Origin of the sequence: Enterobacter cloacae complex sp. S2 (assembly GCF_015159675.1) — a bacterium.
GTDB classification, from domain to species: domain Bacteria; phylum Pseudomonadota; class Gammaproteobacteria; order Enterobacterales; family Enterobacteriaceae; genus Enterobacter; species Enterobacter intestinihominis.
Map to the genome: position 1 here is coordinate 12,386 of NZ_JADDTS010000020.1, position 57,098 is coordinate 69,483.

Below are 57,098 nucleotides of genomic sequence, written 5' to 3' on the forward strand. Positions count from 1 at the left end.
CGCAGCCGCCACCCGGCAATGTTTGGAACCGTTTACACCTCACTCTCTATACCCCGCTTTCAGAATATTCTCTTTGCATGATCGCATTTCTTCTGCTGTTACATTCCCTTTCAGTTAAGTCTGAAATTTGTGCAAACGCGATGCATATCAATTAATTTACCTCTATATTTTCAAAGCTTTAATTATTTTTACGGTTACAAACTAGTGTAACCGATTACACCGTTGTGATTTGACTCACATATTTTTATGAGCCGCTCACCTACTCTTAATATCGTAAAAACTGATAACCCAACTGGAGGGCATAATGCCTGACAATAATAAACAGGGGCGTACGTCCAATAAGGCAATGACGTTCTTCGTCTGCTTCCTCGCCGCTCTGGCAGGATTACTTTTTGGCCTGGATATTGGCGTAATTGCCGGTGCATTACCTTTCATCACCGATGAGTTCCAGATTAGCGCACACACTCAGGAATGGGTGGTCAGCTCCATGATGTTCGGTGCCGCCGTCGGCGCGGTCGGCAGCGGCTGGCTCTCCTTTAAGCTCGGGCGTAAAAAGAGCCTGATGATCGGCGCGATCCTGTTCGTTGCCGGCTCACTGTTCTCTGCCGCTGCGCCTAACGTTGAAGTGCTGATCCTCTCCCGCGTGCTGCTCGGTCTGGCAGTGGGCGTGGCGTCTTATACTGCCCCGCTGTACCTGTCTGAAATCGCACCGGAAAAAATCCGCGGCAGCATGATTTCCATGTACCAGCTGATGATCACCATCGGTATTCTGGGGGCTTATCTTTCCGATACCGCCTTCAGCTACAGCGGCGCATGGCGCTGGATGCTGGGCGTCATCATCATTCCGGCCATTCTGCTGTTGATTGGTGTCTTCTTCCTGCCGGACAGCCCGCGCTGGTTCGCCGCCAAACGCCGCTTCCACGATGCCGAACGCGTGCTCTTACGCCTGCGTGATACCAGCGCCGAAGCCAAAAACGAGCTGGAAGAGATCCGCGAAAGCCTGAAGGTCAAACAGTCCGGCTGGGCGCTGTTCAAAGAGAACAGCAACTTCCGCCGCGCGGTGTTCCTCGGTGTGCTGTTACAGATCATGCAACAGTTCACCGGGATGAACGTCATCATGTATTACGCGCCGAAAATCTTCGAACTGGCGGGCTACACCAACACCACCGAACAGATGTGGGGCACCGTGATCGTCGGCCTGACCAACGTGCTGGCGACCTTTATCGCTATCGGTCTGGTGGACCGCTGGGGGCGTAAACCAACCCTGACGCTGGGCTTCCTGGTGATGGCCATCGGGATGGGCGTGCTGGGTACCATGATGCACATGGGCATTCACTCCCCAACGGCACAGTACTTCGCCGTGGCGATGCTGCTGATGTTTATTATTGGGTTTGCGATGAGCGCCGGTCCGCTGATTTGGGTACTGTGCTCTGAGATCCAGCCGCTGAAAGGGCGTGATTTTGGTATCACCTGCTCTACCGCAACCAACTGGATTGCCAACATGATCGTCGGCGCAACGTTCCTGACCATGCTCAATACCCTGGGTAACGCCAATACCTTCTGGGTCTACGCCGGTCTGAACCTGTTCTTTATTGTTCTCACTATCTGGCTGGTTCCTGAAACCAAACATGTTTCACTGGAACACATTGAACGTAACCTGATGAAAGGTCGTCCTCTGCGCGAAATCGGCGCACACGACTGATCCTCCTGCGGGAGGCGCCTCTTGCGCCTCCCCGCTTCCCGCTTTATGCTCTGCCCCTATGAAATCTCCCCGTCTCCCCATCGCCATTCAGCAAGCCGTCATGCGCAGCCTGCGGGAAAAACTTGCCCAGGCCAACCTGAAGCTCGGCCGCAATTATCCTGAACCGAAGCTGGTCTATCAGCAGCGTGGCACCGCGGCGGGCACCGCCTGGCTGGAATCGTATGAGATCCGCCTGAATCCGGTGTTGCTGATGGAAAATCAGCAGGCGTTTATCGAAGAAGTGGTGCCGCACGAGCTGGCCCACCTTCTGGTGTGGAAACACTTTGGCCGCGTCGCGCCGCACGGCAAAGAGTGGAAATGGATGATGGAGGCGGTGCTCGGCGTTCCGGCTCGCCGCACCCACCAGTTCGAGCTGGAATCGGTACGCCGCAATACGTTTCCCTACCGCTGCCAGTGCCAGCAGCACCAGCTTACCGTCCGCCGTCACAACCGCGTGGTGCGCGGCGAGGCTACCTATCGCTGCGTAAAGTGCGGCGAACCACTGGTGGCGGAATAATCGCTCGAACTTTCAGGAACTTTCCTGATCTGACTGATTGCATACGGGAACAACATTCGTTACGTTGCGGGCTCGTTTTGACACGGAGTGTAAGATGTCCCGTAATGTTTCTCTCGCAGTCGCTTTTCTGGCGACGGCGCTCTCCGGCCATGCTCTGGCCGACGGTATTCACAGTTTCTCACAGGCAAAAACCGCAGGCGTAAAGATTAACGCCGACGTACCGGGTGATTTCTACTGCGGCTGTAAAATTAACTGGCAGGGTAAGAAAGGGGTCGTGGATCTGGGATCCTGCGGCTATAAGGTGCGCAAGAACGAGAACCGCGCCAGCCGAATCGAATGGGAACACGTTGTTCCGGCCTGGCAGTTTGGCCACCAGCGCCAGTGCTGGCAGGACGGTGGACGTAAAAATTGCGCAAAAGATCCGGTCTACCGCCAGATGGAAAGCGATATGCACAACCTGCAACCCGCCGTGGGTGAAGTCAATGGCGACCGCGGAAACTTCATGTACAGCCAGTGGAACGGTGGCGAAGGCCAGTACGGTCAGTGCGCCATGAAGGTCGATTTCAAAGAGAAACTCGCCGAACCGCCTGCCCGCGCGCGCGGCAGCATCGCCCGCACTTACTTCTATATGCGCGACCGCTACGATCTCAACCTTTCCCGCCAGCAGACGCAGCTCTTCAATGCCTGGGACAAGCTCTACCCGGTGACGGACTGGGAATGCCAGCGCGACGAACGTATCGCCAAAGTCCAGGGGAATCACAACCCTTACGTCCAGCGGGCTTGCCAGGCGCAAAAGAGCTAACCTACACTACGGCAATTCGCTTATATCGCATGACACATGGAATTTCTGACTATGCGCATCCCTCGCATCTATCACCCTGAACTGATTACCCCAGGCGGCGAAATCGCCCTGTCTGATGATGCCGCAAACCACGTAGGCCGCGTGCTGCGCATGGGCGCAGGCCAGGCGATTCAGCTCTTTGACGGCTCTAATCAGATTTTTGACGCTGAAATTACGCGCGCCGATAAAAAAAGCGTGCACGTGAAGGTGCTGCGTGGCGACGTGGACGACCGGGAATCCCCGCTGCACATTCACCTTGGCCAGGTGATGTCGCGCGGGGAAAAGATGGAGTTCACCATTCAGAAATCCATTGAACTGGGTGTAAGCCTCATTACGCCACTTTTTTCTGAGCGCTGCGGCGTTAAACTGGATGCGGAACGTCTGAACAAAAAGATCCAGCAGTGGCAGAAAATTGCCATTGCAGCCTGTGAACAGAGTGGCCGCAACCGCATCCCGGAGATCCGCCCGGCGATGGATCTGGAGGACTGGTGTGCAGAAGAGGAAAGCGGGCTTAAGCTTAATCTTCATCCGCGCGCCAGCGCCAGCATCAATACGCTGCCGCTGCCCGTTGAGCGCGTACGCCTGCTGATTGGCCCGGAAGGCGGCCTGTCGGCTGACGAAATCGCCATGACGGCGCGTTACCAGTTTACTGATATTCTGTTGGGACCTCGCGTTCTGCGCACTGAGACAACGGCACTCACCGCCATTACCGCCCTACAGGTGCGATTTGGCGATCTGGGTTGAAGCAAAGCCTGACCCATAACCGGAGAAGAACATGATTAAGCTCGGCATCGTGATGGACCCCATCGCAAACATTAACATTAAGAAAGATTCCAGCTTCGCTATGCTGCTGGAAGCGCAGCGTCGCGGCTATGAACTCCACTATATGGAGATGAACGATCTGTACCTGATCAACGGTGAAGCCCGCGCACGTACCCGCATCGTTAACGTCGAGCAGAACTACGAAAAATGGTACGAATTCGGCACCGAGCAGGATATTGCCCTGGCCGACCTTAACGTCATCCTGATGCGTAAAGATCCGCCGTTCGACACCGAATACATTTACTCCACCTATATCCTTGAGCGTGCCGAAGAGAAAGGCACGCTGATCGTCAACAAGCCGCAGAGCCTGCGCGACTGCAACGAGAAGCTCTATACCGCATGGTTCTCTGACCTGACGCCGGAAACGCTGGTCACCCGCAGCAAAACGCAGCTGAAAGAATTCTGGCAGAAGCACGGCGACATCATCATGAAGCCGCTGGACGGCATGGGCGGCGCATCGATCTTCCGCGTGAAAGAGGGCGACCCGAACATTGGCGTAATTGCCGAAACGCTGACCGAGCTGGGGACCCGCTACTGCATGGCGCAAAACTATCTGCCGGCCATTAAAGACGGCGACAAGCGTGTGCTGGTTGTAGACGGCGAGCCGGTGCCTTACTGCCTGGCGCGTATCCCGCAGGGTGGTGAAACCCGTGGCAACCTGGCGGCCGGAGGCCGTGGCGAACCGCGTCCGTTAAGCGAAAGCGACTGGGAAATTGCCCGCCGCGTCGGCCCTACGCTGAAAGCCAAAGGCCTGATCTTCGTTGGCCTCGATATCATCGGCGATCGTCTGACCGAAGTGAACGTCACCAGCCCGACCTGCATTCGTGAGATCGAAGCGGAATTCCCGATCTCGATCACCGGAATGCTAATGGACGCTATCGAAAAACGTTTACAGAAATAACCTGTGACAGCGCCTGTGTTTATCCCCATACTGGGCGCTGTCGCTTTTTAAACCAGGAAACAGTACCTCTGACAATGAATTTACAGCATCACTTTCTTATTGCCATGCCTGCTCTCCAGGATCCGATTTTCCGCCGCGCCGTGGTCTATATTTGCGAATACAACGAAGACGGCGCAATGGGGATTATCATCAATAAGCCGCTGGAAAACCTTCAGGTCGAAGGCATTCTGGACAAGCTGAAAATCCCTGCTGAAGCGCGGCTGCCGGAAATCCGTCTTGATAAACCGGTGATGCTCGGCGGACCGCTTGCAGAAGATCGTGGCTTTATCCTGCATACCCCGCCGGTTTTCTCGTCCAGCATTCGTATCTCCGATAACACCGTCGTCACCACCTCTCGCGATGTGCTCGAAACACTGGGCACGGCAAATCAGCCTTCTGAGGTGCTGGTTGCGCTCGGCTACGCTTCCTGGGAAAAAGGGCAGCTGGAACAAGAAATTCTGGACAACGCCTGGCTGACGGCCCCTGCGGATATGAATATCCTGTTTAAAACCCCTATCGCCGATCGCTGGCGTGACGCGGCAAAACTGATTGGCATTGATATTCTGACCATGCCTGGCGTTGCGGGGCACGCGTAATGAGCGGCACCCTTCTCGCCTTTGACTTCGGCACCAAAAGCATCGGCGTCGCTGTGGGTCAACGGATCACCGGCACCGCCCGCCCGCTCACGGCGCTGAAAGCTAACGACGGCACGCCGGACTGGAACCTTATTGAGCGCTTGCTCAAAGAGTGGCAGCCGGACGACGTGATTGTCGGTCTGCCGTTGAACATGGACGGCACCGAGCAGCCGCTTACCGCCCGCGCGCGCAAGTTCGCGAACAAAATTCATGGCCGCTTTGGTGTCTCCGTTAAGCTGCACGATGAACGTTTGAGCACCGTCGAGGCACGCGCTGGCCTGTTCGAGCACGGTGGCTTCCGGGCGTTGAACAAAGGCAGCGTGGATTCAGCTTCAGCCGTCATTATCCTCGAAAGCTATTTCGAACAGGGTTACTGAGCGCCGGGGCCTACAGCCGCCCCTGCGCCAGTCGCTCCGCCAGACTCTGCTCAAAGTTCTGCATCCCCGCCTGCTGCCCCGTTTGAATAATGCCCGGCAGTTGCCAGGTTTTACCTTCGCGGATCAGGTTTGCCGCCGCCGACGTATTCACCAGTAGCTCATACAGCGCCACGCGCCCGCCCTGGACATCCTGACGCAGCTTCTGCGCCAGTACCGCACGCAGGCTTCCCGCCAGCTGATTACGAACCGGATCTTTCTCCTGCGCCGGGAAGGTATCGACCAGTCGCTCGATCGCCTGCGCCGCACCGCGCGTGTGCAGCGTGGCCAACACCAGATGGCCAGTCTCAGCCGCCGTCAACGCCAGGCGTATCGTCTCGCTGTCGCGCAGCTCACCAAGCAGAATCACATCCGGATCTTCACGCAGCGCACTGCGCAGGGCCTCGGCAAAGGACGGGCTATGCTGGCCTATCTCCCGCTGCCGGATGAGGCAACGTTCACTCTGGTACATAAACTCCACCGGATCTTCCAGGGTCAGAATGTGCCCGTCCGTATGGTGATTGAGAAAATCGACCATCGCGGCCAGGGTGGTCGATTTCCCGCTGCCGGTGGCGCCGGTGACCAGAATCAGGCCATTGTCATTGGACAAAAGCTCCGGGATCGCGCGCGGCACGCCTAGCGCAGAGAGCTGCGGACACGTCAGCGGCAACAGGCGTAGCGCGATCGAAACGCCGTGCATATGCTTAAACGCACTGCCGCGCAGCCGCTGACCGCCTGTGAGGGTAACGGCAAAATCTACCTGCCCGTTTGCCCACCAGGCACCCTGCTGCTCGTCGTTGAGCCACGCTTTTAATAACGCCTCCACATCGGGGGGCGGAAACGGCGCAGGTTCAAGACGGCCTGACCTGCGCCAGCGCGGTGGTGAATCACTGCACAGGTGTAGATCGGAGACGTTATGCTTTACACTAAGGGCCACAATTTCTTCCACATCCATAGACAACTCCTCGGAAAATGAACGACATTGCGCATAACCTGGCACAGGTCCGGGACAAAATCTCAGCCGCGGCAACGCGTTGCGGCCGTGCTTCAGAAGAAATTACGTTGCTTGCAGTCAGCAAAACCAAGCCTGCGAGCGCCATCGCAGAAGCGATAGCCGCCGGTCATCGTGCCTTTGGTGAAAACTATGTGCAGGAAGGCGTAGATAAGATTCGCGCTTTCCGGGAGCGGGGAAATACAGACCTGCAGTGGCACTTTATCGGTCCGCTACAGTCGAACAAAAGCCGTCTGGTAGCAGAGCACTTCGACTGGTGTCACACCATCGATCGTCTGCGTATCGCTACCCGTTTGAGCGACCAGCGCCCTATGGAGATGCCAGCGCTTAACGTGCTGATTCAAATCAACATCAGTGATGAAAACAGCAAGTCCGGCATTACGCTGAGCGAACTGGATGCGCTGGCGGCGGACGTGGCGGCGCTGCCGCGCTTAACCCTGCGCGGACTGATGGCCATTCCGGCACCAGAGTCAAGTTATGAAAGGCAGTTTGCCGTAGCACAGCAAATGGCTGTAGCATTTGAGGCGCTTAAAGCGCGCTATGACACGGTAGACACGCTTTCTCTGGGCATGTCGGACGATATGGAAGCCGCCATCGCGGCAGGCAGCACCATGGTGCGCATCGGCACAGCAATTTTCGGTGCGCGCGATTACACCCAATAATAAGGAAACCTGAGGAACGCCATGAAGACGTTGACTTTCCTGCTTTCAACGGTCATTGAACTGTATACGATGGCGCTGCTACTGCGCGTCTGGATGCAGTGGGCCCGTTGTGATTTTTACAATCCATTCTCACAATTTATCGTGAAAATCACGCAGCCCATTGTGGGGCCGCTTCGCCGCATCATTCCGGCAATGGGGCCGATTGACAGTTCATCTCTGCTGATGGCGTTTATTCTGAGCGTTATCAAAGCGATCGTGCTGTTTATGGTCATCACTTTCCAGCCGATTATCTGGATTTCAGCCGTTCTGATCCTGGTTAAAACCGTCGGCTCGCTGATCTTCTGGGTCCTGCTGGTGATGGCGATTATGAGCTGGGTAAGCCGGGGCCGTAGCCCGGTGGAGTACGCGTTGATTCAGCTGACTGAACCATTGCTGCGTCCGATCCGTAGCCTGCTGCCTGCGATGGGCGGAATCGACTTCTCCCCGATGCTTCTCGTTCTGCTGCTGTACGTGCTGAATATGGGTATCGCGGAACTGTTACAGGCGACGGGTAATATGCTGCTGCCGGGGCTGTGGATGGCGTTATGAGTGCAGTTAGCCCCTGCGCCGACGGGCTGGTTTTACGGCTGTACATTCAGCCGAAAGCCAGCCGCGACAGCATTGTTGGGCTGCATGGCGACGAGCTAAAAGTCGCCATCACTGCCCCGCCCGTTGACGGCCAGGCGAATGCGCATCTGACCAAATATCTGGCAAAACAGTTTCGCGTCGCTAAAAGCCAGGTCATCATTGAGAAAGGTGAACTTGGCCGGCATAAACAGGTAAAAATCCTTAACCCGCAATCTATCCCGACGGAAGTCGCGGCTCTGACAAAACAGGACTAAACCATGCAGAAAGTTGTTCTCGCCACCGGTAATGCCGGTAAAGTGCGCGAGCTGGCCTCGCTATTACATGATTTTGGGCTGGACGTGGTGGCTCAGACCGAGCTGGGCGTGGACTCCGCCGAAGAAACCGGCCTGACGTTTATCGAAAACGCCATTCTGAAAGCGCGCCATGCGGCGCAGGTAACCGGACTGCCCGCGATTGCCGATGACTCCGGTCTGGCCGTGGATTTTCTGGGCGGTGCGCCGGGGATTTACTCCGCCCGCTATTCCGGGGTGGACGCCACCGACCAGCAGAACCTGGAAAAGCTGCTTGTGGCCCTGAACGACGTCCCTGACGAACAGCGTACCGCGCAGTTCCACTGCGTGCTGGTCTACATGCGTCACGCGGAAGATCCCACGCCGATTGTCTGTCACGGCAGCTGGCCGGGCGTGATCACCCGTGAAGCGGCGGGCAACGGCGGCTTTGGTTACGACCCGATTTTCTTTGTCCCGACCGAGGGCAAAACCGCTGCGGAACTCACCCGCGAAGAGAAAAGCGCGATCTCCCACCGTGGACGCGCCCTGAAACTGTTACTGGAAGCAATGCGTAATGGCTAATTTGCCGCCTCTGAGTCTTTATATTCACATCCCATGGTGCGTGCAGAAATGCCCGTACTGCGATTTCAACTCGCACGCGCTGAAGGGCGAAGTGCCGCACGATGATTACGTCGCGCATCTGCTGGCCGATCTGGATGCCGATGTACCGTACGCACAGGGACGTGAAGTGAAGACCATTTTTATTGGTGGCGGTACGCCGAGCCTGCTTTCAGGCCCGGCGATGCAGACGCTGCTGGACGGTGTGCGCGCACGCCTGAAGCTGGCAGCGGATGCTGAAATTACGATGGAAGCCAACCCGGGCACCGTTGAGGCCGACCGTTTTGTCGAGTATCAGCGCGCGGGCGTGAACCGTATCTCCATCGGCGTGCAGAGCTTTAGCGAGCCAAAGCTGAAGCGTCTGGGGCGCATTCACGGCCCGGAAGAGGCAAAGCGCGCGGCAAACCTGGCAACGGGGCTTGGGCTGCGCAGTTTTAACCTCGATTTGATGCACGGCCTGCCGGATCAGTCCCTCGAAGAAGCGCTGGACGATTTGCGTCAGGCAATTGAACTGAACCCGCCGCATCTGTCGTGGTATCAGTTGACCATTGAACCGAACACCCTGTTTGGTTCCCGTCCTCCGGTGCTGCCGGACGATGACGCGCTGTGGGATATCTTCGAGCAGGGCCACCAGCTTTTGACCGCGGCGGGGTATCAGCAATACGAAACCTCGGCGTATGCGAAGCCGGGCTATCAGTGTCAGCACAACCTGAACTACTGGCGCTTTGGTGATTATCTGGGGATTGGCTGCGGGGCACACGGCAAAGTGACCTTCCCGGACGGGCGCATTCTGCGTACTGCCAAAACGCGTCATCCGCGCGGGTTTATGGAAGGTCGCTACCTGGAGCGTCAGCATGACGTCGAGGCGGTGGATAAGCCGTTTGAGTTCTTTATGAACCGCTTCCGTCTGCTGGAAGCCGCACCGCGCGCGGAGTTTGCGCTCTACACCGGGTTGTCAGAGTCGGTGATTCGTCCGCAGATTGACGAGGCGCTGGCGCAGGGGTATCTGACCGAGTGTGATGAGTACTGGCAGATCACCGAGCACGGTAAGCTGTTCCTAAACTCCCTTCTTGAGCTGTTCCTCGCTGAAAATCCTGAAGGCTGATTCAGGATTTTACATCCCGTTCTGCTGGTTGAGGGAAAGGCTGGCAGAGTGTGGGGATGGAAATTACTCGTTCTTATGCAAAACAGCTCAGACGTGAGCTGACAAAAGAAGAAAGACGGCTTTGGTATCTACTGCGCAGCCGCCGTTTCGAAAATTATAAATTTCGTCGACAGCATCCGGTAGGTAATTACATTCTGGATTTCGCCTGCTGCGCGGCTCGTCTGGCTGTTGAGCTGGATGGCGGGCAACATGATGAGAATCAGGAATACGATCGTCAAAGGACGCTCTGGCTAAATCGAAAGGGCTGGTACGTCATTCGTTTCTGGAACAACGAACTCTGGGATAACGAAGAGGTGGTGTTAGAAAAGATCCTTGAAACACTGCAAATGCTGTAACCCTCACCCCGGCCCTCTCCCTGAAAGGGAGAGGGCGCAAACCATCCCCTCGCCCCTTTGGGGAGAGGGTTAGGGTGAGGGGTGAAGTAAATTACTTCAGCGTCCCCACCAGCGCCTTCCGGCTGTCTTCCAGGGACACCACGCGTTTACACACGTCTTTGCCGAACTGCTGGAAATCGGCTTCCTGATTCTTCCACTCGTTCTGAATCGAGGTTTGCAGTCCGCCCAGGCTACCCAGTACACCCTGCAACGGATTACCGCCGCCTTTCAGCACCGCTTTGGCGCCCATCTCGTTGATGCTGTCCTGGAGAATGCCGCCCATCGCCTGGTTCACCAGCTGCTGACCGTCGGCTCGCACCTGATCGATCGCCTTATAGTGGAACGTCAGGCCATCAGAGCGCGTCTCAATAATGCGGTTCATCTGTTCTTTCAGCTGTTTATCCAGCTTCGTCAGGCGGGTGCGCATATTGCTGCTCTCCCCCACCTCTTTGGTGATGATTTTATCCAGCGCCACGCGGCCCTTCTCAACGCGGGTCAGCGCGCCATCGTTTATCCATGGCAGCGCGGTACGCAACTCGGCCTGGTAGTCCATCGCCTGCTCGCGCTGGGCGGCCGTCAGGTTTTGCTGTTTGCCGTTAAACGTCACGTTGCCATCCGGCGTGATCACCAGATTGCCATTCTCGCCCTTAACCTGCACGGTTTGCGGGCTTAATACCACGTCGTCACGCGGGGTGACGCTACATTTATACTCCGCATGGGCGGTGGTTCCGATTGCCAGTAAAGCAACCGCCAGCAACGTTTTACGCATCTTCAACACTCCCTCAGACAAAATGGGCCAGCTAATGCTGGCCCCGTTCTTGCTTTATTAGTCCCACCAAACGTCGAAAAGTTCGCTGACGCGGACATCTTCCAGTTTGTGGTCTTCAAGCCATTTGCGTACCAGCGCCTGATGTTCTTCGGTGCATTTCCCTACTTCCTGGGTGCAAATCAGACCTTCCCACGCCAGATAGCCGCTACCGTCGAAGGCCAGCTTGTTGGGTTCGATCACCTCGTTGATGAACGCATCAACGTCCTGATCGATCTGCTCAACGCTGGTGCCTTCCGGGAAACGCCAGGCAACGGAGAAACCCACTTCCTGGAATTCTTCGATGTGCATCTTTTTACGCAGACGACGGCTACGATTCTTTGCCATTATTTCACCCTCTCGAACATTAAGTCCCATACGCCGTGACCAAGACGATGGCCACGCTGTTCAAATTTTGTCACCGGACGTGAATCCGGACGCGGTACGTAGTCGTTGCTTTCAGACTGGTTTTTATACCCGTCCAGCGACGACATCACTTCCAGCATGTGTTCCGCATAAGGTTCCCAGTCGGTCGCCATGTGGAAGACGCCGCCCAGCTTAAGCTTACTTTTCACCAGCTCGGCAAACGGTGCCTGAACGATACGGCGTTTATTATGACGCGCTTTGTGCCACGGGTCAGGGAAAAAGAGCTGAACCATGTTCAAAGAATTGTCAGGAATCATTTTGTGCAGCACTTCCACCGCGTCGTGACACATAACGCGCAGGTTCTCAACGCCCTCTTCATGGGCCGTTGCCAGACACGCACCGACGCCTGGCGAGTGCACTTCAATACCGAGGAAGTTCTGCTCCGGTCGCGCTTTCGCCATAGTGACCAGCGAGGTGCCCATGCCAAAACCGATCTCCAGCGTCACTGGCGCATCGCGGCCAAACAGCTCGGTAAAGTCGAGCGGCTGCTCGCTGAACTCAACGCCCATCACCGGCCAGTAGTTATCCAGCGCGTGTTGCTGCCCTTTTGTCAGGCGGCCCTGACGGCGGACAAAGCTGCGAATACGGCGCAGCGGGCGACCGTTTTCATCAAATTCCGGTGAAATGACGTCGTTTTTCATAAAAGAGTTGTCTGCTTGTGAGAGTGTACGGGAAACGGGCATTATCCAAAGTTAAGGCTTCTATGCAAGCATGGGAAAGATCCGGTTTACAGCAGATTGACGCTGTGCTGCAATCTGCCTCCCTGATTAAGCGAATCGATGACCATGCAAGCCTCTCAATTTTCAGCCCAGGTGCTGGACTGGTACGACAAATACGGGCGTAAAACCCTGCCCTGGCAAATTGAAAAAACGCCTTACAAAGTATGGCTCTCCGAGGTGATGTTGCAACAAACGCAGGTCGCGACGGTCATTCCTTACTTCGAGCGTTTTATGGCGCGCTTCCCGACAATCACCGATCTGGCCAACGCGCCGTTAGACGAGGTACTGCACCTGTGGACAGGCCTCGGCTATTACGCCCGCGCGCGCAACCTGCACAAAGCCGCACAGCAGGTCGCCACCCGCCACAACGGTAAATTCCCGGAGACCTTTGACGAGGTGGCGGATTTGCCCGGCGTCGGGCGTTCAACCGCAGGCGCAATCCTTTCCCTGTCTTTAGGCAAGCATTTCCCTATTCTCGACGGCAACGTCAAGCGCGTGCTGGCACGCTGCTACGCCGTAGAAGGCTGGCCGGGCAAGAAAGAGGTTGAGAAGCGCCTGTGGGAGATCAGTGAAGCGGTCACTCCGGCGAAAGGGGTGGAGCGTTTTAACCAGGCGATGATGGATCTGGGCGCGATGGTCTGCACCCGTTCAAAACCGAAGTGCGAACTCTGCCCGGTAAATAACCTCTGCGTGGCCTATGCGAACCACTCCTGGGCGCAGTATCCGGGGAAAAAACCGAAGCAGACGCTGCCTGAACGCACCGGGTACATGCTGCTGATGCAGCATGGCGACGAGGTGTTTCTCGCCCAGCGCCCGCCGAGTGGCCTGTGGGGTGGTCTATACTGCTTCCCACAGTTTGAGGATGAAGCTTCGCTTCGGGCATGGCTTGAACAGCGCGGCATTGCGGCCGATACCCTGACGCAACTCAACGCGTTCCGTCATACCTTCAGCCATTTCCATCTGGATATTGTGCCTATGTGGCTTCCCGTGTCCTCATTCACCTCCTGCATGGATGAAGGCACCGCTCTCTGGTATAACTTAGCGCAACCGCCATCAGTCGGGCTGGCGGCTCCCGTGGAGCGCCTGTTACAGCAATTACGTGTCGGTGCAATGGTTTAGCATCGGCAAGACAAAGAGGAATGAGTATGGCCAGAACCATTTTTTGTACTTTCCTGCAGCGCGACGCTGAAGGCCAGGATTTCCAGCTCTACCCGGGCGACCTGGGTAAACGCATTTACAACGAGATCTCCAAAGAAGCCTGGGGACAGTGGCAGAAAAAACAGACCATGCTGATCAACGAGAAAAAGCTCAGCATGATGAACCCGGAACACCGCAAGCTGCTGGAGCAGGAGATGGTGAACTTCCTGTTCGAGGGTAAAGACGTCCACATCGAAGGCTATACGCCACCGGAAAAATAATACTCTGCGGCTGCTGCCCGGCGGCGCTGCGCTTGCACGGGCCTACGGTTATGTAGGCCGGGTAAGCGCAGCGCCACCCGGCAACAGCAACCTCAAAGCAAACACAACACGCACTCCCGGAATGATGAAAAAACTATTAGCGCTAGCACTTGTTGCGCCGTTGCTTGTGTCTTGTTCTTCCAAAAAGGGCGATAGCTATAACGAAGCCTGGGTTAAGGACACCAACGGTTTTGACATTTTGATGGGGCAGTTTGCCCATAACATCGAGAACATATGGGGATTTAACGAAGTTCTTATTGCCGGACCGAAGGACTACGTTAAGTATACCGACGCCTATCAGACCCGTAGCCACATCAACTTTGATGACGGTACGATTACGGTTGAAACCATCGCGGGGACTGAACCTGCGGCGCATTTACGTCAGGCCATCATCAAAACCCTGCTGATGGGCGACGATCCGGGATCTATCGATCTCTACTCTGATGCCGATGACATCACTATCTCCAAAGAGCCATTCCTGTATGGGCAGGTCGTTGACCAGACCGGTCAGCCGATTCGCTGGGAAGGGCGCGCGACGAACTTCGCAGACTATTTGCTGCAAACGCGCCTGAAAAGCCGCACCAATGGCCTGAAGGTGATCTATAGCGTTACGATCAACCTGGTGCCGAACCACCTCGACAAGCGTGCGCATAAGTATCTGGGCATGGTGCGTCAGGCGTCGCGTAAGTATGGCGTGGATGAGTCGCTGATCCTGGCGATTATGCAGACCGAATCCTCGTTCAACCCGTATGCGGTGAGCCGTTCCGACGCGCTGGGGCTGATGCAGGTTGTGCAGCACAGCGCCGGTAAAGACGTGTTCCGCGCGCAGGGGAAATCCGGTACGCCGAGCCGCAGCTACCTGTTTGACCCGCAAAGCAACATTGATACCGGTACCGCATATCTGGCGATGCTGAACAATGTTTATCTCGGCGGGATTGATAACCCGACTTCACGTCGCTATGCGGTGATCACCGCCTACAACGGCGGCGCGGGTAGCGTCCTGCGCGTCTTCTCGAACGATAAAGTTCAGGCCGCTAACATCATCAACAGCATGGCGCCGGGGGACGTGTACTCCACGCTGACCACTCGCCACCCGTCTGCGGAATCCCGCCGCTATCTGTATAAGGTGAATACGGCGCAGAAGAACTATCGTCGTCGCTAGAAACCAACACCACCCCTCACCCTGCCCTCTCCCCAAAGGGGAGAGGGTGTTCAAGTTCCTTCTCCCCTTTGGGGAGAGGGTTAGGGTGAGGGGGCATCAGACCGCACCCATCTCATCCCACCCATACAAAAATGCTATTTGCATCACAATCCAAACTGCAAATTAATGTGGATTGCATTTTTTTGCGGGAGGTAACAAAACATATCGTTGCCAACTGATAGAATTGCATCAAATAACAACCCTGAATGTTCCTATAACAACATATCTCCCGCTCACTTGTGAGGAAAGTAACATGAACCTTAAGCTGCAGCTTAAAATCTTGTCGTTTCTGCAGTTCTGCCTGTGGGGTAGCTGGCTGACTACACTCGGCTCCTATATGTTTGTGACGCTCAAGTTCGATGGTGCGTCAATCGGTGCCGTCTACAGCTCGCTGGGTATTGCGGCTGTTTTCATGCCAACGCTGCTCGGTATCGTGGCAGATAAATGGTTAAGTGCGAAATGGCTGTATATGCTTTGCCATCTGGTGGGTGCGGGGACGCTGTTTATGGCGGCCGAAGTGACCACGCCGGGGGCGATGTTTATGGTGATCCTGCTTAACTCGCTGGCGTATATGCCAACGCTTGGCCTGATCAACACCATCTCCTACTACCGCCTGAAATCTGCCGGTCTGGATATCGTCACCGACTTCCCGCCAATCCGTATCTGGGGCACCATCGGCTTTATCATGGCAATGTGGGGCGTGAGCTTCGCGGGCTTCGAGCTGAGCCACATGCAGCTGTATATTGGTGCCGCGCTCTCCGTGCTGCTGGCGCTGTTCACCCTGACGCTGCCCACCATTCCGGTTTCTAACCAGCAGAAAAACCAGAGCTGGAGCACCATGCTTGGCCTGGACGCCTTCGCCCTGTTCAAAAACAAGCGCATGGCGATCTTCTTTATTTTCTCCATGCTGCTGGGCGCGGAACTGCAAATCACCAACATGTTCGGTAATACCTTCCTGCACAGCTTCGATAACGATCCGCTGTTTGCCGGGAGCTTTATCGTTGAACACGCGTCGGTGATGATGTCCATCTCGCAGATCTCTGAGACGCTGTTCATCCTGACCATCCCGTTCTTCCTGAGCCGCTACGGCATCAAGAACGTCATGCTGATCAGTATCGCTGCCTGGATGTTGCGCTTCGGTCTGTTCGCCTACGGCGACCCAAGCGCGTTCGGCACCGTGCTGCTGGTTCTGTCGATGATTGTTTACGGCTGCGCCTTCGACTTCTTCAACATCTCCGGCTCGGTGTTTGTAGAAAAAGAGGTGAAACCTGAAATTCGCGCCAGCGCGCAGGGCATGTTCCTGATGATGACCAACGGCTTCGGCTGTATTCTGGGCGGCGTGGTGAGCGGTAAAGTGGTTGAGATGTATACCACCAACGGCATCACCAACTGGCAGCCAGTGTGGCTGATCTTCGCCGGGTACTCACTGGTGCTGTTCTTCGCGTTCATCGTGCTGTTCAAGTACAAGCACGTACGCGAACCACACGGTGCGCAGCCGATCGCGCATTGATTGTTGTGCCCGGTGGCGGCTTCGCCTTACCGGGCCTACAAACCGCAAACCGTAGGCCGGGTAAGCGTTAGCGCCACCCGGCTATTTTATTCCAGACAGCATCCACCCCACCGACAGCAAATCCGCGCTGCCGCCCGGACTCAGGTTTCGTTCAATCAACGCGTTATCCATCCTAAGTAACGCATCCTGATCCCAGCCGTTCGCCAGCAGCTCCTGCGCATAACCCTGGACGTAGCGCAGCCCCTCAATGCCGCCGCGCGAAACGAGATTGCTGTCCTGGTTGATGGCCATCAGGCGCAATAACAGGTCATGAAGGGTGTTTCCCTTCCACTGCGCCAGCGCCTTACGCACCGTGCTGAAGCCGCTTTCTGCCTCACCGCGCGCGCCGGTTAAACCGTACTGTTGAAACTGTCGCTCTCCCGCCGTTGCCTGCCCGCTGCGCCCGCCCAGTTCCCGCGCCACGAGCCCACGACAGATGTTACTTACCTCACAACAGAGGCTATCCGCAGAGATATTTTTCACACGTCCGGCGGCGAAGCAGAGCAAACCAAGGGCAAAAATCCCGCCCTTGTGCGTGTTCACCCCGCCCGTGGCGGCGTACATCGCCTGCTCGCAGGCCATCCCCATCGGGCGGATAATCCGCAACTGCTGATCGGCAGGTTTGGCCGCATGTGCTTCACCCAGTTCCGCAAAACGGGCAAACCACGGCGTAATCGCCGCAATGCTGTGGACGAATAAGGTATGGTCCATATCGCGATGTGAGCCGTTATTGAGCCTGTCCACCAGCCCCGGTTTGGGCGTCAGCTCCAGCTCCTGCCACAGCGCCTCTGCGGCAAGCGCAGGGACATCAACCGGGCGCGGTTTAGTCGCGAGCAAACCAGTCATCTATCATTTTCTCCACGCGGGAAACCACCTGCTCAACGGGATGGTGCCGAGAACGGGAACAAGCGTGGGCAGGCTCGTCGCAAATCAGACAGCGCCTGAGGTGTGAACCCAACGACTGACGGCCAACGTGGCCGTTTTCAGGGCAGATCACATCCAGATCCCACAGTCTGCCGAGCGGGTGCGTCTGCTCCAGTTCAGCACAGTGCGCTTTAATTTCCGCCGCCGGATGCGCGACGCACCACAGCGCTTCAGGTCCGGTGGGTAGCCAGAGCACCTGGCGGTCCAGCACCTGCCAGCGGTTTTCCCACAGCAGCTGGTCGCACATCTGTAACGCCACGCCCATGGTGTTGCGATAGCGCAGGCTGTCTTTAATTTGCCCGGGCGTGACCAGCGTTAGGGAGATCACCGGTTGTTGATGGTGCGTAAGCCAGTCAGCCTGACGGGCTGCGCGGCGCTCTTTCGCCGCCAGCAGCGCGTCCAGGCTGACACCCGTCCGCACGGGTGTCGCAATAGTCATATTCACTCCTTTACCTGTCGAACGGTGTCGATCACGCTGCCGTCGCGGTAGCGGATCACCCCGACAATTTTGTCGGTGAACTCAATCGGTTTCGGTACGCCGGTCAGGGAAATCGCCCGCTCATAGAGCGCGTTGATATCTACAACCTTCAGGCCTGCTTCCATGAGTCGTTCGCGGATCTCCGGGCGCGCCGGGTTGACCGCAATACCGTGGTCGGTGACCAGCACGTCAATGCTCTCCCCCGGCGTGAGGCGCGTGGTAACGCGCTTCACGACGGTCGGGATGCGGCTTCGCAGCAGCGGCGCGACCACAATGGTCAGGTTGGCTGCCGACGCCACGTCGCAGTGCCCGCCGGATGCGCCGCGCATCACGCCGTCGGATCCGGTGATGACGTTGACGTTAAAATCGACGTCGATTTCCAGCGCGCTGAGGATCACCACGTCGAGCTGGTCGCAGCTTGCCGCCTTGCTGCCGGGGTTGGCGTAGACGTTGGTGGAGATCTCCACGTGGTTCGGGTTGCGCGCCAGCGAGGCCGCCGCCTGGCCGTCAAAGCACTGGGTGTCGAGCAGCTTTTCGATGAGCCCCTTCTCGTGCAAATCCACCAGGCTGCCGGTGATACCGCCAAGGGCGAAGCGCGCCTTCACGCCGCTGCGCTCCATCTTCTCTTCCATAAAGCGGGTGCAGGCGGTCGCCGCCGCGCCGGAGCCGGTCTGCATCGAGAAACCTGGTTTGAAATAGCCTGAGTGCTCAATCACGTCCGCCGCATAGCGGGCAATCATCAGCTCGCGCGGGTTGCTGGTGACGCGCGCCGCACCGACGCTGATTTTCGCCGGGTCGCCCACGCTCTCCACCTGCACGATGTAGTCCACCTGATCCTGCACCAGGCTGGCGGGCATATTCGGGAACGGCACCAGTTCTTCGGTCAGCAGCACCACCTTACGGGCAAAGTGTGCGTCCACCATGGCGTAGCCCAGCGAACCGCAACACGATTTGCCCTGCGTGCCGTTGGCGTTGCCAAACTCATCGCTGCACGGCACGCCAAGAAATGCCACGTCGATATTCAGCTCGCCATCCTGGAGCAGCTTCACGCGCCCGCCGTGGGAGTGAATTTGTACCGGCTCGTCCATCAGCCCGTGGGAGATGGCCTCCGCCAGCCTGCCGCGCATACCGGAGGTGTAAATTCGGGCGATCACGCCGCTTTGAATATGCTCGATCAGCGCGTCGTTGCAGGTCATCAGCGAGCTGGAGGCCAGGGTCAAATTTTTAAAACCCATCCGCGCCAGCAGCGCCACAACGGTGTTGATCACCCGGTCGCCTTCGCGAAAGGCATGGTGGAAAGAGATGGTCATCCCGTCCTGCAAGCCGCTGCGCATGACGGCTTCTTCGAGGGAGGCGCAAAGCTTACGGTTGTGTTTCGCCTCGCTGTCCGCCAGCCACGGCGTCGCGCTGTGGGCGGTATCAAAGGGCTTCAGATCCCGCAGATGGGGGAAATTCACATGGAGAAGTTCTGTCTGATTCATTATGTCATCCTTACCGACGCACGCCGGAGGCCGCCGCGCGCTCCAGCACCACCTGCGCGTGGTTAATAATCGGTGCATCCACCATTTTGCCGTTGAGCGACACCACGCCCAGGCCGTTACGCTCGCCCTCATCTGCCGCTTCAATCACCCGTTTGGCGTGCTCCACCTCTTCCTGAGTCGGGGCGTAGGCGTTGTGCAGCAGGTCAATCTGGCGCGGGTTAATCAGCGATTTGCCGTTAAAGCCCATCTTGCGGATCAGATCGACCTCGCGCAGGAACCCGGCTTCGTCATTAACGTCTGACCACACCACGTCGAAGGCGTCGATGCCTGCCGCGCGGGCGGCGTGCAGCACGGCGCAGCGGGCGTAGAACAGCTCGGTGCCGTCGCCGCGCTCGGTCTGCATGTCCATCACATAGTCAAAGGCGGCCAGCGCGATGCCGATCAGGCGCGGGGAGCTGCGGGCAATCGCCACGGCGTTGATGACGCCAATGGCCGATTCAATCGCCGCCATCACGCGGGTGGAACCTACTTCACGCCCGCACTCCTGCTCAATGCGCTCCAGGTGGCCTTCCAGCTCGTAGATATCGTCCGGGGTGTCGGTTTTTGGCAGGCGAATCACGTCTACGCCCGCGCGCACGGCGGCCTCCAGATCCAGCAGGCCAAACGGCGTGCTCAGCGGGTTAATACGCACCACGGTTTCGATATCCTGATACATCGGGTGCTGCAACGCGTGGAACACCAGCATGCGTGCGGTGTCTTTCTCGCGCAGGGCCACGGCGTCCTCAAGGTCAAACATGATGGAGTCGGGGCGGTAGATAAAGGCGGTGGAGAGCATGGCGGCATTGGCGCCCGGCAGGAACAGCATACTGCGGCGGAGTTTACTCATTTCAGCGCCCCCCAGTTGATGGCCTGTTCATCGGCGGCACGCAGAAGCGCGCTTTGCAGGCGGGCGCGGATCACACAGTCCAGCGCCCCTTTGTCTTCAATAATGATTAATCCCTGGTGCACGTTCATGGCGCGCAATGTGTCGTTGACCACCTGGCGTATTTGCTCGCCAAACTGCTTAATCACTTCACTGTGGATGACAATCTCCAGCTCACCGTGAGCGGGGGCGATTTTCACCATCAGGTCGCTGGACTCCTGCGTTCCGGCCAGCGCCTCCCTTACAATATTCATGATAAATTCCTGATAGTTATGCGACTTCCGCACTCGCACGATAATGTGCTTCGAGGTGCGCGAAGGTGGAGTCCGGAACAATCTCCCGGATCCGGGAAAACTGCTGTGTCTTGAGTAATCGGCGCACTTCCGAGGCCGAAATAGCGTTGCCGGTGGCTTTGATGCGCGGCATTTCCACCACGTCGATGTGCGAGGCCAGCAGGTCGTGCAGCGTCTGGTTGTACTGGCGGGTGATATCGCAGAACGGCTCCGAGCCGATGAAGCGGTGCGTGATGCCCAGCGCCGGGGCGATAAAGTCCCGGAAGATCAGCACGTCGATCTCGCTCCACGCCTGCTGCACTTTGCCGGTCTCCTTCAGGAAGTAGGCCGGAAACGTGGCGCGGGAGATGATGTACTGCGAGCCTTCATGCACCACCACGTTCGGCAGATGCGCCACGCCCGCACGCACCATCTCAAGGCGCGCGCTGAACGGGAAGAACGAGGCGTCTTCACGCACCACGAACAGATGTAGGGCATCGCACTGCGCCGCCGCCTGCTCCACCAGATGACGGTGACCGAGGGTGAACGGGTTGGCGTTCATCACGATGGCACCAATCTTCTCCCCACACTTGCGGCTAGCGCGCAGGGATCGGCAGTAGCGCACGATCCCTTGCGGAGTGTTCTCCATTAGCACCGCGTTGTTCCCGCTCTGGGCAACCGGCCAGAAACCGCTGCGGCCAAAGCGCTCCTTATTGCACGGACGGGTGCAGAGGAAGAGGTGAAAATGGCCGCGCTCCAGCGCCGCATTTTCCACCTCTGCCAGCAGACGCGCGCTGAGGTTTTCCCCACGAAGCTGCTCGTTGACCGCCACGCACTTGATGACGTTGGCAGCAAGTCCGGCGCAACCCACCAGCTGCGCGCCGGACCAGGCTTCAACAAACAGCGTGATGTCGTTGTCCAGGCCAAGGCCGCTGTCTGCCAGCAGGTAGCGGATCTGGCTTAAGCGTTCCGGGTGTTTCGCCACAACGGTGTGGCGAAAATCAATGGGTTGCGAATGCATGCTGCCGCCTTACTCAGTGTGCTGCCGCGAGCCCGACGGCTGGCGCTTCCACGATCACGTTGCTCAGATGACCGATATGCTCGATCTCTACCTCAATGCGATCCCCCTCCTTCATAAACAGTGGCGGGTTGCGCTTTTTACCCACCCCGCCAGGCGAGCCGGTGATGATCACGTCGCCCGGGCTGAGACGGGTGAAGGTGCTGATGTACTCGATCAGCTCCGCCACCTTGTGGATCATGCTGCTGGTGTTGTCCTCCTGCACCATGCGGCCGTTCAGCCAGGTGCGGATCGCCAGGCTGTGCGGGTCCGGGATCTCATCCGCCGTCGCCATCCACGGGCCGAACGCCCCGGTCTGCCGCCAGTTTTTCCCGGCGGTGAACCAGGTGTGCTGCCAGTCGCGGGCGGAGCCGTCCATGTAGCAGCTGTAGCCCGCCACGTGGCGCAGGGCGTCGTCGCGGCTGATGTTCTCCCCGCCTTTGCCGATGATCACCGCCAGCTCGCCTTCGTAGTCGAACTCGCTGGAGTGGCGCGGCTTCAGCACCGGCTCGTTGTGGCCGGTCTGTGAATCCGGGAAGCGGACAAACAGGGTCGGGGCCGGGTTGTGCTGGTCAAACTCCTTGCGCTTGTCGGCATAGTTCATGCCCACGCAGAGAATTTTTTCCGGCTGGACAATCACCGGTAAGAAGGTGATGGCGTTCAGCGGTACATCCACCGCGTCGTTCAGAAAACGGGTGGCCTGCGCCAGCCCGTTCCCCTGCAACAGCGCTTTAAGGTCGCCATAGCGGTCGCCCAGGCGGCGGCCTAAATCAATCACGCCCTCGGCCTGAACGATGCCGTAGCTGCGTTTACCCTGGTATAAAAAGCTTGCGAGTTTCATTGTTCTTTCCTGAAAACTTAAACGAGGAAGTTGCCCAGAATCAGCAGTGAGACAGAGACGTTAATCGCCCCGCCGATACGGGTAGCAATCTGGGCGAATGGCATCAGGCTCATGCGGTTGCCTGCGGTCAGGATCGCCACGTCACCGGTACCGCCCTGCCCGCTCTGACAGCAGGAGACGATGGCGACATCAATCGGGTGCATACCAATCTTTTTGCCAACGAAGAATCCGGTTGCCACCAGCGCGGAAACGGTGCTGATAATCACCAGCAGGTTGCTGACGGTGAACGCCGCCACCAGTTCATGCCATGGGGTAATCGCCACTCCAACGGCGAAGAGAATCGGGTAGGTCACGGAGGTCTGGAAGAATTTGTACACCACCTGAGAACCCTCCAGCAGACGCGGAGAGGCGCCATTGCAGAGCTTCACCAGCACCGCCATAAACAGCATACCCACCGGCGCTGGCAGACCAATCAGCTTGTGGCCGAGCATGCCCAGCATGTACAGCAGCACCGCCAGCAGCGCGCCGGAGGCGATGGTGGTCACATCCGCTTTGCCGGAGAACGCGGGTTGAGAGACGGTGGCATCGGCGTTGGCGCGGTTAGGCATCAGCTGGCCTTCACCGGTCAGGTGCGGGTAGCGTTTCCCGAGCTGGTTGAGGCAACCGGAGATGATGATCGCCGTCAGGCCGCCGAGCATTACCATCGGCAGCACGCGGCCGAGCGCCACGCCCTGATCCATGTGCAGCAGGGTGGCATAGCCGATAGAGAGCGGGATCGCCCCTTCCCCGACGCCGCCCGCCATGATCGGCAGAATGATAAAGAAGAAGATCTGGAACGGCTCGAGGCCCAGCGCCAGTCCAACGCCCATGCCGACAATCATGCCGACGATTTCACCGCACAGCATCGGGAAGAAGATGCGCAGGAAGCCCTGGATCAGCACGGTGCGGTTCATGCTCATGATGCTGCCGACAATAATGCAGCAGATATAGAGGTAGAGAATATTGGTGGATTTATAGAATTTGGTCGTGGACTCGACCACCACGTCCGGCAGCAGGCCGTAATAGACCAACGCGGAAGGGATAAAGGTGGCGCAAATTGCCGCCGCGCCGAGCTTGCCGACAATCGGCAGGCGTTTGCCGAACTCACCGCAGGCAAAGCCGAAGAAGGCCAGCGTGGCCACCATGACTACGATGTCGCTCGGCAGTTTTCCGCCCAGGCAATCTATCGCAATCAGCGCGCCCGCCAGAACGAACAGTGGCAGAGGAATAATGCCGATTTTCCAGGTATCCATAATATGCCACCAGCGCTCTTTGAGCGATGGCCGCTGAATATCAATCGGGTCGTGGGTAACAGAGAATGAATCGTCAGTTGTGCTCATAATAAGCCCCTTAGTTATTTTGTGCGTCCAGCTTAGAGTCACAAAGGCTTACTTTATGTGAGGAATGGCATATTAAAAGCGAAGTTTTAATGGCCGCTATGGTTTTAATGGTTTCTTTTATTTAATGTGATTTATGCCTTATTTATTGCCGTGGTTTTTATGGTTTCTTTTCTTAACTGAACAAAGAAATAACATTTATTCATTTAACCTTAAGAGGATGAGACTTTCGGAAAAATCTTTTACAGGCTGCGCTGTGCAAGGGATCACAAGTTTTCGGCAAAGCGGGCATCCTGGCCTTAAAAGATGATATATTCAGCCGACCTGTTGATATCTCGCGTGATAGTTATGAAAGTATCGTTTCAGATCAAGCTGTTTATTTCGCTGGTCGCCTTTTTCTCAGTGCTGTTCGCATTACTGGGCGGATATTATTATGTCGATGTCGGCAGGCAGCTTTATCAGGAAATGAGCGCGCGCGCAAAAATACAGGCCGAAGAAATTGCGCTTATTCCTTCTCTGCGAAAAGAAGTCGAACAAAAGGATATCCAGGGCATCCATGACTTTATGCAGAAAATAGCTGCCCGCAGCGACGCCAGTTTTATTGTGATTGGTGACAATAAAGGGCTGCATCTTTTCCATTCCGTGTTTGCCGACCGGGTAGGCAAAACGCTGGTTGGCGGAGACAACGATGAGGTATTACACGGCAAAAGCACCATCACCATCCGCAAGGGCGGGTTAGGCATTTCGCTGCGCAGCAAAGCGCCCATTTTTAATGATGCCGGGCAGGTGGTGGGGATTGTTTCGGTAGGCTATCTCACAAGCTATCTGGACACCATCACCGTCAGCAAGGTGGTTAATATCCTGATTGCCGCCGTGCTGCTGCTTATCGCCCTGTTTATTTTCTCCTGGTTCTTCACCCGCAGCATCAAGAAGCAGATATTCTCTCTGGAGCCGCGCGAAATCGGCCTGCTGGTGCGTCAGCAAAAGGCGATGATGGAATCCATTTATGAAGGGGTGATTGCCATCGACGACGATCTCCGCATTGAGGTGATTAACCAGGCGGCGCGTAAATTATTAGGCTTACGCCAGCCCGCCCGCGAACTGCGGGGTCAACTCATCAGCCAGGTGATCGCGCCCGTCCCGTTCTTTAACGCGCAAACCATGCTTGCGAAAGACACCCACGATGAGATCTGTCGCTTTAACGATCTCACGGTCATTGCCAGCCGGGTGCGGATCATGCTGGAAGATGCGTTGCAGGGCTGGGTGATCACCTTTCGCGATCGCAACGAGATCGACTCGCTCAGCGCCCAGCTCAGCCAGGTGAAGCGCTATGTTGATAACCTGCGCATCATGCGCCATGAACAGCTGAACCGCATGACCACGCTGTCCGGCCTGCTGCATATGGGCCGTTATGACGAGGCGATCCGCTACATACAGGCGCAGTCGGAACACGCTCAGGAGCTGCTGGACTTTATCTCGTCCCGCTTTAGCTCCCCGACGCTGTGCGGTTTGCTGCTTGGAAAGGCCGCCCGCGCGCGTGAAAAAGGCGTTGAGCTGAGCTTCGATCCGGCCTGCCGGGTGGACAAACCCTTCCTGCCGCTGCTCGAATCGGAACTAGTCTCGATCATCGGGAACTTGCTGGATAACGCCATCGAAGCGACCCAGCGCGCCCCGCTCCCGCATGCCCCGGTAGACGTGCTAATAAAGTTGAACGAGCAGGAACTGATTATTGAAGTCGCCGACCAGGGCGTCGGCATCACACCGGAGATCCGCGACCGGATCTTTGAGCGCGGCATCACTACCAAAACGCGCGGCGATCACGGTATTGGCCTGTATCTGATTGAAAGCTACGTCACGCAGGCTGGCGGTGCAATTGAAGTTGCCGATAACACCCCACGCGGTGCCATTTTCTCACTGTTTATTCCCGCCACGGGAACGGTCCGGCACCCCGTACAGGAACTGGAAGATACCGACTATGCAACATGAACTTATCGACGTACTGATTGTTGAAGACGAGAACGAACTGGCGCAACTGCACGCGGAGCTTATCGGTAAACATCCGCGCCTGAGGCTGGTGGGGATTGCCGCGTCACTGGCCGACGCGCAGGTACAACTGGAGAGCAAACAGCCGAAGCTGATGCTGCTGGATAACTATCTGCCGGACGGCAAAGGCATCACCCTTATCAGCAACCCGATGCTCACCCGCGCCAACTGCTCGGTGATTTTCATCACCGCCGCCAGCGATATGGACACCTGTAGCCAGGCGATTCGTAACGGCGCGTTCGACTACATCCTCAAGCCGGTTTCCTGGAAGCGCCTGAGCCAGTCGCTGGAACGTTTTGTGCAGTTTGCCGAACAGCAGCGCGTCTGGAAGATTGTCGACCAGCAGAACGTGGATTCACTCTATCAGCTACAGGCGAAAAATTATCGACTGGACAACGGCAGCAAAGGGATAGAGGAGAACACGCTGGCGCGGGTGCAAACGTTGTTTAACAACAAGGCGGCGCACTGCTTTACGGTGGATGAGGTGGTGAGCGAGACGGGCCTGAGTAAAACCACCACCCGGCGCTATCTGGAACACTGCGTGGAGGTGGGTTTTCTGACGGTGGAGATGCTGTACGGGAAGATTGGGCATCCGAGAAGGATGTACAGGCGTAGTGCGACTTAACTCCCCTCACCCCGGCCCTCTCCCCAAAGGGGCGAGGGTGAAAAGACGGCTCCGTGCAATCCCCTCTCCCCTTTGGGGAGAGGGTTAGGGTGAGGGGCCCTACTTTAACACGTACCCATACAGTCGCTTGATCCCGTCGGCATCCTTCTCGCTGTAAACGCCCTGCAACTCTGGCGAGAAACCCGGCAGCATATTAATGCCCTCTTCCAGCGCCAGGAAGTAGCGCTGTACTGCTCCACCCCAGACTTCCCCCGGTACCACGCACAGCACGCCCGGCGGGTATGGCAGCGCACCTTCGGCGGCAATGCGTCCTTCGGCGTCACGAATACGCACCAGTTCGACGTTCCCGCGAATGTACTCCTGGTTGGCATCCTGCGGGTTCATCACCACGGCAGGCAGGCTCTCCTGGCGGAACATCGCCTTCTGTAAATCCTTCACGTTAAAGCTGACGTAGAGATCGTGCATCTCCTGGCACAGCTGACGGATCGTATAGTCGCGGTAACGCACCGGGTATTTCTGATAGATGGTCGGCAGCACATCCACGAGCGGCGTATCGTCTTCAATATGCTGTTCAAACTGCCCCAGCATCGCCACCAGCTGCATTAGCTTCTCCGCGCTCTCGGCTGGCGTCAGCAGGAACAGGATGGAGTTGAGATCGCACTTCTCCGGCACAATGCCGTTTTCGCGCAGGTAGTGGGCGAGAATGGTCGCCGGAATGCCGAAATCGGTATAGTGCCCTGTTTCCGCATCAATGCCCGGCGTGGTCAGTAGCAGCTTGCACGGATCGACGAAATACTGCTCGCGGGCATAGCCTTCAAAACCGTGCCATTTTGCACCCGGTTCAAAACTAAAGAAGCGACGCTCGCTGGCGATAGCCTGCGTGGGGTGATCCTGCCATGGCCGCCCCGCCACCACCGGTGGGATAAAGGGTTTGATCATATTGCAGTTGGCGATAATGGCTTTGCGCGCTTCAATGCCCAGCTCGACGCACTCAGCCCACAACCTGCGTCCGCTCTCACCCTCGTGGATCTTGGCGTTCACGTCCAGCGCCGCAAACAGCGGGTAAAACGGGCTGGTGGAGGCATGCAGCATGAACGCATTGTTCAGCCGCTTGTGCGGGCAGAAGCGCGACTGACCGCGAATATGGTTATCCTTTTTATGGATCTGTGAGGTTTGCGAGAACCCGGCCTGCTGTTTGTGGACCGACTGGGTCACGAAAATTCCCGGATCGTTCTCGTTCAGTTCCAGCAGAAGCGGAGACGTTTCCGCCATCATCGGGATAAATTGCTCGTAGCCGACCCAGGCGGAGTCAAAGAGGATGTAGTCGCAAAGGTGACCGATCTTGTCGATCACCTGACGGGCGTTGTAGATCGTGCCGTCGTAGGTGCCGAGCTGAATGATCGCCAGACGGAACGGGCGCGCCTCGGCGGCTTTCTGCGGCGCGACGTCACGGATCAGTTCCCGCAGCCAGGCCTCATCAAAGCAGTGTTCATCGATCCCGCCGATAAAACCAAACGGATTACGGGCTGCCTCAAGATAGACAGGCGTTGCCCCGGCCTGGATCAGCGCCCCATGATGGTTGGACTTATGGTTGTTACGATCGAACAGCACCAGATCGCCACGGGTCAGCAGCGCATTGGTCACCACTTTATTGGCCGCCGACGTGCCGTTCAGCACGAAGTAGGTTTTATCCGCGTTGAACACTTTCGCCGCGAACTTTTGCGCGTGCTTGGCAGAACCTTCGTGGATCAGCAAATCACCGAGCTTCACGTCGGCATTGCACATATCGGCACGAAACACGTTTTCACCGAAGAAGTCGTAAAACTGCCGCCCGGCGGGATGTTTTTTGAAAAAGGCGCCGTGCTGGTGACCCGGACAGGCAAAGGTGCTGTGTCCCATCGCCACATACTGGCTCAGGGTGTCAAAAAAGGGTGGCAGCAGGTTCTCTTCATACCGGCAGGCGGCAGATTCCAGTTCCAGCAATTCTTGTGCTTTACCCGAGATGATCGCCGTGACACCCTCTGGCACCTCTCCTGGCTCTGTTGAGAACATAAATACCGGTAGCTGAAAGCCCGTACGCTTCAGCAACGCAAGAATGCCGCTGTAGCTTTCAACAACCGTAATGACGACTGCCGCCACATCGGTGAAATCGGTGTTATCCAGCATAACCTTTTCGCGATGCGTAGAAACTTTGGATATCAGCTCACGGCTGACGGCAATTTTCATGGTTTTCATAAGCGCAAATACCCTCACCGAACGGTGAGACAGGAAGGAGAAAATTCGCGCAATCATGTCACCTTTTATTTTCAGGTGCAAGAAGGAATCAGTATGCGTTACGCCTCCCAAAGCTAAGCATAATCAGGGACGGACGTGCCATAATCATGCAATGCCAATGCTTAAATAACAGGAGTTAGACGTGGTGATTGGACCCTTTATCAATGCGGGAGCCGTATTGCTGGGCGGTGTACTTGGGGCAGTATTAAGCCAGCGGTTGCCGGAGCGTATTCGCGTCTCCATGCCCTCCATTTTTGGCCTGGCGTCGTTAGGGATTGGTATCCTTTTAGTGGTGAAATGCGCCAACCTGCCGGTGATGGTACTGGCGACACTGCTCGGCGCGCTGATCGGCGAGTTTTGCTATCTGGAAAAAGGCATTAATCACGCGGTAGGCAAAGCCAAAAATCTGATTGCCCGACCGGGCAAGGCAAAGCACGGCACGCACGAGTCGTTTATTCAGAACTACGTTGCGATCATTATTCTGTTCTGCGCCAGCGGCACGGGGATATTCGGTTCGATGCAGGAAGGGATGACCGGCGATCCCAGCATACTGATTGCGAAAGCGTTTCTGGATTTCTTTACTGCCACCATCTTTGCCACCACCCTCGGCATCGCCGTGGCGGCGATTTGTGTACCGATGCTGCTTATACAGCTGGCGCTGGCCACCTGCGCCACGCTGATCCTGCCGCTGACGACGCCTGCGATGATGGCGGACTTTACCGCCGTCGGCGGCCTGCTGCTGCTGGCGACAGGGCTGCGCATCTGTGGCATCAAGATGTTTGCAGTGGTGAACATGCTCCCAGCCCTGCTGCTCGCGATGCCGCTTTCCGCGCTCTGGACGCACTTTTTCGCTTAAGTTTGCGACGAAATGGTGAGAGAGTGTGCAGTCTGCAACGAAAACAACAAATTTCGTTGACGTCGAAGGGAGGATCGGGTTTAATGCGCCCCGTTGCCCGGATAGCTCAGTCGGTAGAGCAGGGGATTGAAAATCCCCGTGTCCTTGGTTCGATTCCGAGTCCGGGCACCACTATTTAAAGAACCCGCCCAAAAGGCGGGTTTTTGCTTTTTTGACTAGTCCAGTTGTTCAATGCTTCCCCTCTTTTGTTCTTAGACAACGCGGAGCTTATAGCGCTTCGGCGTAATATCCCACGGCTTCATACAGCAAATCGCTGATAGCAGGCGCTTCATTCATGTCGCGAAGCGTTGAGCGCTATCAATAACAGCATGGAGCAGGAGGGAAACTATGCCAGTACCAATGGTAAAGAAAGGAAAAACGGTTCTTTCTTTATAAAAGAATTTTACGAGCCAGGACTGCAGCGTTTCGCTTGTCTTCTCCCGATCGTCTAAAAGCAAAGCCATTAGAAGATCGGGAGAGACGATTTAGTCATTTTCAGACTTACGGTAACGGAAGGGCTAGATTTGCTCTGGCACAACGCCTAGCGCTTCGGCGATCAGCCATTCAGCTTTGGGCAAGCTATGGGTAAACGCGTTTACCAGAGTGGATGATGCCAGCCCTAAGTTTCGAGAAACGGCAGAAAGCGACATTCCGCGCTTTTTCAGTGCCGCAATAATACCGGCGGAATACCTGTCTGGTTGCATTATGATCATGCCGCCTCCCCATCATAAACTTCTAACCATCGGCGGTACGTAGTCAGCGTGAGGCTTTCATTTCCGCCGCGAAGTAGTTGATCAGGTCATACAGCAGCCAGTTAAGGAATTTCTCTGTTTCTTAGGAAAACCTCTGCTCCGCCAGCATCTGCGTCAGGGCAAGGCTGTGGTGACAAAGCTCTGTGTATTTAGGCCCAATTGGGGACGTTTGCCGAGAGGGTAGCAACGGTCAGGCTTACAACAAGATGGGGAAGGAAAGGTTCAAACGGCGTGTGCTGGAGCAGCATTAGACAAGCGTTGAGTCTGCCGCTAAGCGCCATTTTTAATGTCAGATCTTTACTTTCAATCAGGGTTTAGGCGAACTTTTCGCAGTAGCTGGCGAGGACGGTGAAGTCCGTAACAGCGTTGAAGGGACGGCAAGTAACGAATTTGTTTGAGCGGGGATTTTAGCCATAATGGCAGCCTCCAATAAGTGATTGTTTTAACCACCACCGCAGAGACCAACCTTACGAGTGGTGGCACCGAACTGAGTTGGTCTTACCGGCCTTACTGGACACCGGCGCGTTTTGCGACGCCTCCGCCCGGCCCACCATTGAGATGTAGTCGGATGAACGACATAAAGCGCGTCATATGTCGCCAGTAAGGAATATCTTCAGGAGACCAATCGCGGCACCTGAATTTGCGGGTGCTCGCAAACGATACCGCGTTTAGTTAGCAGCAGCAAGAACTCATCTCATCCATACTTTCTGTACGGTCAGGCTCTGGTACTCGAAGATACACTTCATGTATAGTTATCTATATGATTAACTATAGAGAAAGAGAAATGACTATGGATTTTCTAACAAGTACCATTTTGTCGGGATTACTTTATGACGGATTAAAATCTGGCGTAACGATTAGTGCGGTCTGGTTAAAAGATACTCTTAGAAACTGGCTGATTGACGATAATACTGCGCAAATAATGGCGGATAAAATTACTCAACTGGGCATAAATGATGATTTAAGTGGAAAAGCAATAAAAACCAGAATTGATAACGATCCTGAGTTATTGAGGCTATTAATGGAGATTAAAACTGCACCGCAGACTATTAACCATGTTAGTACTCATCATGGTAGCGGTGATATCGTGCATGGTAATAAAATCATCAATAACTAAAAGTAAGGTCATCAGAAATGAATAATGAATTGCGCTCTCCACATTACGGTTCTGGTGACATTGTCCTTGGTAATAAAATAACATACCCATCAGAACTTACCCCCGAAAACCTATTCCCTATTGCAGAGGACATATTTAGAAAGATACGTAACAGCGATATAGCCACGGCCAAGACCATTATAGACGCTATAAAAAAATTACCTGCCACACCTGTCGCCAGAAAATTTGTAGATGTATTAAATACAGCAATTCTTGCATCAGAAAATGTTTTAACCTCTGGAATTGATGAACTGTATACTCTTGCCAAAGAAGATGATTTATCAGATAAACTAAGAGACGTTGTTTTTTCTGTTATTATGCTTATAGAGTTTAAAAATAACAATCATGAAAATGCTATAGCCATATACTCACAGTCTCCAAAGAAAAAATACTCACACATGTTTTATCTTCAGTGCCTTGCAACTGAAGATGAAATTAACGATTTCTGGAATGAGAACCAGCCTCTCGTTAGTGTAGATGAACTTTATGCAATATCTATAGGTGCCAGCCGGGTAAAAAATCAAATATCAGCAAAAAATTTTGCAACGATCTTAGTTGAAAGAGTACCAACACCTATAAACTCTATTCTGCTTAATTATATTACCGTACTGGAACTTGCAGAAAAATATCACAATATAGATTTACTATCTCTGGATAAAGATGTCTATGATCAAGTAATTAGCTGCATAAATGACACAATCACATTCTTAGAAGCATATCCAGAGAACAAATGGTTGCTTTATTCTTTAAGTAATTTAGTTATGCTTGTTAAAGCAAATCATTATCAACTTATTCAAACAATAGCTAAATATAAGGATAAAATATCAGCCATTAACCAATCTGTTACTGACTTTGTTGATATGCTATTCTCTTTCGATGAAACAGCTCCTCTCACTTTACGTGATATTAAAGAAGATGATGAGTTAACATCAGGCTCTCTGATTGTATTATTAGAGGCCGCTGCAAAAGGAACGTATATTAAGGAAAATATAAAGCAACTTATTCTAAATACTGATTTAAAACAAGATGATTATATTAAAAACTTGCCTTTCAACTATCAACTTATCTCGTTAAAAGCTAAACTATTATTAAATGATAGTAATGATCACATTAATAAAAATAGAATCAAAGAAGATCTTGCTATTTTCATTCCATTAGCACATAAAGATAAAACATCTCTTTCCGGCAATGGCTTAGTTAATTTATGTGATGATCTACTCTGGTTAGATCTTGCTAAAGAGAGCTGTGATCTTCTCGAACCTCGTTTACCTGAAAATTTATGGCCGTCACGCTTAGTTATAGCCTATTTTGAGTCACTTATTCGTGCAGAAAAGCTAACTACATTAACAGAATGCCTGAGCAGGATAGATAAAACATTATGGGATCACTACACATGGCTCCTTCAGGCCAGAATAGATATTGCATATAACAGTTGGCCTCAGGCAATAATAGCCCTAGAAGAGGCTATTAAGAAAAATGATGATAATTCATACCCTTGGCTTCTACTGATTCGTTGTACCTTAAAAACTGCTCCAGCTACAGCCATTACTATTCTAGAAAGAATACCGAAAACTGTTTTCTCATCTTTCGATACTCATACCTTGTCATTATTGAGACTTATCTCAAATAAAGTAGATCCTCATTTTTCAGAAAAAATAATTTCAGAGAAATTTATTAGCTCGCCACAAAAATTTGCATCTATTCTTTTACAAACACATTTTTCATCTTTAACAGGTTATCAAGCTAAAAAAGCTAATGAATTAAACACGCAATATCCAGATAAAGTTATAAGAGCTATAAAACTGATCCGTAATGGAGTGGAAGAAGAGAAAGTTATTCTTGATATAACACCTGATAAAGAACAAGGTGCCTTATTATCTGCTCACACTGAATATGGAGATCTTCTTGCTAATTTAGCTATAAATGAGGAAGATGTTTATGTCATGGATAGAGTAAAAATAATAGAAGAATTAAATCCTTATCATGTTATTTTCAGATATGCACTAAATATTGTCTCTGAAAAACCAGACATTAACTTCCCGATAAAAAAGATAGAAGTTCCTTCAGACCCAGAGTTAATGTTTCAAAAAATAAAAGACGAATTTTCGCAATATGATCATCAATCAAGAGAAGAACATATTATCAATTGTCAGAATGTGCCTTTATATCTTAAAGCTAATGAACTTGAAAAAGGAAAACCTGTAAAATCTATTTTGAAGCTACTAACCTCTCAGAGAGTCAATAAATCTTTATCATTACCCGAGGGTGAAGTCGATCATCCAGAACAATTTATTACTGATATTCATGGTATCATTTATTTCGCTTTAACGCATTCAGACATAACATTACGCAAAAGTAGATCCAAACTAATAATCACAAATGAGACTAAAACTTGCATTGATAATTGGTTAACTGAAGTTGAAAATCCTTCTTATCTATCTATCGGTGTGCGCGATGATCATCTTTTTAGGATAACGGCAGAAGACATTCAAAGTTCAACAGCATCCATTCGTGACTCCCTGAATAACTTAGTTGACTACTGCGAAGTTCACTCAGTTCCGGTAGCGGATACGCCAGATACTTTATTAAATGTAAAAGAGTTTTTAGACGCATCTGTCTATTCTACAATGAAATATGTTCTGTTCACAAAAACACCATATTTTATTATTGATGACTCCTTTAGTGCCCTGACAAAGTCTTTAGACTCTGAAATAAAGATAGTAAATTCGATAGTGTTTACATCCCATCTCTTAGAGCATCTACCGCTACCTATAAGGTTAAAAAATTTCCAATGTCATGTAGAAACTTATCTTCCTATGTATATAAGCTACAAGGATTGTATTGCATTGGCAAATTCAGATGATGAACAACATGTCACTTTAGTGACTAAAATATTTCAAATACACGCCAATCCATTTAATAACTTTAATAGCTTATGTTCATTGTTTACTCATGCTGTCTCTTTGCCATTATTTTCTGTTTATATCAACCATTATAAGAAAAGAAGACCATTATCTCTGGATAACGCTATAATTGTATTATTCAATACTTGTTGCCAAGGTGTCGTTAATGCTTCCGATGGACGTACCGCAGAGGAACGTTTAGTAACATTTACTAAGCTTATTGTTGATGACCGTATATACCCTCAAGGATTTATTTCATTTATTTTTTCAATTTTCAGTTCATTTGCACAGGGCCATTTTCTTGATATTAGCTATATGAACAAACTAATAAATGACGTTAAAACAAAAGAATCACTCGGGGTCAACTCAACTATGGCAAATGAAGCTTCTAATTAAAGTTAAATTTTCCCCAAAAAAAATCAGATGTATAGCAGCTATATTAATAGCTGCTATGTTTCATCAAAAATAACCATATAAAAGTGTAAATAATCCACTAATATATTTTTGATATCACAAATCAGGAATAAACCCTTCTTCCCGCAGAACCTTAATCACTCCACGTATCAGATACGAATTAGAAAATTTCGCCGTATAGGTACGCGCCCCTTCTTCTACAGGCTGGAGCAGTCCCCGTTCAATTAGTTTACCAAGCTGGTAAGTCACCTGCGTCGGTTTCAGATCAGGCAACACAGCACGTAGATCGCCCGCTTTTATCGTCCCCAGTTCAACCGCACGTTTCAGAACCTTTGATTCCAGCGGATTTATCAACCCTCTTTCCGACGAAAAATCGATGGCCGGATACAGGATCTTTTCGCTCAGGAAAGCGTGGTTCGTCAGTTGATCGACTTTCTTCAGCTCAGAGGAGATCCCCGAAAGCACATATAAGCACCATTCTTCCAGCCCCTGCTCTGTTCCCTTATCGGCTAACGAAAGCATGGCGTAATAGCGTTCCCGATCGTTACAGAATACGGCTGTCGGATTGAGAACCCGACCACCTGTCTGAACGTTAAAACCATACTTGATAAGCAACGCATAGGTCAGCAATCTGACCGTTCTGCCATTACCGTTGCCAAAGGGATGTATCCAGCCGAAACGATGATGTACCAGCGCAATCTTCATCAAGTCATACTTTGGCTTATCGGCGCGGTTAATAAAGGAGGTCAGTTCCGCCATATAATCAGGGACGCGGATGTGGTCCGGCGGCAAATGGTCAGACTGAGCGATGCTGACGTTATGTTGCCGATATGCACCGGGCGTTCTGTCGCCTTCCTGTTGCAATCCGGCTACCGCCAGACTATGCAACTCGCGGATAAAATATTCCGTTATCTCATCGCCGTTGCTCAGATATCCGTCGATGTACTCCATCGCGGCTTCAATATTGTTGATTTCTTTGAGCTGATCCGTCGAACTCTGCGTTCCTTCAACCTTGCTTTCAACATAGTCGGCAAGCGTGGTGTGGTTTCCCTCAATTCTTGCAGAACCAAGACTCTCCAGCATGTGGAATACGGCCTTCAACTGCGCAAACAGGATAGGATGAACGTCGGTTTCCAGCCGCAGGTGCCGGAGTAGCTCCAGCTCCGTCAACGCGTCGACCAAAGGGGAGTCAAAGCTGGGGTTCAGAAGGGAGAGTTCAAAGTGATTGAATTGAGCCATGATGTTTAGTTATCTCAACTGGTGTATGGAGATATCTCAAAAGTATAGCAAAAATATTAATATAATCCACAGATTAGAAAGAGCACCGTTTCTAATTATCTCAAAAACCGTTATTCCAACATATCAAATGTAAGTTTGAAAGATGTTCAATGCGAAGGGGGATAGAGTTTGCCTGCGCAATGCAGCATGGATTTTTTAGCGCCGCTATGCGTGGAGTTCCGGGCGTTATGTGTGGAGTTCCATCCACTATATGTGGACCTCAGACCGTTATGTGTGGACCTGACTCCACACATAACGAAGCCTAATTCGCTAAATAATGATTTTTCGTGATAACCCTCACAAAACCAAAGTGAATTTTTATGGGGCCTTCGTGGGGGCGCTGTTTGCGAGAAATATCAACAAAACCAATAATAAACAGCATGTTAATCGTGGATATGTTCCCGAGTCCGGGCACCAAAATTTATATTAACGGACCTCCACGGAGGTCCGTTTTTGCATTCTGAGCCCGCCAGAATCACTACTTCTGCATTCCCTTAACGACTCCCCGACCACTGCGTCAGCAGCGCATGCAGATTAGCCGGCTCAAGAGGCTTGCGCAGCACCAGATACCCTTCCTGCTCCGCCTCCAGCAGAACCGGTGAATTAAATTCGCCACTGACTATCGCGCCGCTCATATCCGGCAGACGGTCAAAAAGCGCTTTCAGGATATCGAAGCCGCTTTCGCCGGATCGCAGACGCTGGTCGCACAGCACGGCGAACGGCGTAAAGCCGTCGTCGATGATGGCAAACGCTTCTTCAGCGGAGGCCGCACAGCGTACATCGATTCCCCAGACGCTCATCAGGCTCTCCCAGGCAGACGTCACCAGCGGGTCGTCATCGACGACCAGGCAGGAACCGTGCAGGGGCGCATAGCGTACCGGCGTGGCGGTGTTGTCAGCGGCGGGCGGGATATCCAGGGCGCTATCTTCGCCAGCATATTGGGTGAAGCGCATCCAGAAGCGTGAGCCTTTACCTTCAATGGATTGCATCCCGTATTTCACCTTCATCAGCTTGGCACAACGGGCCACTACGGCCAGTCCCAGCCCGTGTCCGGCGCTGTCGATCTTCCATGCCAGCTCGGGGCGGTAGTAAGGTGAGAAGATTTTGCCCTTCTCTTCATCGGCGATACCGACTCCCGTGTCCCACACCTCCACCATACACTCGTCACCGCGCGGTCGGATGGCGACCAGCACCCCGCCCTGGAGCGTGTAACGAAGGGCGTTTTGAATCAGGTTAATCAGGGACTGTCGCACCAGCAGCGAATCGCCCATCACGTAGATACGGCGTTTAGGCCGCCGGATGCACAGCCTAAGCGCGCGGCTGTTGGCCTCTTCGCGAAACAGCGTGATGACCGAGTCGAGCAGAGCACCGATATCCACTTTGGTCGGGACAGAGAGGACATTCCCGGATTCTATTTTGCTGAGATCGAGCAGAGAGTTAAGCATTAAATGTACCGAGCGAACGCTCTGCTGCAGGTCAAGAAGCTGTGGCGTCAGGCTGTCGTCCCGGTTTCGGTGGAGGATGGCTTCGATCAGAAAGCCCATAGCGTGTACGGGCTGGCGCAGATCGTGGCTGGCGGTGGTCAGAAACTGATTTTTATCCAGCAGTGCCTGCTCCGCGTCCTCTTTGGCCTGACGAAACTGTTCCGCCAGGCGTGAGCTTTTTTCCTCAAGCAGTGCCTGCTGAATAAAGAACGCATGGGAAGTTAACGCATGGCGGTAAATTGCGAAGCCGTAAAGCAGATTCAGCATGAGCACGATGAACATCAACTCATCCAGCCGCCAGATAATACCGAGGTTCAGCACCCCCCAGGAGGCGAAGAAAAAGCGCGTAAAGGTGCTGATGACCGGCGTCAGATGCGTCGCATTGGCGGCGACGATAGCGGCGATGCTGATATTAAGTAACAGGAAAAAGTCAAAATTCTGCGTCTGTGGAGTAATTAAATAGAGCGAAGAAATGCCCAGCCCGTGAATAAAGGCGATATTATTAATACGCGGAAGCCAGCGTCGCAGGACGTCCCTATCACCGTTTTCTTTCGCTTCACGCTGATAGCGTCGGTGCAATAGTCTTATCGCCACGGCACATAGCAGATAAATAATTATCCAGATAATCGTTGGGCCGAGGTCGTCCCCAAGCATATAAATCCAGATGGCGAAAGGAATACCCACAAAGGGCACAGCACTAAAGCTAAATACCAGCCGCAGAAAGGTGTTGTTTAGCAAACGGATCTGCGCCGGAGCAGAGATACCTTCGTTTTGTAAGCTCTGGAAAAACCTCATTCCGACGGTTCCTGCTTGCCGTGCAGAAGCGTGATGGCTTCGACCCGGCTGTTAACACCTATCTTTTTCAATATATTGCTGATGTGTTCTTTGACCGTGGGCTCAGAAATTGAAAGCTGCGCGGCGATTCGTTTATTTGGCAGGCCGCGCATAATCATATTTAATACGTCTATTTGTCGCGGCGTTAAGTTAAATTTACTTAACTTCTCATTATTTGCCTTAACGGAAATTTCGTTTCCCTCAGGAAACCAGGTCTGATTATCAGTGAGTGCGAAAACGGCCCGCGAGAACATCTCAGGTGGCTCGCTTTTCAATACAAAACCGTGGCCCCCGGCGGCATTAACTTTGCGCCAGATGTCATTATTGTCATCCCCGCTGACCACCAGGAGTCGTACCTGTGGGTAAAGTTGTTTTACTTCTTTGAGTAATTTCAGGGCCGTTCCGGAAGAGAGCCAAAAATCGATTACCAGCAAACGTGGCGGGCCATGATCCCTAATTTGGCGGTAGCAATCATCCTCATTCGTCACCACACACGCCTGTTTAAACTGGCAATGTGTAATCAGAAAATTGGCGATGCCGCTTGCTACCAATGGATGGTCATCAACGACTAACGCATAATTCTGTCCCAAAGGAGCCTCCTTTTACCTTCGCATATCTTAGAGTACAGATGAATTATTATCTACCCACCCTACTTTAGGAGGGTTTTTTCGATTAGGAAAGAGAAATATATTATTCGCTGATTTGGGTAAAAGAAAACATAAATACAATCAGTGAAATTAACTGGTTGGATATCAAGGATAATTTATGAAAAAACCACTAATCGTTTTAACCGTTACGTTGATGCTAGCCGGTTGTTCCACGTTGAAAACCGATCAGGCTATTCCACTCCTGCAAGCGGAGACCGCTAAAATGCTGGGACTGGGCTCATCGGATGAAATAACCGTGACCAACGTTAATGGCGCCCAGCCGGACGCACTGGGAGGACAAAAACTGTCTTATCGCGCCACGACAGAAAAAGGGCGTATTTTCGATTGTTCATCAATGATGATGCCGGGGATTTTAGGATCCGCACCGACGCTAAGCGCGCCAACCTGTACACCTGTTGTCACACATAAATAATTAACGCCGCATCAAAAGGCGTACATAAATAACGCCTTTTACATTTTCTGACGTATCTGAGTTTTCATAAAAACGATTTTCCAGACATCACGCTAATGAGTACGGAGATAGCCCGTGAATAACTCTACATCGCATGCTTTAGCGGTTAAGACGCCGCTTTCCAGACTTTACCTCGCTCTATTTTCCGCGCCGCTGTTACTGTTTTTACCTGCCGATATCGCGCGTGCAGCCGATGCCTTTTTTGATGGCGACTCGCGTATTACCGAAACGCTGGGTTACACCGGAGATGTTTATGTTGGACGTAATCAACGCGGAAACCTGCTGATCGATAATGGCAAAATCACCGCCTATAACATCAATATCGGTCGGTTGTTCGACGGCAAAATTTATGAAAGCGTTGTCACGGTCCGTGGGCCAGACGCTGAGCTTAACGCGGTGAACGATCGGTACGTCCTGCGCGGCGACCTGAATCTTGGCCTCGGCACCCTGCGAGTCGAAGAGGGCGCGCTGGCGAGCGCAAAGGAGATCGTTGTCGGCACCACCCGGGGCTACGACAGCCACCTTATCGCCACGGGTGCCGGCTCTCGCGTGACCAGTAATTTTCTGAGCGTAGGCACCGATCTGGGCGCACGCTCCACGCTGGCAATTGAGGACGGCGCGGCGCTCAATACCGCCTACGATGCGCGCATCGGGAATGGTACCGGACCGGGTGAAACCGACACGCTGAGCCCGAAAGCCACCGTCACGGGGAGTGGCTCACAGTGGAACGTTGGCCGTACGTTGACGCTTTATGGCGACCTGGACGTACTGAACGGCGGAGCGGTTAACGTTGGCGGCGTGCAGGTGGCGGGCGTCTCCGGCGCAGGGAAAACCGCCGAATTGGTTATTGCGGGCAAGGACTCGCGCTTTACCAGCGGCAGCAGCGTGAGCGTGGGCGATTACGGCAATGGCGTGCTGTCTGTGATTGACGGCGGTTCATTTTCCGCTGGCAGCAATGCGCTGATCGTGGGGACATCGGGTTCCGGCTCGAACCGGGGTGCGCTCATCATCGGCAGCCGCGGCAATATGGACACCGGCACGGGTTTAACTGAGCCAACGCCTGGCACGGCGGGCGGCGCAGGTACCCTCGATGCGAAGACGGCAATCAGCCTGCGTGGCGGACTGTTCGGCAGCTATGTCTACTTCAACCATACCGACGGAAATTACATCTTCAGCAACACGATGAGCGGTGAAGGTGATGTGATCAACACCTCCGGGCAAACGACGCTGAACGGCGATCTTTCCGCACTCAAGGCGAACGTAACCGCGCGGGGCGGTAAAGTTATCATTGCCAGCAATATTAATACCCAGCCAGAAGACGATATTTTTGATGTTCAGACGCTTAGCGCCGAGAACGGCGGTACGCTGATCCTCAACGCGACGGCGGGTTCAGACGTCAGCGACGGGGTCGGTTACAGCAGCGCCGCGTCAATCAAGTCCGGCGGCACGCTGGGCGGCAACGGCACGCTGGGCCAGACCGAGATCCTGTCTGGCGGGCATATCTCGCCTGGCGACGGCAATATCGGTACGTTGACGCTGAAACGCTATCTGAACTTTATCGGCGAATCCTTCTATGACGTGGATATCGCGGGCGATGGCAGCAGCGACCAGCTACTGGTATCGGGCAAAACCACCATCAGCGATCGGGCTAAGGTACAGGTCACCGCGCTGGATCCGCAAACCAGCTATAAAACGGGCCAAAGCTACCGCATTTTGACCTCCGACGGGGGAATTGACGGTGAGTTCGCAGGAGCGATTTCCAAATCCGCCTTCCTGGACGTGGCGCTTGAGCAAAGCACCAACGCCGTCGATCTGACCATCGCGCAGAAAGAGACCGGAGGCGAAAATCCTGGGGGCGAGAACCCGGGCGGTGAGAATCCCGGAGGCGAGAACCCGGGCGGTGAAAATCCCGGAGGCGAGAACCCGGGCGGCGAAAACCCGGGTGGTGAGAACCCGGGTGGAGAAAACCCGGGCAGCGGCAAGCCGGGCATTTTCCAGACCGTGGCCCAAAGCAGCAACCAGTGGAATACCGCTGGCGCGCTCTCCACGCTGACGCAAAGCGGCCCGTCGCTGGCGCTGTATAACTCGCTGCTGGTGCTGAGCGCGCCGGAAGCGCGCGAGGCGTTCAACCAGCTGTCTGGCGAAGTTTATCCATCAATGCAGTCCAACCTGATCGCTGGCAGCACGCAGGTGTTTAACGTGTTAAACCAGCGTATGCAGCGCGCGTTTGATAACGACAGCCTGCCGATCCCACCGTTAGCCATGTCGCTGGTGCAGCAGCCGGAGCCGCAAAACAATGGCGTCTGGGGCCAGACCTTCAGCTCCTGGAGCCGAAACAGCGGCGACGGAAACGTGGGCAAGCTGGACGGCAACACCACCGGCTTCCTGCTGGGGGCAGATCGCAAGCTGGCGGATCATAACGTGCGTGTCGGCGGCTACTTCGGCTACAGCCGGGGTGATTACGACGTCGACAGCCGTCGCTCCTCAACGGATACCGACAACTATCACCTTGGCCTGTATGCGGCGGGTCAACAGGATGCGTTCTCCCTTCGCGGCGCGCTGGGTTACACCTGGCACAAGATCGAGGGCGAGCGCAATGTTGATTTCAGCGGCTTCTCGGATCGGCTGAAGTCAGATTACGACGCTAACTCGCTGCTGGCGTTTACCGAAGCGGGCTACCGTTTCGGCCAGCCAGACAGGAATATTGAGCCGTTCGTCAATTTATCGTACATCCGGCTGCATACCGACAGCTTCAGGGAAGACGGCGGTGCCGCTGCGCTGAGCGTCCGTAACGAAACGATGAACACCTTCTATTCCACACTCGGGGTGCGCGGTGTGACCGAGCTGCCGAAGAACGTTAACCTCTACGGTTCGCTGGGATGGCAGCACGCTTATGGCGATAAAAATACCTCTTCGCGCATGGCGTTTGCGGGCAGCGACGCGTTCATTACTCAGGGGCAAGCCGTGGATGAGGACGTAATGGTGGGTGATATCGGCGTGAGCGTACAGCTGTCGCGTGCTGCGACGCTGGATGTGGGTTATCAGGGACAATATGGTGCGGATACCCGCGTCAACTCTGTTAACGCCAATCTGCGCTGGTCGTTCTGAATTATTTCCATTAAAAGAACCCGCCCTCGTGGCGGGTTTGTGCTTTTGGCTTCTGACGAAGCTAGGGATCGTTCCCAGCCGCGTCCAGCAGTTTGTTTTTAAAGATAAACAAACACGCCTCGTTGAAGTTCCCTGCCCCTAACCGCTCCGATAGCGCCGTTCGCTTGCGATAGAGGCTTTTAACCGACATATTCAGCTTATCTGCAATCTCTTCCATTGACCTCCCTGCCTTCAGCAACCGGAGCATTATCGCTTCATGTCTACTCAGCCGTAAGTTAAGCAGCCATTTGGTTGTCAGACGCCAGCCTTTCATATCAAGCACCAGATTGAATAACGACGCCATATCCGGAGGCGTAAGCGACGTGTTCATAAACAGCTTCATACTGTGCAGATCCTCCTCTCGAGGGCGCATATCCAGCATAACGCAGCAGATGGTTTTTCTCGTTCTGGCCGGATGGCGTATCAGGTAATCATATAAACGGAGCGGCGTACGGCTATCAATCAGTACAGTATATTCATTTGCGTCGGTATCAAATATGTTTCTGTCTATCGAACAGAGGCAAATTATATCCGGGAAAAATAGCCGCATCCCCCTGACAAGGAAACAATCCTGAGTCACTAACACTATTGAAGTCGCCACTAATCATCCCTTTTAGATTAAAGCAAGCCCGCCTCTTAAGAAACAAGGACGCTTTCGTTTATAGCGCTTTACATTAACGGCAAATGTTTTCTGGCTTTGATCATCCCTCAATATGACATTGGTGAGCTAGACTTTTTGTAGACTATCACTCAATGCCTGTCGTTAATTATAAATAAAAAAGAATTTCAGAAAAGTCACTTCTCTGAACATTAAGAATTTTTGTCATGAAACTTCCCAAACATGCGCCAGAAAGTACTTTAATTAACTCAGCAGAACTTCATTTCAAATATAAAAAAACTGCAAACAGCAAAAGAAAAAGCATTTAATATCAATCAGTTAAAAAGAACAATCCTGCACTGAATTATCTAAAAAACTTACTTCTTCCAGAATTATCTCAAAACCTCCCAGCCGCTTTTCAACTTATTTATCCCCCAACACATCGGGTGTACATTAAGCCCAATCAGACCACTGAGATGAGGGCGCATAATTACCTTTAAGTAAGTACCCCATAACGTAGCATCATTCAGATTTAATGTTCTCCTTTATGCCCTTTAACGCAGAGTTAAAAGGCGGCCGTGTTATGCAATGGATTCACGATAAACAAATGGCAAATAGATATGGAAAGATCGCTTAGCTTCACTACGTTATTCTTTTATCGCACCACAATATTATTGTTCCTGCTTTTACTCTTTCCTGTTCTGGTTCAGGCTGATGAATCCGTTTATGAGCATCAGATACAACAGGCACGTAACGGTAATTACGCTCTGTTTCTTGATTACCTACAGCGCTATGAGCAACAGCATGCTTTAACAACTGGACAGGTTGCGGACTGGTTACAGGTAGCCTCCTGGGCAGGACGCGATGATGAGGTTATTCGAGTCTGGCAGCGTTATGGTATTTATATGCCGCTGCCCGCTCGCGCCATCGCTGCTGTCGCCCAGTCCAGAAGAAACCAAAAAGCCTGGCCATCCGCCTTATCGCTGTGGAAAGAGGCGCTCAGCCTTGCGCCGGATAACGACGATTACCGCATCGGCTATATTAAGACCCTGGCCGATGCCCGCAGAGATCGCCTCGCGCTTTCGAAAGCCCGGCAGTTGGTTAAGGACGATCCTTCTCCCGCGCACCTTGAGACGCTCTCCTATGTCTGGATGCGCCAGGGAAAAAACGCGGACCGGCTGCTGGCGGACATGCGCGCGCTAAACGCCGCACCAGGGAATAACGCCCTTCTTCGCGAGACGATCGATGCGTTAACGGATAACCGGGGAAGCACGCCCGCACTCTGGCTGTCGCAAAGCGCGGCGATGTCTCCCGCGGAGCGCCGCCGCCTTGAGCGTAACGCCGCGGCTGAAAGGGTACGCCTGGCGGATGTGCCTGGCAGAACGGAGAAAGAGCGCCTGCGGCTGGCACAAAACGCATTAGATCGCTATCACGCCCTGCTTTCCCGCTGGCAAAACGAACCGCAGGCGGCTGAAGACGTCATCCTTGCCCGTATCGATCGGCTTGGCGCCCTGTATGCGAAGGGTGATTACCGGCAGGTCATTAGCGAATACGAGTCGCTGACGGCCGCCCAGCATCCGGTGCCGGACTGGGCCATCGGCTGGGTGATCTCTGCATATTTGCAGGAGAAAAATGCCGTCGCCGCCTTCTCGCTTGTGCAACGCTATCCACACTACGCCTCCGATCCGCAGGATGAGGTGCATGCGCTTTTCTACGCCTGGCTGGATACGGGTCAGTATCAAACCGCCCGCCGCTACGTTGAGCGCGAGACCCGCAGCGTTCCCTGGACCCGCTACGATTTCGGATCCCCGACCGCTCAGCCGAACGATAGGTGGCTCACCGGTCAGTCACTCAAACTTAACTATTTGCTGGCGACCAACGCCCTGTCGGAAGCCGAAAAGCTGTCGTATCGTCTGGCGTCAACGGCGCCGGGAAATCAGGGATTACAGATTGATTATGCCGCCCTGCTTCAGGCCAGGGGCCTGCCGCGCGCGGCCGAGCAAAAGCTTAAACGAGCAGAGGCGCTCGAACCCACGAATCTGGAGCTTGAAAAACAGCAGGCTTACGTCGCAATGGACCTTCAGGAGTGGCGCCAGATGGATTTACTGGCTGATGACGTAATTGCTCGCGCCCCCGCCGATCGCAGCGCCCGCCGCCTGGACAGGCTCAGAGCGGTCCACCATATGTCAGAGCTGCGTCTGAACGCGGGTAAAGGATTGCACTCAGATAACCCCGTCAGCGGTAGCCACGACATGAGCTGGGACGCCACGCTCTATGGCCCACCCGTGGCGGATAACTGGCGGCTATTTGCTGGCGCCCGCTATGCACAGGGGAATTTCGACGAAGGTAAAGGCATCAGCCGCCACCTGTTGGGCGGCGTTGAGTGGCGCCCACGTGACCTCACGCTCGAAGCCGAGCTCTCCAGCAACCGCTATCACGGCACAAACAGGCCGGGTGCACGGCTCTCAACAACCTACAGCCTGAGTGATAACTGGCAGGTCAGCGGTAGCCTCGAGCGCTTATCACGCGCGACACCCTTACGGGCATTACGCAATGGGATCAGCGCCAACCGGGGTGAAGGTGGGGTGCGCTGGTATCAAAACGAGCGACGTGAATACCAGTTCAACGCCGCCGTCAGCCGCTTCTCAGACCACAACCGCCGTCAGGAATACACCCTCTCTGGGAAAGAGCGTCTCTGGCAGACCCCGACCCTGACGCTGGATCTCGAACCGGGGATCGCCGCCAGTAATAACAGCCTGCGGAATACGCTCTATTACAACCCGGCACGGGATCTGTCCGTGACGGCAGCCCTGTCCGTTGACCATGAGATGTACCGCCACTACGAAACCCTCTGGAGCCAGCTGTTCGTGGCAGGCGGCGGCAGCTACTGGCAGAAAAATCAGTCGCCTGGCGCCATTACCCTGCTGGGTTACGGGCAACGCATTCAGTGGAACAACGTTGTCGATACTGGCGTGATGCTGAACTGGGATAAACGCCCTTACGACGGCAAACGCGAGAGCAATCTCTCCGTCACGTTAGATGCGACTTTACGCTTTTAAGGATGAATATGCTGAATACACGTTTTTCTGTAAGCCTGATCGTCATCGGCTGGCTCTGCCTCAGCGCGAGTCTCTGCGCGCAGCCGCTCTCCTTTATGGCTCCTGAAAAGAGGCCGCAGCTGGAGGCCAGCAAACCCTGGCCGGAGAATCAGTTTCTGGTCCTGGCCTACCACGACGTCGAAGATGATGCTGCCGATCAGCGCTACCTCTCCGTTCGCACCAGCGCGTTAAACGAGCAGATAAGCTGGCTTTTGCACAACGGCTATCACGCCATCAGCGTGCAGGACATTGTGGATGCGCATGAAGGAAAAAAAGCGCTGCCGCCGAAAGCCGTTTTGCTCAGCTTCGACGACGGCTACAGCAGTTTTTACACCCGCGTTTGGCCCCTGCTTCAGGCCTGGAACGTTCCTGCGCTGTGGGCGCCGGTGGGCAGCTGGGTGGATACGCCGGCAAATCAAAAAGTTAACTTCGGCGGTCTGATGACGCCCCGCGATCGGTTCGCGACATGGGACATGGTGCGCGAGTTAAGCCGCTCCCCGCTGGTTGAAATTGGCTCGCATACCTGGGCCTCGCATTACGGCATCCCGGCCAACCCGCAGGGAAGCCGTGAACCCGCTATCGCCAACCGTTTTTTCGATAACGCGACGGGGCATTACGAAACCGATGAACACTTCAACCAGCGGATCGCCGCAGACGTACGGAAAGTCACCGAAAAAATCACCCAGGTGACGGGAAAAGCGCCGCGTGCCTGGGTGTGGCCCTATGGGGCTGCCAACGGTACATCGCTCGCTATCGCCCAGAAACAGGGCTATCAGCTGGCCTTTACCCTGGAGGACGGGCTGGCAAACGTGCGCGACCTCGGCAACATCCCGCGCCTGCTGATTGCCGGAAATCCGTCGATAAAAACCTTTGCCAACACGGTTAGCCGCGTTCAGGAGTTTGACCCGGTGCGCGTCATGCATGTTGATCTCGATTATGTCTACGATCCCGATCCGGCCCAGCAGACGAAAAACATCAACAAACTCGTCCAGCGGGTCTACGACATGAAAATCAGCCATGTGTTTCTCCAGGCGTTTTCGGATCCGCGGGGCGACGGCAGGATCGGCGCGCTCTATTTCCCCAACCGTCGTCTTCCGGTCCGGGCCGATCTTTTTAATTTTGTCGCCTGGCAGCTACAAACCCGCGCGGGAGTGAAAGTCTTTGCGTGGATGCCGGTCCTCTCTTTCGATCTCAGTCCAGCCCTGCCGCGCGTGCAGCGCCGGGATCGTCAAACGGGAGAGTTGACCGTGGCCGCCGAGCCCTACATCCGGCTCTCCCCCTGGAGTCCACAGGTTCGCCAACAGGTGACGGAGATCTATGAAGATCTGGCCCGCTATGCCAGCTTCAACGGGATCTTGTTCCATGACGACGCGGTGCTGACGGACGTTGACGATGCCGGGCAGGAGACGACGCGCCAGAAAAGCCAGCAGCTTATCGGGTTTACCCAGGCCCTGAGCCAGACGGTGAAGGACATCCGTGGCCCGCAGATCAAGACCGCCCGCAATATTTTCGCCCTCCCCATTCTGCAGCCCGAAAGCGAAGCGTGGTTTGCGCAAAATCTGGATGATTTTCTGTCGGCCTACGACTGGACGGTGCCGATGGCAATGCCACTGATGGAGTCCGTCCCGGCAGAAGAGAGCAATGCCTGGCTGACGCGTTTAGTCAACGCCGTCGCCGCACGCCCCGGCGCGCTGAATAAAACGATTTTTGAGCTACAGGCCAGGGACTGGGCGCAGAAACCGCAGCGTGCCGTAGCCGATGAACGTCTGGTGGAGTGGATGCAGGTGCTCCAGCTGAACGGCATCAAAAATTACGGTTATTACCCCGACGACTTCCTCAACAACCAACCTGATATTTCGCGTATCAGGCCTGAATTTTCTTCGTACTGGTATCCTGACAATGACTGATCGCATTATCGCCTTCTCTATTTTGTGTCTGGTATTCGGGTTGCCGTTAGGCGTAGCCGCGCTATTTACCGGCGAACTGATTCTGGACTTTGTCTTTTTCTGGCCGCTGTTTATGTCCGTGCTCTGGGTAACCGGCGGCCTCTATTTCTGGTTTCAGCTTGAACGGCACTGGTCGTGGGATAACGCAACACCCGCGCCCGCCTTAGCCGGTGAACCGTTAATCTCGATTCTTATTCCCTGCTTTAATGAGGAACGCAACGCACGGGAGACCATTAGCGCCGCGCTGGGTCAGCGGTACTGGAATGTTGAGGTTATCGCCATCAACGACGGCTCTTCGGACAATACCGCGCAGGTGCTGCATCAACTGGCGCAGGAGCAGCCGCGCCTGCGGGTGATTAATCTCGCGGAGAATCAGGGGAAAGCCGTGGCGCTCAAGGCTGGTGCGGCGGCGGCCCGGGGCGATCTGCTGGTCTGCATTGACGGCGACGCCCTGCTCGATCGCGATACGGCCGCGTATCTGGTGGCACCGCTGATTAAGTATCCCCACGTTGGGGCCGTCACCGGAAATCCGCGTATTCGCACGCGCTCAACGCTGATTGGTCGTATTCAGGTGGGCGAGTTTTCTTCCATTATTGGTCTTATCAAGCGAACGCAGCGGATCTATGGCCGGGTCTTTACGGTCTCCGGCGTCATCGCCGCCTTTCGCCGACAGGCGCTGGCGGATGTCGGGTACTGGAGCCCGGATATGATCACAGAGGACATTGACATAAGCTGGAAGCTTCAGCTGCGCCACTGGGATATTTTTTTCGAGCCGCGGGCGCTGTGCTGGATCCTGATGCCGGAGACGCTCAAGGGGCTGTGGAAACAGCGTCTGCGCTGGGCTCAGGGCGGTGCAGAGGTGTTTCTGGTTAACCTGCGCAAAATGGCCCGCTGGGAGCATCATCGGATGTGGCCCCTGTTTCTCGAGTACGCGCTGTCAACGCTGTGGGCGTTTGCCTATGGAGCGACCGTGGTGTTGTTCATTCTTAGCCATATTATCCCTCTTCCCGCGAACCTGGCCGTTGCGAGTCTGTTTCCCCCGGCGTTTACCGGGCTGCTGCTGGGGGTGATGTGCCTGCTGCAATTCCTCGTCAGTTTGTATATCGAGCGGCGCTACGAGCGGAAAGTGGCAGGCTCGCTGTTCTGGGTGATTTGGTTCCCGATGGTGTACTGGATGATTGGCCTGTTTACCACCCTCGTGGCATTTCCGAAAGTCATGCTTAAACGTAAACGCGCCCGCGCGCGCTGGATCAGTCCGGACCGGGGAAAAGGGAGCATTCAATGAACGAGAATACGTTAATTTTGACTGAACATCGGCTGGCACCGCGTCTTTTCGATGCCACATTAACGCTGATAGCCTGGGGAGGATTCCTGTTTTTCCTGTATGCCAGGTTGTGGATGCAGTTAACCGAGGAGAGCGATCACCGCTGGAGCGTGATTATCGCCTCTTTTAATACAGTACTGGTCTATCTGCTGATTGCCGCGTTCAACGGCTGGCTGCTGATCCTGTGGTATCAGTACAATCGCCGCCGCGCGCATGTGAGGCGGCGTCATCCGCAAATGTTGCGCCATGACGAGCTTGCCCAAAGTTTTAACCTCACGCCGCAAATTATGTCCGAGATGAGCCAGTACAACCTGCTGACGGTCTATCATGACCAGATCGGCCGCATAATTGATCTGAAGATCAGCGAGCAGCAGGAAGAGGAAGAAGAGTAATAAAAAGCCCCCGCAGCATACCCTGCGGGGGCTTTTTTATAACAGGGAGACGTTATTTATCCTTCACCACAATCAGCGGTTCAATATCGCTCTCTTTCTTCACCACCAGCGAGTCATCCCCACGCAGACAGGTTCCGCCATAGTTTCCGCCCACGGTAAAGGTGCAGACCTGTATGTATCTGCCGTCAACCTTTGGCAGGCACCATAGCTGCTGGTAGATATTTTTGCGGTCAACAAACTTGCCGCTGGACTGGTCCAGCAGTTGATCCTGGGCGCCGATCAGATCGATATTGCTCCCGCAGCGTCCGGCTATCGGTTTAACGGCATAGCCTGTCCGTTTCAGCAGCGCATTCACCTCAAAATCGGTATCCAGCAGGTAACGGTGGTTCGGGAACAGCTGCCACAGCACCGGCAGGATCGCCTTGTTACCTGGGATCACCGTCCACAGCGGTTCAAAGACCAGCACTTCCGGGCGCAGCAGGACGTCAATCAGGCGCACTTCACCTTGCGGGTGACCGGTACGGATGGGCACGGCGGCGTACTCGGTTTCGCTCACCTCGCGGATCTGCTCGATCGCCGTTTCCCACGCCCAGGTTTTCCATACGCAGTTGACGTGACGGCCTTCATCATCAATCAGTTGCCCGGCGGCATCCCAGCTCAGCGCGCCCAGTCCATGCAGGATTTTGGTTTCAAACCCGGCCTGGATCAGCGAGCGCTGAATAAAGAGCGCGTGGTAATCCTCTTCGATATCGTTGTCCTGCATGATATGGACGAACGGCCGCGCGTGGCTGTGCTTCCAGGCGCCGGTCAGCTCCTCCAGCAAGCCTTCCGCCGGATTGTGGCCGGTGCCGCGATAGCCGTTTTTCACCCACTCTTCAAGAATCAGCCCGCCCTCGGTATGGCAGGAGGCGGAGTCCGCGTTGTACTCGTAAACCTTAATGCCGCGCTCATCCATGCAGAAATCCATACGACCGGTGATCATATGGTGACGACGCCACTGCCACGAGAGGCGCAGACGCGGCCAGAGAATTTTCGGGATGTCGAAAAGCGCGAGTAAGCTGTCGTCTTTCAGCACCTTGTCGGTGGCATGAAGGTACATCAGGTGCAGTTCGTTGGTGGCTTTGATCAGCTCCTGCTCGGCACTTTCGGTAATGGTGAAGTACTGGCAGGGATCGTTGTTAATAACGTGGCCGTTCGCGCGAACGTACGCCTGTTGCAGGGCGTCGTTTTCATTGAGCCATTTTCCGTCGAACTGACGGTTGTTCTTCAACCGCGCGCCGCTGATTTTCAGCAGCTCACCGTCGATCTCCGGCTGAGGAATACTGTGTTCCGTCTCCTCCGTCTGGATCATCCAGCCAAGGATCTCGGTATCGCTGAACGAATCATGAAGCGTATAGCAACCGTTCTCAACGCTCAGACGCAGCTCGCGCGTCCACTGCTGCCCCATCGGCAGCGGAGAGTGAATAACGTTCTGCTCGGCAATGCGCACTTTGTCGTCCAGCAACTGGGTGATGACGGCCACGTGTCCGGTCTCTTGAAACTCACCGCCCTTTTGCCAGATGAGCAGCGCACCGGCCTGCGGCGCGCGTTTTGAGCCATTAGCAAAGGCCTGTAGCGGCAGGATGTTGTCATTCACCACCTGGCGTAAAAAACGCAGGGAGAAGATCTCCCACGCCATCCCGACGTCGGTAAAGACAAACCCGTGGTTGAGAAACAGGAAACGGCGCGCAAACTCAACGCACTGCCATTTATGGCCCATGTATTCGTTGCCGATATAGCTGCGGAATTCCGCGTCTTCCGGGTAGTGACGCGGATCGAGACTGCCGTAATTTGAAGAGTAAATCGCCACGCCACCCGGCGCATAACCTAATAACGTCCCGAAGGGTGCGTCACTGCTTAACGTTCCTTTACGCATGTGTCCAACCTAAAACAGGCAGGCGGCAATTTTTTTGTGGGGTTGTCGTCGTCTGCACGTTGTAATTAACTGACAGAGGTGGCGTTATCATACACTCGCCCTGCCCATTACGCTCGCATCGTTAAACGGTTCCCCTATCTCCTGCTACACTGCCTCAACACAACACCAAAAAGGCAGGCCAACATGTCAAATAACACCTATCAGCCACCGAAAGTGTGGGAATGGAAACAGAATAACGGCGGCGCGTTCGCCAATATCAACCGTCCCGTCTCGGGCGCTACGCACGAGAAAGAGCTGCCCGTGGGCGAGCACCCGCTCCAGCTGTACTCTCTCGGTACGCCGAATGGACAGAAAGTTACCATCATGCTGGAAGAGCTGCTGGCGCTGGGCGTGACGGGCGCGGAATACGACGCATGGTTAATCCGCATCGGTGAGGGCGATCAGTTCTCCAGCGGTTTTGTCGACGTGAACCCGAACTCGAAGATCCCGGCGCTGCGTGACCACTCCACCACCCCGCCGACGCGCGTCTTTGAATCCGGCAATATCCTGCTCTATCTGGCCGAGAAATTTGGTCACTTCCTGCCAAAAGATCCGGCAGGACGAACGGAAACCCTGAACTGGCTGTTCTGGTTACAGGGCGCGGCCCCGTTCCTCGGCGGCGGTTTTGGCCACTTCTATAACTACGCGCCGGTGAAGATTGAGTACGCTATCGATCGCTTCACCATGGAAGCTAAACGCCTGTTCGACGTGCTGGACAAGCAGCTGGGGCGCGGTCGTTATGTAGCGGGTGAGGAATATACCATCGCCGATATGGCGATCTGGCCGTGGTTTGGCTGCGTGGCGCTGGGCAGCGTCTACAACGCCGCCGAATTCCTCGACGCCGGGAAGTACACCAACGTGCAGCGCTGGGCAAAAGATGTGGCGAATCGCCCGGCCGTTAAACGCGGGCGCATTGTTAACCGCACCAACGGCGAGCTGAACGAGCAGCTGCATGAGCGCCATTCAGCGAGCGACTTCGATACCCAGACGGAAGATAAACGTCAGGGTTGACCCATGACCGGGCGGTTCGCCGCCCTCTTCTGCGATGAGAAAAATGAGTCAGCACGCGTGCGCAAGGATCCTCGAATGTCAGACCAGACGCTAAAAGCGACCCGACAGCAGAGCATCATCACCCTGCTGAGTAAAAGTGACTGGCTGACCACCGATGCCCTGGCTGAAAAGCTCTCCGTCAGCAAAGAGACGATCCGCCGGGATCTGAAGTCGTTACAGCAGCAGGGGAAACTTCTGCGCCAGCACGGGCGTGCGCGTCTGATTCACCCGGACAGCCGCGACAGCGGTGAACCCTTTGGCGCACGCCTGAAAAGCCATTATGCCGACAAAGCCGATATTGCCCGACACGCGCTGGGCTGGATCAGCGAAGGGATGACCATCGCCCTCGACGCCAGCTCGACCTGCTTTCATCTGGCGCGCCAGCTTCCGGATATCGAACTCACCGTGTTTACCAATAGCCTGCCTGTCTGCCACGAGATGGCGAAGCGCGAGCGGATCACGCTTATCTGCTCCGGCGGAACGCTTGAGCGTAAGTATCGCTGCTATGTTAATCCGGCGCTGGTGACGCAGCTTAAAGGGCTGGAGATCGATCTGTTTATCTTCTCGTGTGAAGGGGTTGATGAGCATGGCGTCCTTTGGGATCCGTCCGAGCACAACGCGGGCTTTAAGGCGCTGCTGTTAAACCGGGCCAGCCAGTCGCTGCTGCTGATCGACAAAAGTAAATTTATGCGGGCAAGCGAAGTGAAAATCGGTCAGCTGTCGCAGGTGACACAGATTATTCAGAGCGATAAATGTCAGGCCGCCAGAGACGGCCTGACGCGATGATGTTACGCGGGGAGACGGAACTTCTGCACTGAGCGCTGGAGTTCTTCGGTCTGCCGTTCCAGTGCAGCCGCAGCGGCGGAAACCTGCTCCACCAGCGAGGCATTCTGCTGGGTCACGCCGTCCATCTGCGTGATGGCTACGCCGACCTGAGAAATACCTTTGCTCTGCTCCTCTGACGCGGTGGCGATCTGCTTCATAATGACGGTCACCTCCGTCACGTCGCGCAGGATAGCTTCCATCGTCGTGCCGGTATCGTTCACCAGCTGCGCCCCCTGCTCCACGCGGGCAACGGAATCCGCAATCAGCCCTTCGATCTCTTTTGCCGCATTCGCGCTGCGGCTGGCCAGATTACGCACCTCACCCGCCACGACCGCAAAACCGCGCCCCTGCTCCCCGGCCCGAGCCGCTTCCACCGCGGCGTTCAGCGCCAGAATATTGGTCTGGAAGGCGATGCTGTTGATAACGGTAGTGATTTCAGCAATTTTCTTCGAGCTGTCCGAAATGCCGCTCATGGTCGTGACCACATCGTCTACCAGCGACCCGCCGCGGCTGGCTGTACTGGAGGCGACATCCGCAAGCTGGCTGGCCTGGCGCGCGCTTTCGGCGTTCAGCTTCACCGTTGCGGTAAGCTGTTCCATGCTGGCCGCGGTCTCTTCCAGCGCAGCGGCCTGCTCTTCGGTACGCGAAGAGAGATCGTTATTCCCGCTGGAGATCTCCGTTGCCCCGCGCCAGATATTCTCGCTGCCGGAACGAATCGTGCTGACCGCCTCCCGCAGGCTGTCCTGCATGGCGCTCAGCAGCGGAACCAGTTGCCCCACGCAGTTGCGGCCAATGGGCTCAATCGGCTGGCTGAGATCGCCCTGCGCAATCTGGCGGAACTGCTGACGGATACGCTCCAGCGGTTTTACCAGCAGCGCCACCAGGTAGCGGTCGGTGAACAGCAGGATCAGCAGACCCACGATCGTGGCGGTGATAATCACCGTCCGGGTCATGCTGGTCAGGCTGTCGACCACAACGCGCGTACTGTCGAGCGCCTTCACCGCAGAATTGTTAAAGTTCTCAACCGCGGCGCCAAACGCGCGGCTTAGCGGCGGCGTAACGTTGTTGGCATGCTGACGATAGCCTTCGAGCGTCGCCTGCTTTGCCTGCACCATCTGAGGCGTAACGCCCCGATCGAGCAGCGCCTGCCAGGTGGAAATCACCTGCGCAGAGACCTTTTCATCCATCGGGCCCGGGGAGATAGCCTTCATCTCTGCCAGCTTTTTACTCATGTTATCCAGCGCCTGCTGAGCAGGAGCCAGGTCTGGCGTGCCGCCCGCTGCTTTAGCTTCCATCGCCCGGCTCAGGCGGGTGACGAAACGGAAATACTGATCGTTGCCCTGGCTCAGCACCGTCATTTGCCTGACCAGCTGGCGGTCAACGTCATTACCATCAGAAACACGAGACAGAGACCAGGTGCTATAAAGCCCCACGCCTGCCCACATGACACAAAAGATCCCCAGTACCGTCAGCATGACGAAACGGATGGTGAAATTACGAAGCATCTTCATTGAGTATTCCTTGCCGTGAGGGTGAATTCGCCCAGAGGCGAGTACTACCCTCGTTATCGGCAGGGACAGGGGAAAAGATAACCCTTTGTGATGATTTATTTAAGCAGGGCTTATCATTCCAGATATTTTTTAAACCAGCTTAACGTTCTTGACCAGGCCAGCTCGGCTGCGGGCTGGTCATAGCGTGGGGTAGAATCGTTGTGAAATCCATGGTTTACGCCAGGGTAGATATACGCTTCATAAACCTTATTATTTGATTTCAGCGCGGCTTCATAGGCAGGCCAGCCCTCGTTAATATTTTTGTCCAGCTCGGCATAATGAAGCAGGAGCGGCGCGCTAATTTTTGGCACATCCTCCACCCGCGGCTGACGACCATAGAAGGGCACCGCGCAGTCGAGTTCCGGATATGCTACGGCGGCGGCATTCGATACGCCGCCGCCGTAGCAAAAACCGGTAATCCCCACCTTACCGGTGGCTTCCGGATGATTTTTCATAAACTCTATGGCGGCAAAAAAGTCGTTCATCAGCCTTGTCGGGTCGACCTTCTGCTGCAAAACCTTTCCTTCGTCGTCGTTGCCGGGGTATCCCCCCACCGAGCTCAGGCCGTCGGGAGCCAGCGCGATATACCCCGCTTTCGCCACGCGTCGTGCCACGTCTTCAATATACGGATTCAGCCCCCGGTTCTCATGCACGACCACTACTGCGGGCGTTTTCGCGGTGGCTTTGGCCGGCTTCACCAGGTAACCGCGCACTTCGCCGTGACCATTGGGCGAGGGATAAGTGATGTATTCCGGAAGAATATCGGGATCGGTGAATTTAACCTGCTCCGCGAGGGCGTAGTTGGGTTTAAGCATATTAAACAGCATCAGCGCCGTTACGCCGCCTGCGGCATAGCGCGCCGCGAGATTCAGAAATTCGCGTTTGCTGATTTTACCGTGGGCGTAATAGTCATAGTAATCAAGCAGCTCTTGCGGAAAATCTTTGGCAGTCAGGCGCGTCATCGCTTATCTCCATGATTTATGATTTGATAAGCTTAGAATAAAAACGCTGTTTCGAAAATTCACCGATAAGAAAGGAGACATCATGTCCTGGCACCCTTACACCGGCCGATACGAAAACATGCAGTACCGATACTGCGGCAAAAGCGGCCTGCGCTTACCGGCGCTGTCGCTGGGTCTGTGGCACAGCTTTGGCCACGTTCAGGCGCTCGATTCCCAGCGCGCGCTGCTGCGTAAGGCCTTCGATCTCGGCATTACCCATTTTGACCTTGCCAACAACTACGGCCCCCCTCCAGGCAGCGCTGAAGAAAATTTTGGCCGCCTGCTGCGAGAA

Annotated in this window: 52 protein-coding genes, 1 tRNA gene and 1 pseudogene (1 of these 54 cut by a window edge); 32 read left to right on the top strand and 22 right to left on the bottom strand. The window is 54.5% G+C overall.

Annotated features, from left to right (window positions below; translation table 11 throughout):
- The first annotated feature begins 304 nt into the window (after nt 1–304).
- The 7 genes from galP to ruvX all read left to right on the top strand — a co-directional run bounded on the left by galP (nt 305) and on the right by ruvX (nt 5,873).
- A complete protein-coding gene (gene galP, locus IPZ49_RS11330) occupies nt 305–1,702 on the top strand; it encodes a galactose/proton symporter (protein ID WP_023306911.1) in 1,398 nt (465 codons plus the stop codon).
- Nucleotides 1,703–1,760: 58 nt separating this feature from the next.
- Nucleotides 1,761–2,258: a SprT family zinc-dependent metalloprotease gene (locus IPZ49_RS11335; RefSeq protein WP_023298567.1), complete on the top strand. Its 498-nt coding sequence runs from the start codon at nt 1,761–1,763 to the stop codon at nt 2,256–2,258.
- Between the two features lie 94 nt (nt 2,259–2,352).
- Complete coding sequence (gene endA, locus IPZ49_RS11340; protein WP_022649352.1) at nt 2,353–3,060, top strand: deoxyribonuclease I; 708 nt, start codon at nt 2,353–2,355, stop codon at nt 3,058–3,060.
- Between the two features lie 51 nt (nt 3,061–3,111).
- A complete protein-coding gene (gene rsmE / locus IPZ49_RS11345) occupies nt 3,112–3,843 on the top strand; it encodes a 16S rRNA (uracil(1498)-N(3))-methyltransferase (protein WP_003860033.1) in 732 nt (243 codons plus the stop codon).
- A 31-nt stretch (nt 3,844–3,874) separates the two neighbouring features.
- A complete protein-coding gene (gene gshB, locus IPZ49_RS11350; protein ID WP_003860032.1) occupies nt 3,875–4,822 on the top strand; it encodes a glutathione synthase in 948 nt (315 codons plus the stop codon).
- Between the two features lie 74 nt (nt 4,823–4,896).
- Nucleotides 4,897–5,457 (top strand): YqgE/AlgH family protein, encoded by a 561-nt coding sequence (locus IPZ49_RS11355; RefSeq protein ID WP_022649353.1) that lies wholly within the window; start codon nt 4,897–4,899, stop codon nt 5,455–5,457.
- The gene (ruvX, locus tag IPZ49_RS11360) at nt 5,457–5,873 is read left to right on the top strand and encodes a Holliday junction resolvase RuvX (RefSeq protein ID WP_006811925.1); all 417 of its coding nucleotides are present in this window, start codon (nt 5,457–5,459) and stop codon (nt 5,871–5,873) included. Before IPZ49_RS11355 ends, ruvX begins: the two co-directional genes overlap by 1 nt.
- 10 nt (nt 5,874–5,883) lie before the next feature.
- Here ruvX and IPZ49_RS11365 read toward each other — a convergent pair whose 3' ends face one another.
- Entirely contained in the window at nt 5,884–6,864 is a 981-nt protein-coding gene (locus tag IPZ49_RS11365; RefSeq protein ID WP_063146832.1) for a type IV pilus twitching motility protein PilT, read from the bottom strand.
- 17 nt (nt 6,865–6,881) lie between these two features.
- On the opposite strand from IPZ49_RS11365, the gene IPZ49_RS11370 reads away from it, so the two are divergent.
- From IPZ49_RS11370 to IPZ49_RS11395, 6 genes are read left to right on the top strand one after another with little or no spacing between them, the layout of a single operon-like run.
- On the top strand, nt 6,882–7,583 hold the full coding sequence (locus tag IPZ49_RS11370) for a YggS family pyridoxal phosphate-dependent enzyme (RefSeq protein WP_023298569.1): 702 nt from the start codon (nt 6,882–6,884) through the stop codon (nt 7,581–7,583).
- A gap of 21 nt (nt 7,584–7,604) precedes the next feature.
- On the top strand, nt 7,605–8,171 hold the full coding sequence (locus tag IPZ49_RS11375) for a YggT family protein (RefSeq protein ID WP_003860024.1): 567 nt from the start codon (nt 7,605–7,607) through the stop codon (nt 8,169–8,171).
- On the top strand, nt 8,168–8,464 hold the full coding sequence (yggU, locus tag IPZ49_RS11380; protein WP_022649356.1) for a DUF167 family protein YggU: 297 nt from the start codon (nt 8,168–8,170) through the stop codon (nt 8,462–8,464). Before IPZ49_RS11375 ends, yggU begins: the two co-directional genes overlap by 4 nt.
- A gap of 3 nt (nt 8,465–8,467) precedes the next feature.
- Nucleotides 8,468–9,061, top strand: a complete 594-nt coding sequence (locus IPZ49_RS11385; protein ID WP_063146831.1) for an XTP/dITP diphosphatase — start codon at nt 8,468–8,470, stop codon at nt 9,059–9,061.
- Nucleotides 9,054–10,202, top strand: coding sequence for a radical SAM family heme chaperone HemW (gene hemW / locus IPZ49_RS11390; protein WP_063146830.1), 1,149 nt, complete (start codon nt 9,054–9,056; stop codon nt 10,200–10,202). Before IPZ49_RS11385 ends, hemW begins: the two co-directional genes overlap by 8 nt.
- Before the next feature lie 56 nt (nt 10,203–10,258).
- Entirely contained in the window at nt 10,259–10,597 is a 339-nt protein-coding gene (locus tag IPZ49_RS11395) for an endonuclease domain-containing protein (RefSeq protein ID WP_063146829.1), read from the top strand.
- A gap of 91 nt (nt 10,598–10,688) precedes the next feature.
- Here IPZ49_RS11395 and IPZ49_RS11400 read toward each other — a convergent pair whose 3' ends face one another.
- From IPZ49_RS11400 to trmB, 3 genes are read right to left on the bottom strand one after another with little or no spacing between them, the layout of a single operon-like run.
- Nucleotides 10,689–11,405 (bottom strand): DUF2884 domain-containing protein, encoded by a 717-nt coding sequence (locus tag IPZ49_RS11400; RefSeq protein ID WP_022649360.1) that lies wholly within the window; start codon nt 11,403–11,405, stop codon nt 10,689–10,691.
- A gap of 57 nt (nt 11,406–11,462) precedes the next feature.
- Nucleotides 11,463–11,789 carry a YggL family protein gene (locus IPZ49_RS11405; RefSeq protein ID WP_003862421.1) on the bottom strand — a complete coding sequence of 109 codons (327 nt, stop codon included), beginning with the start codon at nt 11,787–11,789 and terminating at the stop codon, nt 11,463–11,465.
- Nucleotides 11,789–12,508 carry a tRNA (guanosine(46)-N7)-methyltransferase TrmB gene (gene trmB, locus IPZ49_RS11410; RefSeq protein ID WP_022649361.1) on the bottom strand — a complete coding sequence of 240 codons (720 nt, stop codon included), beginning with the start codon at nt 12,506–12,508 and terminating at the stop codon, nt 11,789–11,791. The genes IPZ49_RS11405 and trmB overlap by 1 nt, the downstream gene beginning before the upstream one ends.
- 144 nt (nt 12,509–12,652) lie before the next feature.
- Between trmB and mutY the strand changes: the two genes are divergently transcribed.
- From mutY to IPZ49_RS11430, 4 genes are all read left to right on the top strand, one after another.
- Nucleotides 12,653–13,705, top strand: a complete 1,053-nt coding sequence (mutY, locus tag IPZ49_RS11415; protein ID WP_023306917.1) for an A/G-specific adenine glycosylase — start codon at nt 12,653–12,655, stop codon at nt 13,703–13,705.
- 26 nt (nt 13,706–13,731) lie between these two features.
- On the top strand, nt 13,732–14,004 hold the full coding sequence (locus tag IPZ49_RS11420; RefSeq protein ID WP_003862425.1) for an oxidative damage protection protein: 273 nt from the start codon (nt 13,732–13,734) through the stop codon (nt 14,002–14,004).
- Between the two features lie 124 nt (nt 14,005–14,128).
- Entirely contained in the window at nt 14,129–15,205 is a 1,077-nt protein-coding gene (gene mltC / locus IPZ49_RS11425) for a membrane-bound lytic murein transglycosylase MltC (RefSeq protein WP_063146828.1), read from the top strand.
- A gap of 292 nt (nt 15,206–15,497) precedes the next feature.
- Nucleotides 15,498–16,754, top strand: coding sequence for a nucleoside permease (locus IPZ49_RS11430; RefSeq protein ID WP_022649364.1), 1,257 nt, complete (start codon nt 15,498–15,500; stop codon nt 16,752–16,754).
- An 81-nt stretch (nt 16,755–16,835) separates the two neighbouring features.
- Here the strand turns inward: IPZ49_RS11430 and citG are convergent, their stop codons facing one another.
- The 8 genes from citG to IPZ49_RS11470 are packed head-to-tail and all read right to left on the bottom strand — an operon-like array spanning nt 16,836 to nt 24,147.
- A complete protein-coding gene (citG, locus tag IPZ49_RS11435; RefSeq protein ID WP_063146827.1) occupies nt 16,836–17,639 on the bottom strand; it encodes a triphosphoribosyl-dephospho-CoA synthase CitG in 804 nt (267 codons plus the stop codon).
- Nucleotides 17,617–18,156, bottom strand: coding sequence for a citrate lyase holo-[acyl-carrier protein] synthase (gene citX, locus IPZ49_RS11440; protein WP_022649366.1), 540 nt, complete (start codon nt 18,154–18,156; stop codon nt 17,617–17,619). Before citX ends, citG begins: the two co-directional genes overlap by 23 nt.
- Nucleotides 18,157–18,158: 2 nt before the next feature.
- Nucleotides 18,159–19,676, bottom strand: a complete 1,518-nt coding sequence (gene citF, locus IPZ49_RS11445; RefSeq protein WP_045308348.1) for a citrate lyase subunit alpha — start codon at nt 19,674–19,676, stop codon at nt 18,159–18,161.
- Between the two features lie 10 nt (nt 19,677–19,686).
- Complete coding sequence (gene citE, locus IPZ49_RS11450) at nt 19,687–20,562, bottom strand: citrate (pro-3S)-lyase subunit beta (RefSeq protein ID WP_063146826.1); 876 nt, start codon at nt 20,560–20,562, stop codon at nt 19,687–19,689.
- Nucleotides 20,559–20,852 (bottom strand): citrate lyase acyl carrier protein, encoded by a 294-nt coding sequence (gene citD / locus IPZ49_RS11455; RefSeq protein ID WP_017382935.1) that lies wholly within the window; start codon nt 20,850–20,852, stop codon nt 20,559–20,561. The genes citE and citD overlap by 4 nt, the downstream gene beginning before the upstream one ends.
- Before the next feature lie 16 nt (nt 20,853–20,868).
- Nucleotides 20,869–21,891, bottom strand: a complete 1,023-nt coding sequence (gene citC, locus IPZ49_RS11460; RefSeq protein WP_063146825.1) for a [citrate (pro-3S)-lyase] ligase — start codon at nt 21,889–21,891, stop codon at nt 20,869–20,871.
- A 13-nt stretch (nt 21,892–21,904) separates the two neighbouring features.
- Nucleotides 21,905–22,768, bottom strand: a complete 864-nt coding sequence (locus IPZ49_RS11465) for a fumarylacetoacetate hydrolase family protein (protein ID WP_015571851.1) — start codon at nt 22,766–22,768, stop codon at nt 21,905–21,907.
- A gap of 17 nt (nt 22,769–22,785) precedes the next feature.
- Nucleotides 22,786–24,147 (bottom strand): 2-hydroxycarboxylate transporter family protein, encoded by a 1,362-nt coding sequence (locus tag IPZ49_RS11470; RefSeq protein ID WP_022649371.1) that lies wholly within the window; start codon nt 24,145–24,147, stop codon nt 22,786–22,788.
- Nucleotides 24,148–24,492: 345 nt separating this feature from the next.
- Between IPZ49_RS11470 and IPZ49_RS11475 the strand changes: the two genes are divergently transcribed.
- Together IPZ49_RS11475 and IPZ49_RS11480 are read left to right on the top strand one after the other, a co-directional pair.
- Nucleotides 24,493–26,130 carry a sensor histidine kinase gene (locus IPZ49_RS11475; RefSeq protein ID WP_022649372.1) on the top strand — a complete coding sequence of 546 codons (1,638 nt, stop codon included), beginning with the start codon at nt 24,493–24,495 and terminating at the stop codon, nt 26,128–26,130.
- Entirely contained in the window at nt 26,120–26,812 is a 693-nt protein-coding gene (locus IPZ49_RS11480) for a response regulator (protein ID WP_022649373.1), read from the top strand. Before IPZ49_RS11475 ends, IPZ49_RS11480 begins: the two co-directional genes overlap by 11 nt.
- A gap of 99 nt (nt 26,813–26,911) precedes the next feature.
- Here IPZ49_RS11480 and IPZ49_RS11485 read toward each other — a convergent pair whose 3' ends face one another.
- Nucleotides 26,912–29,047, bottom strand: coding sequence for an ornithine decarboxylase (locus IPZ49_RS11485; RefSeq protein ID WP_063146845.1), 2,136 nt, complete (start codon nt 29,045–29,047; stop codon nt 26,912–26,914).
- Between the two features lie 181 nt (nt 29,048–29,228).
- On the opposite strand from IPZ49_RS11485, the gene IPZ49_RS11490 reads away from it, so the two are divergent.
- Nucleotides 29,229–29,942: a DUF554 domain-containing protein gene (locus IPZ49_RS11490; protein ID WP_003862452.1), complete on the top strand. Its 714-nt coding sequence runs from the start codon at nt 29,229–29,231 to the stop codon at nt 29,940–29,942.
- A gap of 95 nt (nt 29,943–30,037) precedes the next feature.
- Nucleotides 30,038–30,113: transfer RNA gene (locus IPZ49_RS11495), tRNA-Phe, on the top strand.
- Between the two features lie 386 nt (nt 30,114–30,499).
- On the opposite strand, the gene IPZ49_RS11500 is transcribed toward IPZ49_RS11495, so the two are convergent.
- Nucleotides 30,500–30,694, bottom strand: coding sequence for a helix-turn-helix domain-containing protein (locus tag IPZ49_RS11500; RefSeq protein ID WP_226870056.1), 195 nt, complete (start codon nt 30,692–30,694; stop codon nt 30,500–30,502).
- Between the two features lie 43 nt (nt 30,695–30,737).
- A pseudogene (locus tag IPZ49_RS23120) lies at nt 30,738–31,148 on the bottom strand (hypothetical protein).
- A 369-nt stretch (nt 31,149–31,517) separates the two neighbouring features.
- Between IPZ49_RS23120 and IPZ49_RS11510 the strand changes: the two are divergent.
- A complete protein-coding gene (locus IPZ49_RS11510) occupies nt 31,518–31,850 on the top strand; it encodes a hypothetical protein (RefSeq protein WP_223863115.1) in 333 nt (110 codons plus the stop codon).
- A gap of 17 nt (nt 31,851–31,867) precedes the next feature.
- Nucleotides 31,868–35,188 carry a hypothetical protein gene (locus tag IPZ49_RS11515; RefSeq protein WP_063146823.1) on the top strand — a complete coding sequence of 1,107 codons (3,321 nt, stop codon included), beginning with the start codon at nt 31,868–31,870 and terminating at the stop codon, nt 35,186–35,188.
- A gap of 114 nt (nt 35,189–35,302) precedes the next feature.
- Here the strand turns inward: IPZ49_RS11515 and IPZ49_RS11520 are convergent, their stop codons facing one another.
- The 3 genes from IPZ49_RS11520 to IPZ49_RS11530 form a co-directional block, all read right to left on the bottom strand.
- On the bottom strand, nt 35,303–36,445 hold the full coding sequence (locus tag IPZ49_RS11520; protein WP_047057490.1) for a Fic family protein: 1,143 nt from the start codon (nt 36,443–36,445) through the stop codon (nt 35,303–35,305).
- A 533-nt stretch (nt 36,446–36,978) separates the two neighbouring features.
- A complete protein-coding gene (locus IPZ49_RS11525; RefSeq protein ID WP_063146822.1) occupies nt 36,979–38,763 on the bottom strand; it encodes a hybrid sensor histidine kinase/response regulator in 1,785 nt (594 codons plus the stop codon).
- Entirely contained in the window at nt 38,760–39,392 is a 633-nt protein-coding gene (locus tag IPZ49_RS11530) for a response regulator transcription factor (RefSeq protein ID WP_003862456.1), read from the bottom strand. Before IPZ49_RS11530 ends, IPZ49_RS11525 begins: the two co-directional genes overlap by 4 nt.
- A 175-nt stretch (nt 39,393–39,567) precedes the next feature.
- Between IPZ49_RS11530 and IPZ49_RS11535 the strand changes: the two genes are divergently transcribed.
- Together IPZ49_RS11535 and IPZ49_RS11540 are read left to right on the top strand one after the other, a co-directional pair.
- Nucleotides 39,568–39,882 (top strand): lipoprotein, encoded by a 315-nt coding sequence (locus IPZ49_RS11535; protein WP_003862457.1) that lies wholly within the window; start codon nt 39,568–39,570, stop codon nt 39,880–39,882.
- A 114-nt stretch (nt 39,883–39,996) separates the two neighbouring features.
- The gene (locus tag IPZ49_RS11540) at nt 39,997–43,029 is read left to right on the top strand and encodes an autotransporter domain-containing protein (protein WP_063146821.1); all 3,033 of its coding nucleotides are present in this window, start codon (nt 39,997–39,999) and stop codon (nt 43,027–43,029) included.
- 61 nt (nt 43,030–43,090) lie between these two features.
- Here the strand turns inward: IPZ49_RS11540 and IPZ49_RS11545 are convergent, their stop codons facing one another.
- Complete coding sequence (locus IPZ49_RS11545) at nt 43,091–43,618, bottom strand: LuxR C-terminal-related transcriptional regulator (protein ID WP_045308383.1); 528 nt, start codon at nt 43,616–43,618, stop codon at nt 43,091–43,093.
- Nucleotides 43,619–44,286: 668 nt separating this feature from the next.
- On the opposite strand from IPZ49_RS11545, the gene pgaA reads away from it, so the two are divergent.
- Genes pgaA through pgaD form a run of 4 tightly spaced genes read left to right on the top strand, consistent with a single transcriptional unit; the run spans nt 44,287 to nt 50,426 of the window.
- Nucleotides 44,287–46,725, top strand: a complete 2,439-nt coding sequence (pgaA, locus tag IPZ49_RS11550) for a poly-beta-1,6 N-acetyl-D-glucosamine export porin PgaA (RefSeq protein ID WP_063146820.1) — start codon at nt 44,287–44,289, stop codon at nt 46,723–46,725.
- Between the two features lie 8 nt (nt 46,726–46,733).
- On the top strand, nt 46,734–48,671 hold the full coding sequence (gene pgaB, locus IPZ49_RS11555) for a poly-beta-1,6-N-acetyl-D-glucosamine N-deacetylase PgaB (protein ID WP_063146819.1): 1,938 nt from the start codon (nt 46,734–46,736) through the stop codon (nt 48,669–48,671).
- The gene (gene pgaC / locus IPZ49_RS11560) at nt 48,664–49,995 is read left to right on the top strand and encodes a poly-beta-1,6-N-acetyl-D-glucosamine synthase (RefSeq protein WP_063146818.1); all 1,332 of its coding nucleotides are present in this window, start codon (nt 48,664–48,666) and stop codon (nt 49,993–49,995) included. The genes pgaB and pgaC overlap by 8 nt, the downstream gene beginning before the upstream one ends.
- Nucleotides 49,992–50,426, top strand: coding sequence for a poly-beta-1,6-N-acetyl-D-glucosamine biosynthesis protein PgaD (pgaD, locus tag IPZ49_RS11565; RefSeq protein ID WP_063146817.1), 435 nt, complete (start codon nt 49,992–49,994; stop codon nt 50,424–50,426). The genes pgaC and pgaD overlap by 4 nt, the downstream gene beginning before the upstream one ends.
- A gap of 52 nt (nt 50,427–50,478) precedes the next feature.
- Here the strand turns inward: pgaD and gss are convergent, their stop codons facing one another.
- The gene (gss, locus tag IPZ49_RS11570) at nt 50,479–52,341 is read right to left on the bottom strand and encodes a bifunctional glutathionylspermidine amidase/synthase (RefSeq protein WP_063146816.1); all 1,863 of its coding nucleotides are present in this window, start codon (nt 52,339–52,341) and stop codon (nt 50,479–50,481) included.
- 183 nt (nt 52,342–52,524) lie between these two features.
- Here gss and yghU point away from each other — a divergent pair, with 183 nt between their 5' ends.
- The gene (yghU, locus tag IPZ49_RS11575; protein ID WP_063146815.1) at nt 52,525–53,391 is read left to right on the top strand and encodes a glutathione-dependent disulfide-bond oxidoreductase; all 867 of its coding nucleotides are present in this window, start codon (nt 52,525–52,527) and stop codon (nt 53,389–53,391) included.
- Nucleotides 53,392–53,466: 75 nt separating this feature from the next.
- Entirely contained in the window at nt 53,467–54,216 is a 750-nt protein-coding gene (gene fucR / locus IPZ49_RS11580) for an L-fucose operon activator (RefSeq protein WP_023298593.1), read from the top strand.
- A 2-nt stretch (nt 54,217–54,218) separates the two neighbouring features.
- Here the strand turns inward: fucR and IPZ49_RS11585 are convergent, their stop codons facing one another.
- Entirely contained in the window at nt 54,219–55,766 is a 1,548-nt protein-coding gene (locus IPZ49_RS11585; RefSeq protein ID WP_063146814.1) for a methyl-accepting chemotaxis protein, read from the bottom strand.
- Nucleotides 55,767–55,879: 113 nt separating this feature from the next.
- Nucleotides 55,880–56,767: a YghX family hydrolase gene (gene yghX / locus IPZ49_RS11590; RefSeq protein ID WP_023306936.1), complete on the bottom strand. Its 888-nt coding sequence runs from the start codon at nt 56,765–56,767 to the stop codon at nt 55,880–55,882.
- A gap of 82 nt (nt 56,768–56,849) precedes the next feature.
- Between yghX and IPZ49_RS11595 the strand changes: the two genes are divergently transcribed.
- Nucleotides 56,850–57,098 carry the beginning of an aldo/keto reductase gene (locus IPZ49_RS11595; RefSeq protein WP_063146813.1) on the top strand. It continues 792 nt past the right edge of the window, so only the first 249 of its 1,041 coding nucleotides appear in the window; the start codon lies at nt 56,850–56,852; its stop codon lies off the right edge, out of view.

What these genes read in the sequence shown, in the direction of transcription:
- galP (WP_023306911.1), top strand. Translation starts at nt 305, where the DNA reads ATGCCTGACAATAATAAACAGGGGCGTACGTCCAATAAGGCAATGACG.
- IPZ49_RS11335 (WP_023298567.1), top strand. Translation starts at nt 1,761, where the DNA reads ATGAAATCTCCCCGTCTCCCCATCGCCATTCAGCAAGCCGTCATGCGC.
- endA (WP_022649352.1), top strand. Translation starts at nt 2,353, where the DNA reads ATGTCCCGTAATGTTTCTCTCGCAGTCGCTTTTCTGGCGACGGCGCTC.
- rsmE (WP_003860033.1), top strand. Translation starts at nt 3,112, where the DNA reads ATGCGCATCCCTCGCATCTATCACCCTGAACTGATTACCCCAGGCGGC.
- gshB (WP_003860032.1), top strand. Translation starts at nt 3,875, where the DNA reads ATGATTAAGCTCGGCATCGTGATGGACCCCATCGCAAACATTAACATT.
- IPZ49_RS11355 (WP_022649353.1), top strand. Translation starts at nt 4,897, where the DNA reads ATGAATTTACAGCATCACTTTCTTATTGCCATGCCTGCTCTCCAGGAT.
- ruvX (WP_006811925.1), top strand. Translation starts at nt 5,457, where the DNA reads ATGAGCGGCACCCTTCTCGCCTTTGACTTCGGCACCAAAAGCATCGGC.
- IPZ49_RS11365 (WP_063146832.1), bottom strand. Translation starts at nt 6,864, where the DNA reads ATGGATGTGGAAGAAATTGTGGCCCTTAGTGTAAAGCATAACGTCTCC.
- IPZ49_RS11370 (WP_023298569.1), top strand. Translation starts at nt 6,882, where the DNA reads ATGAACGACATTGCGCATAACCTGGCACAGGTCCGGGACAAAATCTCA.
- IPZ49_RS11375 (WP_003860024.1), top strand. Translation starts at nt 7,605, where the DNA reads ATGAAGACGTTGACTTTCCTGCTTTCAACGGTCATTGAACTGTATACG.
- yggU (WP_022649356.1), top strand. Translation starts at nt 8,168, where the DNA reads ATGAGTGCAGTTAGCCCCTGCGCCGACGGGCTGGTTTTACGGCTGTAC.
- IPZ49_RS11385 (WP_063146831.1), top strand. Translation starts at nt 8,468, where the DNA reads ATGCAGAAAGTTGTTCTCGCCACCGGTAATGCCGGTAAAGTGCGCGAG.
- hemW (WP_063146830.1), top strand. Translation starts at nt 9,054, where the DNA reads ATGGCTAATTTGCCGCCTCTGAGTCTTTATATTCACATCCCATGGTGC.
- IPZ49_RS11395 (WP_063146829.1), top strand. Translation starts at nt 10,259, where the DNA reads ATGGAAATTACTCGTTCTTATGCAAAACAGCTCAGACGTGAGCTGACA.
- IPZ49_RS11400 (WP_022649360.1), bottom strand. Translation starts at nt 11,405, where the DNA reads ATGCGTAAAACGTTGCTGGCGGTTGCTTTACTGGCAATCGGAACCACC.
- IPZ49_RS11405 (WP_003862421.1), bottom strand. Translation starts at nt 11,789, where the DNA reads ATGGCAAAGAATCGTAGCCGTCGTCTGCGTAAAAAGATGCACATCGAA.
- trmB (WP_022649361.1), bottom strand. Translation starts at nt 12,508, where the DNA reads ATGAAAAACGACGTCATTTCACCGGAATTTGATGAAAACGGTCGCCCG.
- mutY (WP_023306917.1), top strand. Translation starts at nt 12,653, where the DNA reads ATGCAAGCCTCTCAATTTTCAGCCCAGGTGCTGGACTGGTACGACAAA.
- IPZ49_RS11420 (WP_003862425.1), top strand. Translation starts at nt 13,732, where the DNA reads ATGGCCAGAACCATTTTTTGTACTTTCCTGCAGCGCGACGCTGAAGGC.
- mltC (WP_063146828.1), top strand. Translation starts at nt 14,129, where the DNA reads ATGAAAAAACTATTAGCGCTAGCACTTGTTGCGCCGTTGCTTGTGTCT.
- IPZ49_RS11430 (WP_022649364.1), top strand. Translation starts at nt 15,498, where the DNA reads ATGAACCTTAAGCTGCAGCTTAAAATCTTGTCGTTTCTGCAGTTCTGC.
- citG (WP_063146827.1), bottom strand. Translation starts at nt 17,639, where the DNA reads ATGACTGGTTTGCTCGCGACTAAACCGCGCCCGGTTGATGTCCCTGCG.
- citX (WP_022649366.1), bottom strand. Translation starts at nt 18,156, where the DNA reads ATGACTATTGCGACACCCGTGCGGACGGGTGTCAGCCTGGACGCGCTG.
- citF (WP_045308348.1), bottom strand. Translation starts at nt 19,676, where the DNA reads ATGAATCAGACAGAACTTCTCCATGTGAATTTCCCCCATCTGCGGGAT.
- citE (WP_063146826.1), bottom strand. Translation starts at nt 20,562, where the DNA reads ATGAGTAAACTCCGCCGCAGTATGCTGTTCCTGCCGGGCGCCAATGCC.
- citD (WP_017382935.1), bottom strand. Translation starts at nt 20,852, where the DNA reads ATGAATATTGTAAGGGAGGCGCTGGCCGGAACGCAGGAGTCCAGCGAC.
- citC (WP_063146825.1), bottom strand. Translation starts at nt 21,891, where the DNA reads ATGCATTCGCAACCCATTGATTTTCGCCACACCGTTGTGGCGAAACAC.
- IPZ49_RS11465 (WP_015571851.1), bottom strand. Translation starts at nt 22,768, where the DNA reads ATGAAACTCGCAAGCTTTTTATACCAGGGTAAACGCAGCTACGGCATC.
- IPZ49_RS11470 (WP_022649371.1), bottom strand. Translation starts at nt 24,147, where the DNA reads ATGAGCACAACTGACGATTCATTCTCTGTTACCCACGACCCGATTGAT.
- IPZ49_RS11475 (WP_022649372.1), top strand. Translation starts at nt 24,493, where the DNA reads ATGAAAGTATCGTTTCAGATCAAGCTGTTTATTTCGCTGGTCGCCTTT.
- IPZ49_RS11480 (WP_022649373.1), top strand. Translation starts at nt 26,120, where the DNA reads ATGCAACATGAACTTATCGACGTACTGATTGTTGAAGACGAGAACGAA.
- IPZ49_RS11485 (WP_063146845.1), bottom strand. Translation starts at nt 29,047, where the DNA reads ATGAAAACCATGAAAATTGCCGTCAGCCGTGAGCTGATATCCAAAGTT.
- IPZ49_RS11500 (WP_226870056.1), bottom strand. Translation starts at nt 30,694, where the DNA reads ATGATCATAATGCAACCAGACAGGTATTCCGCCGGTATTATTGCGGCA.
- IPZ49_RS11510 (WP_223863115.1), top strand. Translation starts at nt 31,518, where the DNA reads ATGACTATGGATTTTCTAACAAGTACCATTTTGTCGGGATTACTTTAT.
- IPZ49_RS11515 (WP_063146823.1), top strand. Translation starts at nt 31,868, where the DNA reads ATGAATAATGAATTGCGCTCTCCACATTACGGTTCTGGTGACATTGTC.
- IPZ49_RS11520 (WP_047057490.1), bottom strand. Translation starts at nt 36,445, where the DNA reads ATGGCTCAATTCAATCACTTTGAACTCTCCCTTCTGAACCCCAGCTTT.
- IPZ49_RS11525 (WP_063146822.1), bottom strand. Translation starts at nt 38,763, where the DNA reads ATGAGGTTTTTCCAGAGCTTACAAAACGAAGGTATCTCTGCTCCGGCG.
- IPZ49_RS11535 (WP_003862457.1), top strand. Translation starts at nt 39,568, where the DNA reads ATGAAAAAACCACTAATCGTTTTAACCGTTACGTTGATGCTAGCCGGT.
- IPZ49_RS11545 (WP_045308383.1), bottom strand. Translation starts at nt 43,618, where the DNA reads ATGCGGCTATTTTTCCCGGATATAATTTGCCTCTGTTCGATAGACAGA.
- pgaA (WP_063146820.1), top strand. Translation starts at nt 44,287, where the DNA reads ATGGAAAGATCGCTTAGCTTCACTACGTTATTCTTTTATCGCACCACA.
- pgaB (WP_063146819.1), top strand. Translation starts at nt 46,734, where the DNA reads ATGCTGAATACACGTTTTTCTGTAAGCCTGATCGTCATCGGCTGGCTC.
- pgaC (WP_063146818.1), top strand. Translation starts at nt 48,664, where the DNA reads ATGACTGATCGCATTATCGCCTTCTCTATTTTGTGTCTGGTATTCGGG.
- pgaD (WP_063146817.1), top strand. Translation starts at nt 49,992, where the DNA reads ATGAACGAGAATACGTTAATTTTGACTGAACATCGGCTGGCACCGCGT.
- gss (WP_063146816.1), bottom strand. Translation starts at nt 52,341, where the DNA reads ATGCGTAAAGGAACGTTAAGCAGTGACGCACCCTTCGGGACGTTATTA.
- yghU (WP_063146815.1), top strand. Translation starts at nt 52,525, where the DNA reads ATGTCAAATAACACCTATCAGCCACCGAAAGTGTGGGAATGGAAACAG.
- fucR (WP_023298593.1), top strand. Translation starts at nt 53,467, where the DNA reads ATGTCAGACCAGACGCTAAAAGCGACCCGACAGCAGAGCATCATCACC.
- IPZ49_RS11585 (WP_063146814.1), bottom strand. Translation starts at nt 55,766, where the DNA reads ATGAAGATGCTTCGTAATTTCACCATCCGTTTCGTCATGCTGACGGTA.
- yghX (WP_023306936.1), bottom strand. Translation starts at nt 56,767, where the DNA reads ATGACGCGCCTGACTGCCAAAGATTTTCCGCAAGAGCTGCTTGATTAC.